Raw genomic sequence first — 57,671 nt, 5'->3', positions numbered from 1 at the left:
CCCTTGTGCATCTCTTTGATCCCAATTTTTCTTTAAGTCTTGCATATCTACTTGGCGACCAAACCAAATCAAACCATTCATTGGGTTTGCACCATCATATCCTTGCATAATCAAATTACCACTTTCCGTCCTCGTAAAATTAGACATGATATCATATGAAAACTTATCGTTGATCTTGTACTCATTGTTCAATTGAGCAGAATACTTTTTTTGATCCGTGTTTGGCACGGTTCCTTTTTGATCACGAAAAGACAACGAAGCACGAGTAGAGGATCTTTCATTTTTTGCTAACAAGGAAAGGTTGTGATTCTGAGAGTATCCGGTTTGGAAAAAATCTTTCACGTTATTAGGATGTGATATCCATGGAGTCGCTTGTCGAACGCCATTTACCACAGGACTATTGAATTGAGGCAATTGTAATCCTATATCCAACCGAGGTCCCCATGATTCGTCAAAGCCATCGTTAACGCCACCTCCTGCTCCATCTTTATAACTAAAAGATTTTTGCTGTGCATATTGCTGATAGGTTAAACCGCTGCCTAACGAATTGTAATGATATTCGTCTCCTCGATTTCCTTGACCATATGAGTTTTGATATTTTGGAATAGTTGAGGGTCTATCTATTGAAAAGTTGCCATCGTAAGACAAAAGAACACCGTCTTTAGCTCTTTTTCCAGACTTTGTCGTAATTAAGATAACACCTTTACCAGCTCGCATACCATAAAGTGCTGCTGAACCACCTTTCAGCGTAACAACGCTTTCGATATCTTCCGGATTAATATCATTTAATCCAGATCCATAATCTACGCCGGAATAGGTATTATCCCCCGAACGAACAGCATTATTGGAAATTGGAACACCATCAACTACTATTAGGGGCTGTTGATCCGAAAGAAGGGACGTATTACCACGAATTGAAATCCTCGCGGATGCCCCCACAGCACCACCAAATTGATTAACCTGTACCCCTGCAACTTTTCCGGAAAGTGCACCTGTTAAGCTCAATTGACCAGCATCCGTTAGTTCCTTAGCTTTTACCTCTTGAACCGCCGACCCTAGGGATTTTTTGTCTCTCGTGATTCCCATTGCCGTTACAACAACTTCGTCCAAATTTGTCTCATCCGATAAAAGCGTGACCTGAAGCGAAGTCTGATTGGTCAAATTTACCACTTTACGGTCATAACCCACTGCCGACACACTTAATGTCCCTGCCTGCTTATAGTTAATCGTAAATTCACCATTTTGTCCACTTTGGGTTGCTGTTCCATCTCTTAGCGTGATTGTAACTCCAGGGATAGGTTTCCCGTCTTGGTCGACCACCTTCCCCTTCAAAACTGTCTGTGCGTATACTGCCGAGCTTACCAAGACGGTAGCAGCTAGCATAGCAATACTTTTTCTGTTCATAAGTTTAGTTTCAGATGTATTAGTTTATAGTGCTTTTTATAATAACTAAGTTATAAGCACAATGCTTTCATTGTTAACCGAATTTTGACCAGTATTGCCCAATTATTAACCCTAAGTGTTAAATAATCAATTATAGCCAACTCAATTTACAGGAAAAAAGACATTATATAACACAAGGATACAATAAAACCAGATTTATCGAGGTTTTATTACGATTTCTGTAATTTAAATCCCAAAAAGACACAAACCCATCCTCGCTCACGGTATTTTAGCACAAAATCCGACCATTTGGATTTAAAAAGAGAACAACAGAAGTCAAAAAAAGAGAATTACCAACGATTTTTAGCAAATAATCGTAAAAAAAATTACTTTTTAACGCTATTTAGAAAAGTTTGAAAATATCCAAGTTCCGTCATCACGAGTTTTATACCGCTGCCTAATCTTATCCCAATTCTTAGTGAAACACATTCAGCAATATAAACTTGTGATGACGCAACAATCAAATATCCATCAGAATCGTGTTTAAATCACAGAGTAAAGTGTTTGTTTATACTGCTGCACGTACTCTTTCGGATTGCAGCCAACGATTTGCTTAAAAACCCGATTAAAATTGGTAATGCTATTAAATCCGCAGTTATAGGCAATAAATGAAACACTGTCCAAGTGATCTTCATTTAACTGGTTACATACTTCCTTGACTCTTATTCTATTGAGATAGGTAACAAAAGTAACACCACAATGCTTTTTAAAATATCGACAAAATGCCTGCGGAGTAAGATTTGCATGGTCAGCAACATCTTCCAGCGTAATTTCGTCTTTATAGTGCTCCTTAATATAATTGCAGATGAAATTAATGCGATTTGATCCGTGCATCGTATCAAAGGCAACTTCCACCCGTTCGTTACAAAGTGCTTCCGCCTCCCGTGAAATATTTGCCAATGCTCTTAATAAATAGAAAAAGTGCATTAACTTATCCATTTGGTCCGCAGATTTTAATAAACAGACCCGTTCTGCTATTTGGGAAAAATATGAATCGGGAACTTTAAACCCTCTTGAGTTGTTATAAATAAACTGATTCAGCGATTCAAATTCCTCCAGCGAAAATAGGGATTTCAGCTTTCCATTTGGGTCGAAAAAAATAGAAACGGAGCGAGATTCATTCGAGAATCCGTCCTGGGAGGCAGACTTAAATACATGTGGTTGATTCGCTCCCAAAAAGAAAATATCATTTTCCTTAAAAGGATGTAAGGTGTCCTCCACAATCAAAACTCCCTTACCTTTTTTTATCCACATTAATTGAGCTTCTTGATGTCGATGAAAATGAGGATAAAAAGTTTCTAATACATCTTCTTGTATTGTCAAGCTTTGTCCTCGCATGGTCGGCACATTAAATTGGAGCGTTTTCATAGGTTTGTTTAGTTTATGTTACTGCTTAGTTAACATAAATATAACAACTCCAAAGCAACAACACTACTTTCGAATAAAACATAAAAATAGTATACTAAAATATGTTTAGAATTCGACAATATTTAATAATCCTTTAATTATATCTCAAACAAAACAGAGAATTCGCAACAAAAATAGATGGTTAGCAAAAAAATGGGTTAAAATACAATTAGACATTGATAAATTGTGATAATTATTATTCAATGGAAAGACTGAACTTTATTAAATTTCATTTTTGGTTCTTTTTAATATAAAAAAAGCGATTATATTATTTTGTAACAATGACAATCGCTACTGATCCAAAATAGGCCTGTTAAATTATTGATTTTGAAGCGCACAAATTTTACGATATTCGTATTGGGCAATAATCCCTTAGATAGACAATCCTGCTTCAGGCCGAAGTGGAACAATTCACGATTTTAGCAAAGAAACATTACGTCCTTTAATTTCTATAACTTATGTTCAAAAAAGAAATATATCTTAAACGCCGAAATAATCTATTATCAAAGATCACAACTGGCAAAATTCTATTGCTAGGTAACATTGAAAATCCGATCAATTTTGAGCACAATACCTATCCATTTCGTCAAGACAGCAGCTTTTTATATTATATCGGTATCAAAAGTCCACGTTTGGCGGCTGTATTGGATGCTGAAAAAAACGAGACCATATTATTTGGCGACGAAATGACAATCGACGATATTGTTTGGATGGGTCAACAGCAGACTTTAGCTGAAAAGGCCGACCTTTCGGGTATCAGCAAGATTCTGCCTTTCAATCAACTCTTCGGCTATCTAAGCAAAGGAAAACAGGAGGATATTCACTATCTTCCTCCTTATCAGTCGCATAATAAATTATTACTAGAGCAGCTAACCGGCCGTACTGCAAATCAGCTTACCCCCTCTGTGACTTTGATTAAAGCAGTCGTCGCACAAAGAAGCATTAAATCGGCAGAAGAAATCCTCGAACTGGAGAAAGCGGTAGATATTGCCGTTGAGATGCATCGTATCGCTATGCGTATGACAAAACCCAACTGTTACGAATATCAGATCAGTAATGCCATGCAGCATTTTGCGCAAGATCAGGGTACCTCCTTCTCCTATCCACCGATAGTAACAAAACGGGGTGAAATCCTACACAATCATATGCAATTTCACCAACTTTATGCAGGTGATCTGCTGCTCAATGATTCGGGTGTCGAAACCGCTATGGGCTATGCGTCAGACTTGACCAGAACCTTTCCTGTAGGAAAACGTTTCACTTCGTTACAAGAGGAAATATACCAGATCGTTTTACATGCATTTAAAACGGCAGAGCAGCTCCTGACTGCCGGAATCCACTTTAAAGAAATTCATTTAAAAGCTTGTGAAGCGCTTGTAGACGGACTTATACAAACAGGATTTATGAAAGGGAATACGCAAGATGCTGTCGCGAACCATGCCCATGCACTTTTCTTCCAATGTGGACTCGGCCATATGCTCGGCCTCGATGTACATGATATGGAAGATCTCGGCGAGCAATATGTTGGTTATACCGAAGCAGAACCAAAGGATACCCAAACTTTTGGCATTAAATCGCTGCGGCTCGGTAAGAAACTGGAAGTCGGCAATGTGCTAACCGTTGAACCCGGCATCTATATTATTCCAGAACTAACGCAGCTTTGGGAGCAACAAAATTTACACAAAGAATTTATCAACTATGATTTCTTAAATAAACACCTTGATTTTGGTGGGGTTCGTATTGAAGACAATTACTTGATCGAGCAGAATGGATACCGACGTCTCGGACAATACCTTGAACGTGAAATCCAGGAAATCTATCAGCTTAAAGACAATCCAATTGACTAAATAAACTCGTGATAAAACCTTGAAAGTGAACTGAAATCTTTTTTGGGGATTCTTAAAAAAAACAGATAAACAAATGAACAGAATTAAACAGTTAATCTTTATTATCCTTATACTGGTTTTTTATGCGCCAAATTTACTTGTTGCACAGCGATTGTGGACAGATCATGGTGACCAGTATTATGAATTTTCCGACAAGGGAATAGAAACGGTAAATCCGATAAATGGCATGCGGACAGTCTTCCTTTCGCAGCAATTACTTATTCCAAAAGGCGCGACGGCGGCCTTAAAGGTCGAAAATTTTTCCATCTCCAAAAATAAGGAGCTTATTTTGATCTATACCAATAGCAAAAGAGTATGGCGAGAGAATACGCGCGGTGATTATTGGGTTTACAACAAGAAGACCAATCAATTGCAGCAACTAGGCAAGAAATTCCCAGCCTCGCAACTGATGTTTGCGAAGTTTAACCCGCAAGCAGATAAAGTAGCTTACGTGAACAAAGCTGACCATAATATTTACCTCGAGGATCTCGCGAATGGCAGCATTGTTTCGGTTACTAACGATGGTACGGACCGCTTAATCAATGGTACTTTCGACTGGGTATACGAAGAAGAATTTGGCTGTAAAGATGGTTTCCGCTGGTCGCCGGATGGTGCTTCCATTGCTTATTGGAAACTGGATGCCCGCAACATTCGCAATTTCTTGATGATCAACAATACCGATAGCCTCTACTCCTACACCATTCCTGTGGAGTATCCTAAAGTGGGACAATCACCGAGTGCCTGCTCCATATGGACTTATGAACTTGCAAATGAAAAGAGCACAAAGATCAATATCCCCGGAGATCCCAACCAGCATTATATCCCCCGTATGGAATGGTGCCTTGATAGCAAACAACTTATTTTGGAACAGCTCAATAGAAAACAGAATCAGAGCAAGATTTATACTGTTGCGCTTTCCAATAATAAAGCGCAAAACATACATCAGGAACAAAGCGACTCGTGGATTGATATCAAAGCACGGTGGAACAACAACGATCCTTCCGGATGGGACTGGGTTCAAGGTGGAAAGGCCTTCATCTGGGTATCCGAAAAAGACGGTTGGCGAAAAATTTACCAGATCGATCTAGCGGGCAATGAAAAACTGATCATGAAAGCCGATTATGATATGATCAACCTTGATTTTTTCGATCCGAAAAATGAAACTATTTATTTTACAGCCTCTCCAAGCAATGCGACACAAAAATACCTCTATAGTGTGTCTACAAAAGGCGGCGTTCCAAAACGACTGACTCCAGCCTCCTATGAGGGAACCTGCGATTATGATATTTCAAAAGACGGTAAAATTGCCATCTTCAACTTTAGCAACCGGACAACATTACAGCACAATGCCGTTATTGAATTACCGACTCACAAAATACGCGTAGACTTTGAACTGAAACGTGAAAAGAAAGTCAGCGACGGCATTGCGGAGTTTTTTAAAGTTAAAACTACCGACGGTATTGAATTAGATGGTTGGATGGTAAAGCCCCTGGATTTTGATCCCAATAAAAAGTATCCTGTTGTCTTTATGGTCTACGGCGAACCCGCATCACAAACTGTCATAGACAATTTTGGAGCAGGTTACAACAGTCTCTATAAGGGAAATATGGCGCAGGACGGTTACATTTATATTTCGTTGGATAATCGCGGAACGCCTGCTCCTAAAGGCAGTTCTTGGCGAAAAAGCATCTACCGCAATATCGGAAAGCTCAATATTCGCGACCAGGCTCTAGCAACGCAAGAAATACTGAAATGGCCGTTTGTCGACAATTCACGCGTGGCCGTTTGGGGCTGGAGCGGTGGCGGATCAAGCACGCTTAATCTGCTTGGGCAATATCCGCAGATCTATAAAACCGGTATTGCCATTGCCGCGGTAGCCAATCAGTTACTTTACGACAATGTATATCAGGAACGCTACATGGGGCTCCCACAAGAAAACCTGGCAGATTTTGAAAACGGCTCGCCACTGAAATATGCAAAAAATATCAAAGGCAACCTACTCTACATCCATGGAACCGGCGACGACAATGTGCACTATCAAAATGCAGAAGTCCTGATCAATGAGCTGATCAAAAATAACGTGCAGTTCCAGTTGATGTCTTATCCGAACCGCAGCCATTCCATTAGCGAGGGACAGGGCACACATGAGCATTTAAGGACATTATTTACAAACTATCTCAAATTACATTGCCCTCCGGGAGGAAGATAGACTGAATAATTTTTATCAAAAAATGAAAAGAATACTATTATATGCATTGGGTACCTGCGGTCTATTGAGCGCAGGTATACAGCAATCGGCAGCGCAGCTGATGAAAGAAAAAAATGAATTCACCAGAGCGGATTCACTGCGCGGATACCTAACACCACTACGCACCTGCTACGACATCCAATACTATCATCTGGATGTTAAGGTGGATATAGACAATAAATATATTTCAGGTTCAAACCTTTTCCGTTTCAAGGCCACGACTGATTTTAACCGCCTGCAATTTGATCTTTTTGCAAATCTTAAAGTCAATAAAGTCATTTATAAAGGGGAAGAACTTTCCTTTACCAGAGAACACAACGCTGTCTTTGTCGAATTCCCTACTGCGATCAAGAAAGGAACACAGGATGAATTTACCGTGTTTTATGAAGGTCATCCGACAGAGGCTGTTAAAGCGCCCTGGGATGGTGGCTTTGACTGGAAAAAAGACAGCAAGGGCAAGCCTTGGGTAGCCACCGCCTGCCAGGGTATGGGTGCGAGTGTATGGTGGCCAAACAAAGATCATCAATCCGATGAAGTGGACAGTATGCTCATTTCCATTGCCGTTCCCAAGGAGGTGATGAATGTGTCCAATGGCCGCCTGGTCAAAGTAGAAAAAATGAAGGATGGCTATACCAAGTACCATTGGAAAGTCTCCAATCCGATCAACAACTACAATGTCGCCATCAATATTGGCGATTATGTTCATTTTAAGGAAAAATATAAGGGTGAAAAAGGGCCTTTGGATGTTGATTACTATATCTTGCGCGAAAATGATACAGCAGAAAAGAAAGCCCATCTTCAAAAAAATGCCAATCAGACCTTAGAGGCTTTTGAACATTGGTTTGGTCCATATCCGTTCTATGAAGATGGCTATAAACTCGTTGAAACCTACCATACAGGCATGGAACACCAGAGTGCCATCGCTTATGGAAACCATTACCAAAATGGCTATCGCGGCGGCGATGCGTCGGGAACTGGCTGGGGACATAAATGGGATTTTATTGTGGTCCACGAATCTGGCCACGAATGGTTTGGCAACAATATTACCTCGGCCGATCTGGCCGATATGTGGATCCACGAAAGCTTCACGAATTATTCTGAAGGTTTATTTATCGACTATTTCTATGGCAAAGAAGCCAGCCAGGCTTACGCGCATGGTATCCGAACTGGAATCCAAAATGACAGCCCCATACAGGGTCCCTACCACGTCAATAAAGAAGGATCTGGCGATATGTATCCCAAAGGCGGTGTCATGCTCAACATGATCCGTACAATGATTGACAACGATGAAAAATGGCGAAATATTCTCCGGGGATTAAACAGCACATTTTATCATCAGCAAGTCGATTATAATGATATTGTCAACTACGTGACCCAGCAATCCGGTTTAGACCTGTTAAAAGTATTTGAACAGTATGTACAGCATGCCGCTATACCTACACTTGAAATCAAACAAGATCCTTCAGGGAGAGTCTTGGGCCGCTGGATCAGTGAAGTCAAAGGCTTTCATATGCCGATACATATCGGGATAAAAGGTCAAAAAAGAGAACTTATCCAATTGGATCAGCATTTCAGACCGATTAAAATAGCCGGTTTAACGAAAGATAATATTGATATCGATACGTTCAACTATTATGTTGGCGTATTGGTCGAATAAAACGGATTCAAGGTTACAGACATAAAATAAATGCAACGCCCCGGAAAGTAAGTCACTTTCTGGGGCATTGTATTTATTGAACCACTCTTATCGCTTCATAAGTATTCCCAATTGGACCCTTCATGACTTCGCAAACACCAAAAGCGATGAAAGCAAACTGAAGGTTCCTTCTGTCCAATAAGATCAGGTACTTTCAGAAAAAATAGGCAATAAACCCACATTACAGGATCATTCATTACAGGATCATTAGCCTACTAACGATCAATACTGACTCCATACAGGCGGGTCTACGCCAAGTAGATGTTTAACAAAATAGTCCCTCCTTTTTCGTTCACCATAATCTCCCCCAGAAGAATGTCCCATCCCAGGAACCATAATAAAATCATGGTTCTTACGCGCTTTGATCAAAGCATCAACCAATTGGAAAGTGGATGAAGGATCCACATTATCATCCAGTTCTCCAACAATCAACAAAAGATTTCCTTCCAGCTTAGCTGCATTTTCAATATTGGAGCTGGCCGCATATTCAGGCCCTACAGGCCAGCCCATCCATTGCTCGTTCCACCATATTTTATCCATTCGGTTATCGTGGCAACCACAGGAGGAAACACCAACTTTGTAAAACTCCGGATGGAATAACAGCGCGCCCGTCGAGCTTTGACCGCCAGCCGACGTTCCATAGATCCCTACTCTACCGATATCCATGTATTTGTATTGTTTCGAAGCGGCCCGCATCCAGGCGATCCGATCGGGAAAGCCCGCATCTTTCAGATTTTTCCAACAGATATCATGAAAAGCCTTTGAACGATTTGACGTCCCCATTCCATCGATCTGCACCACGATAAAGCCCAATTCCGCCAATTCATACATCCCACTCGGGTTGCTGTAGAATGATTTGGGCACGAAAGAGCTATGCGGTCCCGCGTAAATATATTCGATGACAGGATAACTTTTTGCAGGATCAAAATTGGTCGGTCGAATAATAATACCCCAGATATCCGTTGCACCATCCCGTCCCTTGGCTTTAAAGACTTCTGGAGCACGCCAGCCTACCGCTTCGAGCAAGCTGCTGTTTGTTTTCTCCAGTTCCATGATAAGACGACCATGGTTTTCGCGCAATACTGAAATTGGCGGCTGATCAACTCGGGAATAGGTATCCACAAACAAGGAATAGTCTTTATTGAAAAAAGCTTGATGATTTGCATTTTCTTCCGTCAGCAGTTTTAAGCCTTTTCCATCTAAACCGATTGAATAATAATGGATCAAATAGGGATCTTCCTCTGCATTCATACCACTGCCTTCAAAAATGACCGTTCGTTTGTCAGCGTCGACATGTACAACTTTCCGAACCACCCAATTTCCCTTTGTGATTTGATTTTTCACTTTTCCAGTAGATCCATCATAAAGATACAGGTGGTTCCATCCGTCACGCTCAGAAGCCCACACAATTTCCTTTCCATCGGCTAGATCCTCCCGATATTTCTTACCGCTATAATCGATAAAGGTCTTATTTTGTTCTCGGATCAAATAACTGGACATACCGCTATTGGCATCCATTTGCATGACACCATAGACCTGATGCCCGCGTTTGTTATACTCGAAGGTAAATGCTCTACTGTCATCTCGCCAGGATAATTCCGAAAGATAAAATTGATTCGGTATAAGCTCCGCATCAAATACCCACAGTTTATCTTTTTCGAGATCATATAAAACGGGTAGTTTTTGCGCTAATTCGTCACCAGGTTTGACATAATCTCGTGTCTGAATCTTTGGCTGTAATTGATCTTTAGGGGAAGATTCAATAAGCGTCAGTTGTCTGATCTCTATTTTTTGTGTTTTTACTGTAGCCAATTTCCGGCTATCCGGTGCCCATTGAATATCATTGCTATAGTAGTTTGACGTATTACCATCAAACGTAATTTGTCGCGCCTGATTTAAGTTTCCCTTCTTTGCTAAGAAAACATTATTGTTGCGGATAAAAGCAACATGTATTTTATCTGGAGATTCAACTTCCCGATAGGTATTTCCTTGTTCACGCTGCCCCCAATATCGCGGATTGCGCTCTTTACTTCCACTTGCAGCGCCCTGGCTCAATTGCGAGGAACGGCGGTTCCAGATCCAAAAGTAGCCCGCGATGTCGAGCGACACTTGATCTTGATCCATCAATTTTATCTGATCATTGGAAATAACGCGATTTTCGACTTTTCGTTCCAGCTTTTCATCCACCAAGGAAAATACCTTCGTTAGATCAAACAGCGGTTCTTTTGTTTTTGCCTGGGGATTGACCAAAATGTACTCTTTTCCCTGCGCCGTATTTCGATCATACCAAAACAGGTCCCCCCGATCATTCCAATAAAACTGCCCCGGTAGATTTTCGATTTTATTGGTCAATTGTTTTTTTAGGTTTTGTGCACGGGTATAATCTACCAAAGTTCCTTGACCAAACAGAAACTGTGCAGACAACAACAAAACCACTGTACTAAGAAACTTCATATTTTCTTCGCTTAGGATTGATTAAATAATAGATCGGGATACCCAATAGTGCAATGATAATGCCTGGCCAGGTATAATTTGGTTTAAAAATTACCATCAAGCCGATAAAGGCTAGCCCCATCAGAATATAAAGAATGGGAAGAAAAGGATATCCAAATGCTTTATAGGGTCTGTTCAAATCTGGACGCGTGATACGGAGGCGAATAATACCTGCAATCGCAAGGACATAAAAGATCACGACCACACAGGTAATCATATCCAATAAGTCACCATATTTTCCGGTCAAACACCATATTGACGCAGCAAGACACTGTATCCAGAGGGCCCAGGCGGGTACCGCATGTGCATTCAGCTTGCCTGCCCTTTTAAAAAACAAACCATCTTTAGCCATGGAATAATACACCCTCGCACCGGCCAGGATAATTCCATTATTGCAACCGAAGGTACTAATCATGATCATAATGGCTATAATCGTGATCCCAAAAGGGCCGAATACTTCTTGTGCCACACTCATCGCTACCCGATCCTTTGGTGCGTTGACCATAGCTTCCAAAGGCAATATGCCCGTATACATTAAATTGGTCAACAGATAGATGACGGTGACCAGCAAAGTCCCTAATGCCAGACTCAATCCGATATTGCGTTGCGGATTCTTAATTTCGCCCGCTACAGCTGAGGATGAGTGCCAAGAATCGCTACTGAAGAGGGCTCCGACCATAGCCGCAGAAAAAGCACCCATTGCTGAAAACCCATCATAAGATGTGTAGGTTCCATCCACATTTAAGCGGCGCATGGACCAAAGCGAAATATTGTCCCAGTTCAAAGCCCAAACTTCATGTTTCAAAGCCAGGAAGCCAAAGAGCAACAAAAGCAACAGGCTCCCAATTTTGATCAATGTAATGGATGTCTGCACACGCTTTCCGCTATTTACACCCCTTGAATTAATGTAGGTTAATACCATAATGACCGCAATGGCCAGCACCTGTGCTGCCGAGACGCGGTAATCTGACCATTCAAGCAGATAGACATCTTCGTCCATAAAGGGGAAAAGGTAGGCAGTGAATTTAGCGAACGCAACGCCGACGGCGGCGATTGTCGCGGTTTGTATCACAGCAAAAAATGTCCAGCCAAATACAAAACTCAATACGGGACCATAAGCCTCCCGAAGATAAATATATTGGCCACCGGCCTTGGGAAACATCGCGCTGAGTTCACCATAACTCAATGCAGCTGTTAAAGTCATAAATCCACAGATTAGCCAGACAATCATCATCCAACCCGCAGAACCGGTATTGCGTGCGATATCTGCAGAAACGATGAAAATTCCAGAACCAATCATACTTCCAACAACAAGCATCGTTGCATCGAGCAATCCCAGCGACTTTTGAAAAGTTTGTTTTGACTCACTCATAAACACCTAGTTGTTAAAATGATAGAATTTCCAATTTGTCTCATGGTCTGGTTTTAATTGCTCGCCTTTGATAATCGCTCTTAGCATTTCCATGGGCAGGTAATTTTCTTTAATCACACGATCATGAAAATCAGCAAATGACATTTTACCCTGATCAACCACCTCCTCTTTGATCCGCATCAGTTGTAATCCGCCGACCAGATAAGCCAACTGGTATAAGGGATCATATGAACCTTCAAAAGACCTCTTTACTTCACCATGGGCATTAGCAGACTCAAATCCCACCCTGTTTACCAAGTAATCTATGCATTGCTGCGGCGTCCATTCACCCAAATGAAATTTAATACTAAAGGTTATTCGCGCACAGCGGTGCATACGCCAAAATAACATTCCTATACGCTCTTCGGGAGTTTTGGCAAATCCTTTACTATACAATAATAATTCCCAATAAAGTGTCCATCCTTCTGTCCAAAAGGGTGTATTAAACGCTTCCTCGCGATAAGGCTTGTAGCGCCTATTCATAAAATATTGCAAATGATGACCGGGGACCAATTCATGCTGCACAGTACCGCGGGAGAAATAAGGATTATTACCACGCATACTCATCAATTTTGCCTGTTGATCCATCGTGTTGGTTGGATATGATATACTAATTTCCCGACCACCCGTAAAAAAAGGGTTGACACGCTGACGTTCTGGGGTCATCATGATCATTCCCCAAGTTTCATCTGCCAGTTCAGGAATATCCATGAGTTTATTTTTTTGAATAAACTGCTGTGCATCGTTATACAATTTCAGGATGAGTTCCGGCTGTTTCCCAATTGGAACGTAGGAGTTTTTAACCTGCTCCTGTGCTGCCCGCCAGTCGTCGCCAAACCCCATTTCACGACTCGCTTTCAATAACTCTGCTTCACACCATTTAAACTCTTGATCAGCCAATTTTAGCAGATCGGCAGCTGTATAACTGATCATTTCAGCTTTGAGTCTTCGGTTTATTTCTTTTTCGCCAATGGGCACACCCGCAATCTGGCTACCATCATCAAAAACTTTCCGGTCGCTTTTTGCGGCTAATTTCTCCTTATAATCCGACAATTTACTTTTCACCTGTTGAAATATGGCGGGTACCCACCAGGTAAATTCAGGGTCGTACCCATTATAGAAATCGAAGGTGCTTGTTATCCTTAAATCCAAAGAATTTAATAGGCCAACCAAAAAGTTCACATCTGCATCAGGAATATTGGTCTTTTCTTGCAAAGCGGTTATCGATCGATCGATTTCATCGACAACCCGCGTCAGCTCTTTCGCGACATCTTCTCCCGCCAAACGTTTTCCTCGACGACGTTCCTTTTCGAGTTTAAATATTCGTTGTGCAAAAGGTAAATACAGGGATAACCTGTTGTAATTCGACTCATGTTCTTTCAGTGCAAGGAGATCACTTTTTAGTTTGCGCTTCAGTAAGATAAAATCCACCTGCCCAGATGTTTCAAGTTCTTCATAGGGAAATTTGTCCAATTTGTTCAAATATTCGTTATCCAAACGTTGAAGACGAGCCAGCTGTTCGGGCGATGCTGCAGCCTGTTGATTGCCCCAGCCTTTGGGCATCGGACCATAGAAATAGTTGATTGCCTCAACATCGTGCCCGTATTGCACGATATAAGGTTCTAAAGGAGTTGTATGGTCGTATAATTTCATCTTTTGTGCATGTGTGGATACCGGGAATAGAAAGAGCAGTCCATAAAACAATGTTTTGGGGGCTTTAAAAGAAAAAGAACGATTCATAATTTAGGTGTTGGTTTATATCATAATTTTATCAGTCGAAACGATCTGGCCTAAAACCAGCGATTTCAGACTCTATTTTCTGTCCTGCCAATAAATCTGCAACAACTTTCCCATAAGCAGGGCCCAGGCTCAAGCCCATCATACCACCCCCACCGGCAACCAGGACATTATCAAATTTTTTCAATCTTCCCAGATAAGGCAATCCATCAGGCGAGCAGGGTCTGTAACCATACCATATTTTTTCGCTTGGGTAATCGACCTTCAATTCTGGATAATATTTAGGAATAGATTCTACAATTCCGCGGACGCGGTTTTCATAAATCCGGTCATTTGCCGGTCCCAATTCCATCGTACCGCTGAAGCGGATCTGACCATTCATGGGGGTTACCGCAACACGGGCCTCCAGTAATAATGCCGCATGATTCAGGGTCTGCTCGCCCTGGGGCTGATACATAAAAGAATATCCTTTTCCGGGCATAAGCGGTGTATTCACATGCAACTTTGAGGTCAACTGGGGCAAATAAGCACCGCCGGTTAACACAAAAGCATCTGCCTGAAAACTTCCCTTATTGCTAATCGCCTCTTTCACCCTATTTCCGGTTGTTATAAATTTATGGACTTCAGTTTCTTCGAAAAAAGCAACACCTGCGGCTTTCAGGTATTGAATCAATTGCTGCATTAACTTGGGAGGATATAGTTTTCCATCGCAGCGATAAAGTATAGCACCCAATACATCCAGTTTCAGGTTGGGTTCCAGTTCTTGAACGGTATTTCCTTCCAGGATATCGACATCGAGTCCGAGGTCCTGTGCACGATGTGCCAGCTCAATCTCCTCATATTGCATTTCTTTCGATTTATACATCATCAGGATGCCATTCTGCTTCAGTTCAAAATCAAAATTATCTTCTTGGGCCAGTTCGTCATACAAGCGGCTGCTATAGAGATTCAGGTCACGTATGGCGGAAGCATGTTGCTCCACATGCGTGCGGTTGGCATGTTTTAGGAATTTCAGACCCCAATTGATCAACCGCGGATTGAGCGAAGGTCGTACATAAAAGGGGCTTTTACTATTGAACATCCACTTTATTCCTTGCGCGACTATCCCGGGGGCTGCCAAGGGCGTAAAATGACTGGGGACGATCATGCCTGCATTGCCATAAGAACAATTATTGTCCAAAGTATTTTTTTCCAGGATTTTCACATCCCAACCATCTCTCACCAGGTAATAGGCCGAAGCAAGACCAGCAATTCCAGCACCTATTACAACAACTGTACCTCTATTATTTTCTTTCACGTTGCTCTTTTCTTATTAATGTATTAAATCACCTGAAAACCGCCAAAATAAGGATCTTCATCATCCAAAAAAATGGTGTTATATCCTGTTATCCGTGCCCAGCCTTCGATGGACGGCACAATAGCAGGCTTACCATCCACGGTTGTTTCCGCTTCAATTTTGCCGGTAAATTGTGAACCAATATAACTTTCATGTATAAATTCCGTTCCTTTTTTAAGCTTCCCTTTCGCGTACCACTGCGCCATACGCGCCGAAGTACCTGTACCACAAGGAGAACGATCCAAGGCATTATCGCCAACCAGTACGGCGTTTCGTCCGGACGAGTTGGGAAGCGTTGGATTACCTGTCCATTGGATATGTGTCAACCCATGAATATTCGCATCTTCGGGATGAACAAAAGCATATTTTTCGTTGAGCAGTTGACGAATTATTTTGCCATAATGGATCAATTGGCTCGCAGAATAAGAACTGATATCGTCAAAATTAGCCTGCGGATCAATAATACCATAGAAATTGCCACCGTAGGCAACATCGACGCTGATAATTCCTAAATCTAGACAGTCTACCGTTAGCCCTTCAGCATATAAAAAAGACTTGACGTTAGTAAGCTTTACGCTTTTCACCTTAGGACCCTCTTGAACATAGTCGATATGTACAAGTCCTGCCGGAGTTTCCAACCTTAATTTTCCGGGAATTTTAGGTTGAACGAGTCCCTCCTCGATGGCAATCGTTACGGTACCGATCGTTCCGTGTCCGCACATAGGCAGACAACCACTGGTCTCAATATAAAGAACGCCGATATCATTTTGCGGATCAAATGGTGGATAAAGCATACTTCCACTCATCATGTCATGTCCCCTTGGTTCAAACATCAATCCTTTGCGAATCCAATCGTACTCACGTATAAAATGCAATCTGCGCTCCATCATGGAATTACCCGCTAGCAATGGGGTTCCCCCTGCAACCAATCGTACGGGACAACCACAGGTATGCGAATCAATACAAAAAAAAGTCTTCTTCATTTCTGATTCCTTGTTGTTTATATGGTCATTTATCTATATTATGCTTTCGTCCATTGTTGATTGACCAGACGATCAATTTGTAATGGGTTTCCGTCTTGTAGCTCTTTAGGCAAAAACTCATTCGGCCAATTTTGGAAGCTAAAAGGTCGGACGAACCGTTTTACCGCATCTGGCCCTACCGAAGTAAAACGAGCATCTGTGGTTGCGGGATAAGGTCCGCCATGCTGCATGGCATACTGAACCTCTACGCCTGTTGGCATGCCCTGGAATAGCAGTCTTCCACATTTGTCTTGCGCCATTGCAAAAAGAGCCGGGCATTCGCGCATGTCCTGCGCTGTAGCTGCGAAAGTCAGGGTAATCTGCCCATCAAGCTGTTGCATGACAAGATTCATCTCATTTTGGTCGGCACAGGATACAATCAACCCAAAAGGTCCAAAAACCTCTTCCAGCAAGTTGGGATTGTTTAAAACCTGACTGGCTTCAGTTTCGACAAGCACAGCCCGGGCAAAATCATGTGGTGTATTATCTTCCCCTTCTTCCAATACGCTGATCCCTTCCGATTGAACCATTTCGCCTTTTAGGCGATTGTAACTATCCAAGATACCGGCATGTAACATTTTCCCTGTAGCAGCAGTTTTTAGTTCGCTCTTTAAGGCCAGTTTGAGCCGATCAAACGGTTCGCCCGCCAAGCCTACCAATACGCCCGGATTGGTACAAAACTGCCCTACACCGAGGAGTAACGACCCAATATACTGCTTTGCAAATGCTTCCAGATGATTAGCGAGGTAGTCTTGCAAAATAAAAACCGGATTTACGCTTCCCATTTCAGCAAATACCGGAATAGGTTCAGGTCTCGACTGCCCTAAATCAAACAAGGCTTTTCCGCCACGAAATGAACCTGTGAATGCCACAGCCTTTACCTGTTTATGGCTAACCAACTGTTGTCCAACAGCGAATGAATCCGACAGCACATGATTAAAAACACCAGTTGGAACGCCCTGTTTTGAAACCGCACGATCAATGGCGTCAGCCATTAATTGGGAGGTTTTAAGATGCGCAGGATGAGCCTTTACGATGACTGAACAGCCGGCACCAATGGCACTTGCAGTATCTCCGCCAGCAGTTGAAAAGGCGAAAGGAAAATTACTCGCACCAAAGACGACCACCGGACCAAGTCCTTTATTATATTTCCTTAAATCAAATTGGCCATTTGGATCCCGATCTATCCGAGCTTCACTGTATAAACCAGTACGAACGGCATCGGCATATCGACGCCATTGATTGACTGTTCTCGCCTTTTCACCCTGCAGTCTTCCCAAAGGTAGTGCGGTTTCCAAATGAGCCGTTTCAATCAATATTTCGCCCAATTCCTCAATTTCAGCGGCAATGGCATACATCAATTCCGCTCGTTCGATAACATCCGTTTGTTGAAGAAACTGAAATCCAGCCTCCGCCTGTTTTACGACGTAATCAATCTCATTTTCGTTTCTATCCATTCCTTTTGTTTTTATAGTAAGTAGTATCTTCAAAAATCATTAAAAACCTTCCCTATATTTTCACTCCTTGCGGTTACTCAATATAATAAGAAGGTTCTTTTCGTCTATTTTTACGTGGTCCTAAAAAGAATATTTCCTGAACTCCCATCCAGAGAGTTCAGAAGCATTCCTATAATTGTGGTCTCGTTGCGATTGAATCTGCAATAATTTTTTTCACACGTTGTTCTTCCTCACCGATCAACGGTAATCTTGGCGCGCGTGTATAAGGTGTTGAAATTCCTTCAGCTGTAGCGGCCAATTTAATGTATTGGACCAATTTAGGATGAATATCCAATTCCAACAAAGGCATAAACCAACGGTATATTTCTACCGCTTTTTTATATTCACCAGCTTTCACAAGATCATACATAGCCACTGTTTCTCTTGGGAATGCGTCCACCAATCCAGCGACTAACCCATCAGCCCCTAACATCAAGGACTCGAGCCCCAAGGTATCTACACCGGCCATAATCTTTAATCGATCACCAAAACGATTTTTCAAACGCGTGATATTGGTTAAATCTCGTGTCGATTCCTTCACTGCCTGAATATTTGGCTCCAATAAGAGTTCTTCAAACATATCCAGCGATACATAAGTACTATAGTCAACAGGATTATTATAGATTAAAATTGGCAATTTAGTACTTTGTGCAACAGCACGAAAATAAGCGACAGCTTCTCTATCATCGGCTCTATAGCGCATTGGTGGCAATAACATCAAACCATCTGCCCCCAATTCCTCACTGGTCTGCGCCACTTTGATCGCAGCAGCCGTTGTATTTTCTGCAATATTTAGCAATACGGGTACACGACCACCAACAAGTTTCAACGCATAGGTCAATAAATCATACTTTTCTTCCGTACTCAAAACACTTGCTTCCCCCAATGATCCAGCGATAATCAAACCGTGAACACCTCCATCCAATTGTGCTTCAATGTTTTTACCAAACATATCAAAATCCAAATTTCCATTTTCATCAAATGGTGATAACATTGCAGGATAAATTCCTTCCCATTTAAATTGTGCCATAGCGTATTATTTAATATTTCTTTATCACAAATCTATTTGGAATAGCGAGGTCAGTCTTCTTATGAATTAATCAACACTGACCTAATATTGACCTTTTCTCATAAATACAGATCATGAGGAACCAAAAGAATGGTTTTTTAATTTTAAATAGAGATTTATAACTTATTTCAGCAAAACTTCAGATGAGTGCTTTTTAATTTGAGATTCAATCTCAACAACTTAGATGTAAGTTCAACATTTATAATAAGATTTACAAAAAAATAGGGTGTAAAAGATATATATATATTCGCTTCAACTTTGGATTGCTATTACGAAACGTACTGCTGCATGTTAAAAATAACAAAGGTTGCACTGTCAGACAGGCAACCTTTGCATCGTATATAATAATTAAAATGGGTAACTAATCGCGACTTTGCTCTTTATAAGAAAAGTAAAAAACAATAGGTAATACTGAAAACGACAGAATCATACAAATAATCAATCCACCAACAATCATAATCGCCAACGGTTTTTGGATTTCAGACCCCATTCCGTTTGAAAGTGCAGCTGGTAATAAGCCCATCGCCCCCATTAATGCAATCATTAAGATGGGTCTTATGCGGCTTTTGACAGCTTCATAAATAGCTGGTTTCAAGCTCATTTTATTCAACAGATTTTCTTTCATAATACCGATTAAAACAATACCATCAATCGTGGCTACGCCAAAGAGAATAATAAATCCGATACCCGCCGAAATTCCAAATGTCGTTCCGGTAATCCACAAGGAAATAAATCCACCAATAAATGCAAAGGCTAAGGTCAGCGAAGAAATCAGCGTATCTTTGACATTGCCAAAATTGGCATACAGCAAGAGTAAGATCAAAATCAACGAAATTGGCACAACATTCATCAGTTGTTTTGTTGCCCGTTCTTTACTTTCAAATTCTCCGGCCCACACAACCTTATAAGATTTGGGTAGTTTAACATCTTTTTCTATCTGTTTTTTCGCATCGGCAATTGTGCTTCCCAAATCTCGACCTTCAATATTGAAGCCAACACCAATATAGCGGGAATTCCCTTCTCTGTAAATAAATGCCGGCCCCGTATGATAATCTATTGTTGCGATCTCCCTTAGGGGTACTTTCTGATCATTCATCGTAGGAATAATGATATTTCCGATCTTCTCGGGGTTGTCGCGGTATGATTTTTGGAAGCGCAGACGAACATCAAAGATCCGCTCATTTTCGTAGAAATGTGTCACCGATTGCCCCCCGATAGTCATTTCGATCACGGACTGCACATCTTTGGTTGAAACGCCATATTTAGCCATCTTTGAATCATGCAATTGAATACGGAGTTCAGGCAGACCTATATTTTTAAAAACATTGACATCCGTAATGCCATTGACCTTTTTTAGTGACTCTGCAAATTTATTGGCCTTATTCTCTAAATCTTGTAAGTTTTCACCAAAAATTTTGATCACTAGCGGGCTTTTTACCCCGGCCACATACTCCTCTACATTATCTTGAATCGGCTGACTAAAACCGAAGTTGATTCCAGGAAAAGTCTGCAGGCTATCCCGCATCTGACCAATTAATTTCTCTTTGGATAGTTTACGTTTCCATTCCCCCTCGGGCTTCAATTCAATATTAAATTCGATATTAAAAAATCCTGTTGGATCCGTGCCATCATTGGGACGGCCTGTCTGTGTCATTATAAAGTCGATCTCGTCAAACTGATTCATCAATTTTGTTTTCATTGTTTTCGTCAGCTTTACCGATTCTTCCAGATTGACACTATTGGGTAAGGTTGCGCGAACATAGATTGCACCCTCATTCAGTTTTGGAAGAAACTCGGAACCATAATGGCTAAACCGGAAAATACAGACGAACAAGACAACCATAAAAATAGACAATGTCCATTTTGGATGGTCAAAAGCCTTTTTAAAACCTTTAAAAATGGCATTACGGCTGACTTTAGTGATCTTATTTTCATCTTCTTTGATGTTCTTTTTTAATAAGTATTTACACATCGCGGGCACATAGGTTAAACTCAGGATCAAGGAACCCAACAAGGCGTAACCGAGCGTAAAGGCTAGTGGCGAAAACATCTTTCCTTCCACCTTTTGAAAAGAGAAAATAGGAGTCAGTGCGACAATTAAAATCAATAGTGCAAAAAAGATATAGCCTGCAACAGAACCTGCACTTTTTTTTATGATCCCTAGCTTGGAGATTTTATTAAAGCGTTCCGTCCCAAGCCGATGGGCCTCTTTTTCCAAAGAGACAAAAACAGTCTCCACAATGACCAATGTTCCTTCGAGCAAAAGTCCAAAGTCCAACGCACCCATGGAAATCAGATTGGCCGGCAAACCTTGTATTTTCAATAATATAATCGCAAAGAGGAAAGCCAGTGGAATGACCGAGGCAACAATAAAGGTTGTCTTCCAGTTGTTCAAAAAGATAAAGACAATAATCGAAACCAGTATAACCCCTTCTATCAGGTTTTTGGAAACCGTATGCACAGTATTATTCACCAGTTTTGTGCGATCTATAACGGGTTCAATCTTGACATTTGCAGGTAAAATACGTTGGTTTAGCTCTTCAATTTTTGCCTTTAGCCTTGTGACGACAGCCGAAGGATTTTCTCCCCGCAGCATAATAACTATTCCCTGTACAAGATCATCTTCCTGATTGAGCCCCACTTGGCCAAGTCGTGGCTTTGCGCCCAGTTCTATTTCGGCTACATGTTTGACTAAAATCGGTGTATTGCCGACCACCTTGATCAAAATATTACCGATATCGTCGATCTTATCCAATAAACCTACCCCTCGAACGACATAGGCTTGATTTCCTTTCTGGATCACATCCCCACCGACGTTTATATTCGAACGCGATACGGCTTCATACACATCCAGTGGCGACAAATTATAATTGGCCAGCTCCGTAGGATTGATCTTTATTTCATAGATCTTTTCCTCCCCTCCAAAGCTAACGACGTCCGCCACACCCGGTACCCCCACAAGTTCTCTTTCGATCACCCAATCTTGAATGGCAGAAACTTCTTTAATCGGAAGATTGCTCTTTAGTACATAGCGAAAAATTTCTCCTGTAGCACCCGAAGGTGGTTCGATGGAGCTTTCCGCGCCATCCGGCAAATCGATGGAACGCATTTTATTACCCGCATACTGCTGGGCATAAAAGTCCGCTACTCCATCCTCAAATTGGATTGTTACAACGGATAAGCCAAACAAGGAGATCGAACGAACATCCGTTTTCTTTGGGATAGTATTCATCTCTTTGGTTACCGGTAACGTGACGAACTTCTCTATTTCTTCAGCACTACGTCCCGGCCATTGTGTGATAATCCTGACCCGTGTATTGGTGACGTCGGGGAAAGCTTCAATCGGTGTATGCAGGTAGGCGTATATCCCGCCGAACAATAATGCCAACGTAAAAAACAGGACGACCAAGGAGTGTTTCAATGAAAATGAAACAATATTTTGTACAACTTTCTTCATCCTATCTATTTATCAATTCATCAAATACAATCAGCTCATTTTCTGTCAACACCTGATCTCCTTCGGCTATTCCTGTTTTGACAAAAGCATAGGTTTCATTCTCAGCAACAATATCCACAGGCTTTACGGACAGGTCGCAGTCATTTTTGTACAGCACCACGAAATTCTGGTTATTATGCAGAATGATGGCATCTTTGGGAATAGCCAGCATCTGCTGTTCTTGTCCTGAAACAGCTTTTTCCACCAATACATCCACACTCATGCCCGGCTTTAACCTCAGGTCTTTGTTCAACAACTTTACGCGCGCCTTGACGACACGTTCTTCCGGATCAAAGAAATTGGCAACCTGATCAATATAGCCATCAAAAGATTCTCCTTTATAGGCTAAGGTGGTAATTTTGACAGGCGCACCATTTTTCACAAAGGGTAAATTATTTGCATAAATATTGACCGAAACCCATACTTCATTCAGTTTACTTACTGAAAGTAATTCGGCATCATCACCCACTGTCATACCAGGACTCACCTTTTTATCAACTATATAACCCGCTTTGGGTGCACGGATGTAAAATAGGCCATTTTCTGATGATCCATTGAGCAGATTCATATTGGCCTTTACATGACGTATTCCGATTTGTGTGGCTTTCAATTCACTTTCCATCTCTTCCAGTTCCCGTTGGGAAGCCATACCATCTTTCAGTAGACTGCGAAGACTTGCCAATTTACTCTCCACCAAGCGCTTGCTATTCTCCAGCTCACGCAGCTCCTTTCCTAAATCATTGACCGAGGTCCCTTTAAGCGATACGAGAATCTGTCCCTTCTCCACATAATCACCCATCTTGACGGAGACAGACTGCACGATACCGGGTATCGGGCTCTTTAGTGCAGCAAGCTCATCCTGATCGTATTGAATGACCCCATTTAAAGCGATCTGTTCAAATACCACCCGCTTCTGTATTGAATCAATTTTAATTTGGTTTTTGAAATCTGCGCTGAGGCAAAACCCTTTGGTTGGCGGCGTAACCTGCTCTTCATTTTTCGTTGATTGACAGCTCCACAATAAACATATGGACATGAGTGTCAGTGGCATTAAAAAGTTCCCTTTCATTAGACAATATCCTTTCCGATTAAATACGTCAATTCTTCCTTATACTGAAGGTATTGTGCCCTGCGCTCCAATATTGATTCTTTGTTTTCCATGTAATTATTGATAAAGTCTATAAATTCAACGATGGTCAACCGTCGTTCTTGAAAATTGCGGACATAGCGTTCAAGTGCGACATTCAGTTTATGATCAAAGCCTGTATCCATCGTCTTCAAACTAGTTTCAAGATTGCTCAAACGCGCCGAAAGAAAGTCGATCTCTCGTTCTATATCGATACGAAATTGCGCGATTTCAACTTTATTTTTCTCAAGTTCCAGTTCAGCAACTTTGATATTCCCCTGGTTTCGATTAAATAAAGGAAGATCCATAGCAACACCCAGGCCTATAAAATCGCGCATGATATTTCCGCCCCGGTCATAATTCATTGATACCTTGAGATCTGGTGTACGTTCTGCTTTTTCGATTTCCAACTGCGCATTACTTTTCTTCCAGGTATTGTGGATGATTTTATAGTCGCTACGGTTTTCCAGGGCCATCATTTTCCATTCCTGTTTCGTCCCCAGGAGAAAAAGTGGCATACCTATCGTATCCGAAATGTAAAGTGCAGTCCCCTTATCTCCTAGATAGCTCGCAACTGCATTCATTTTTGCAATTTTTTCCTGCTGGATTTCGTTAAGTTTATTCCCAAACGCAATCGACTCACTTTCAATCCTGAGATAGTCCATTTCACTCACATTGCCTTCTTTCCATTGATTTTGAAAGGACTTCGCTAGGGTCTGAAAAATATCGACCTGACTACTGTATAATTGTTCTTTTTCCTGTAAGATCTGTAGTTCGAGGCATTGGCTCCGGAGATCATATTTCAAATTCCGCAATAATTCTTCAAATTGAAGCCGGGCATTCTCTTTTTCCAAAAGCTGCAATTGCACTCTTTTTTTCCGTTTCCCGGCCATTTCAATCGTCTGTTCCAGCTCAACAGCCAGCTGCTGATATTTACCATAATGACCGATCAGCGCAGGAAAGGATTCACTGCTGGAATTTTTCCAAAGATTGACCTCTGAGATTGAGATGGTTGGATTGGGCCAGAGCTTTGCCTGAAGCACTGCTGCATCAGCCTGTTGTATATGAAAACGTTGTGCCATTAAGCTCAGGTTATGCGCAAGGAACACCTGTTCAATCTCCGATTTTCGTAAACGGCTTTCAACCGCTTCCTGTGAAAATAGTTTGCTACTCAGGCCAAGAAGTAAAAATAATGTAATACGTAGCTTTCTCACTTAATTTTGAATTTCCACAAAACTAACGGACAGAGATTACAGGCAACTTTAGGTTAAATTAAAGTTTAATTAGAAGAGATTAGAAAAGGATTAGAATTTAGGGAATAGCAGTGATACGGTAGTTCCCAGATGGTTCGAGCGAATATCAAAGTCTACGCCCTGGTCCTTAAAAACGATTTGTGCAAATGAGAGGCCTATGCCGCTACCCTTCACCTGACCGACATTTGACCCACGATAAAAAGTCTGTTTCACTGACTCCAGTTCGGCCTTTGGGATACCGATGCCGTGATCTATAATTTGTAAAGACAGTCTGCCATCTGCACTGGTCATTCGGATAAGCACTTCTTGCCCATTTGCATATTTCAGTGCGTTTTCGATTAAATTAGAGATCGAAAGGGAGACGAGCATCTTGTTGCCCCGAAAATTAAAGTATTGTGGCTCGTCGACCTCTATATCGACTTTCAAGGGTACGGCAAATGATCTCGAAAATTTAGGTACAAGGTCCCACACGATCTCATCGATACGAAAGGTTTCCAGGGAACGTTTCAGGGCCTGATCTTCGGTCAGTAATAGAAAATTACCAATAAGCTGATTCAGAAAGTTCACATGCTCGGTAATGGTTTCGGCCAGTTCACGGTATTCTTCCTCCGTTCTAACTTTTGCGCCGAAGACCTCCATTGAGCCCAGGATACCTGCTAAAGGCGTTCGGAACTCGTGGGAAACATAACTTACAAAGTTCTTTCTGATAATCATATTTTCACTGATCCGACGTAGGAGTGCATTATAACTTTCAATCAGATCCTGGAGTTCATCCTTGGTTTTTATGGCGGTCAAGGGCTCCTGAATGGTACTTAAATCTTTATGCTGAATTTCTTGGATCACTTTACGAATGGGCAGATAAGCATACTTACTCAGCCAGGCCGACAACAAGGCAATACTAACCAACGCAACGAGAAAAACAAAGACAAGCGTAATGAGTAAACGGTTCAACTGATGATCAAAATCTGCGCTGGACTCTTTGACAAACACAAAGAAATCGCCCTGATTATCGGGATAATACAAACCAAAATAAAAGCTATCGGCTGTTTTAAAATAAACCGTTTTGTCTATTTTCAGCTGGTTCAGCAAATCTGTATTAACTTGATTATCAAACCGCATACCACCATAACTCACCTTCCCCGCTGCGTTATAAACGGCTACCATCGCGCGCTTGACCAGACTTTCATATTGATTTTTGGACTCCATGTGCTTTAGCGGGCTCTGTTCGTCGGCTTCAAGGTAATAAATACCGGCTATCTTCGCATTTTTTTCCAGCGAGCTTATCAGATGTCGTTCAGAAGAATTATAAAATATCCAGTAGATGACTAGCGTTGCAAGCCCAAAAATGATGGTGAATACCAAGGTAGAAAAGAGTGTGAGTCGAATCTTTAAATTCATGGTCAGTCCGTTGTGAGCATATAACCTACCCCTTTCACCGTTTTGATAATGGAGGTATCACTCCCCGCATCAATCTTACCTCTTAAATAAGAAACGTATACATCGACAACATTGGTATTATTATCAAAATCAATTCCCCAGACGGCCTGTAAGATCGCTGTTCTTGAAAGGGTTTTATTGCGATTTTCGATCAGATACTTCAACAGTTTAAATTCTTTAGGTGATAGATCGATATTTTTACCATTCTTATGGACTTCATACCGTTCAAGATCCACTTTTAAATCATGAATTTCTACGCAGCTATCCTTTGGTACGTTTTTATAATTGTCGCGGCGTACCAAAGCTTTGATACGGCTAACCAATTCCTTAAAGGAAAAGGGTTTGACAAGAAAATCATCAGCACCACTTTCCAAGGCCTCGACTTTATCTTCAACTTCTCCTAAGGCACTTAAAATCAATATTGGAATATGATTTTTTCGATATCGGATCATCTTCGTAAATTGTATACCATCTATTCCGGGCAACATAATATCGAGTACGACAATGTCCAATGAATCCGCATTGATCCATTCACGTGCCGCTTCCGCAGATTCAACCAAAATGACCTTGTGGCCCATCTCTTCTAGACCTTTAACAACAAAGCTGCTAATACGGCGATCGTCTTCTACTAAAAGTATCTGCATATACTCAGTTTATTTTTATGCGGGATTATAAAAATTACGAATTCCTCTTAGAATTCTACAAGTATACGAATTTACAAATTAATCGTTCGGGTGATCAAGAGCAGTGTCGAGGATAAAAATCTTTGTCTATAACGTTGACGAGTCCATTACGCGGAATTCTCGATTATTCAGGTAAAAAATATTACGTCCAGTATTATTTGTTTATATTTAACCTAACAATTCGGAAAGGAATTAAAATGAACACAGCATTGCTCTCCAATAGAAAAAGAAGTGAAGAGATTACGATTCAATATTTTAACTTTTTAGATCGTCATTTAGCGGAATTGGTTCGTGGAGACAGCATAGAAATGATGGAGCTTCAGGATATCGCCAACATACTCTGTGTTTCACAAAAGCATCTTATCAAGATTATACAGGAAACTTCCGGAAATCATCCCTGCTATTTTTATGTACAAAAGATATTAGCTTGTATCAAGGACCTACTCGTTAATAGCGATTTGACCATTGCGAAAATTGCACAAATGCTGACATACGACCCGTCCAACTTCACCAAATTTTTTAAAAAATATGAAGGCATGTCGCCTTCACAATTTCGTCAATTGAAAAAAGCGAAAAGTTCACCATAAGAGGTTCCTTAACATTTGTGAGATTTGCTATAATCAAAATTTAAATTATTATGGCAAGAAATGATGTAAAAGGAAAAGTTGTCCTTATTGCTGGTGGTGCAAAAAACCTCGGCGGATTATTAAGTCGGGATTTTGCGGCTCAAGGGGCAAAGCTGGTGATCCATTACAATAGTGAAAATACCAAAGCAGACGCTGAACAAACTCTGGAAGCTGTCAAATCCGCAGGGGCAGAAGCAATATTAGTGCAGGCGGACCTGACAAAAATTGAGCATATCACGAAACTTTTTGATGTCGCAATTGAGCAGTTTGGTGGCGTAGATATCGCCATTAATACGGTCGGTAAAGTATTGAAAAAGCCAATTGTGGATACCACGGTCGAAGAATATGACAGCATGAGTGACATCAATTCAAAAGTTGCTTATTTCTTTATTAGGGAGGCGGGTAAAAAACTGAATGCAAATGGCAAAATCTGTACGATTGTTACCTCATTATTGGCGGCCTATACGGGATTATACTCTACTTATGAAGGACTGAAAGCTCCAGTAGAGCATTTTACGCGAGCTGCTTCAAAAGAATTTGGAGAACGGGGAATTTCGGTTACTGCTGTAGCCCCGGGGCCAATGGATACGCCATTTTTCTATGGACAGGAAAGCGAAGACGCTGTTGCTTACCATAAATCTGCTTCAGCATTAGGTGGGCTAACCGATATAAAAGACATTGCGCCTTTGGTGGAATTCTTGGTCACCGATGGTTGGTGGATAACAGGGCAGACCATTTTTGCCAATGGTGGTTATACTACACGGTAAAACAACAAAGAGAAAGCATCTTGAGAAAGATGCTTTCTTGACAAGCCTGTTTCGTTCGACGGATTCATTAATAACAATAGCTAAGCAACAATAAACAAGCCCTGATACTTATTAACTATAGTTGCTCCAAAAAACGGAGATAGCGCGTGACGCCCTCTTCTACCCATGCGGGGGATGACTCTTTTTCAATTCCATAAAAGACGAAAGGTTTTTGATAATCCGCTTTAACATAATCAAAAGTAATTTCAAAAGGACTTGTTAATTGCTCCATGCTATATTTGTACTTCCCCGTCTCCCCATATTCCTGCTCGTCTATCCCCGCAGAAATTGCTAATGCGATTTTCTTTCCTTCCAGTTTGTAGCCACTGTTCTTACCATAAGCCCATCCATAGGTAAGCACTTCATCCAGCCATTGCTTGAAAAACGGCGGACAGTTAAACCAATAAAAGGGAAATTGAAAGACTATTTTATCATATTTCTCCATCATCTGCTGTTCTGCAGAGACATCAATTTTATCATCAGCATACACTTGGTGCAGTTGATGGATGTCATACAACTCAGGTTGATTTTCCAAGGCTTTAACCCAACTTTTATTTACGACGGAAGCAGCAAAATTGGGGTGAATAACGACTATTAATGTTTTCATTTTTTTTATTTATGTATCTATATATGCACAAGCCGCCACATTTAGCCGATTCGTAGCGGCAGTTTTAATAAACGACAGGACTATGATTTAAAAATAGCGACATAATTCCTATTTTGGCTTATCTGTAACCCAATGTTAGGTACTATAAAAAATGTGCGTATGACTAAAATCAAGACGAGCTCCACTAACTTTTCAAATAAAAAGCAACTTGAGCATAATTGCCCCGAAGTCTTTGCCGCTAATGTGATCGGAGGTCAATGGGCCCTAGCCATATGCTGTTATCTCATCAATGGCGCGCTACGTTATTCGGAAATCAAAAGATGTTTACCAGGTATCACTGAACGTATGCTCACCTTACAATTGCGCAAGCTGGAAGATGATAACATTGTTAAACGTACTGTATATGCAGAGGTACCGGCACGCGTACTATACGAGCTGACTGCACTGGGTTATGAACTCAAACCAATTATTCGAGAACTAGGGAAATGGGGCGAGAAGTTACAACAGGTTCAAAAATCATAGACTTTAGCTGACAAAAATATATATTGTTTTTAGCTAAGACATCGTGCTGTTACCAGTAATTGGCCGACATGGCGCTGTGCATGCTCTGCAGCGTGGAACAACAGGCCGATCAAGGTCGTAGGAATCCGTTTTCTACCCAAGAAACGTATTTCCGTCAAGGTGTCCGGATCAATAAGCTTTAATTTTTGCAAAGAATGTTTGATCTGTTGATGTAAGTGTTCGACCAGAAATGAAGTACTCAGGCCGACGTTGTCAGCTCCTTCATTTCGAAGGTAATCAAATTGTTCTTCCGATAAGGGCTTGCCTTCTGCGTAAGTAAACATGCGATCGATTACTCCGCGAATATGTTGCAGATGAAAACCTATACTGGCATTGCCACCCGGTTTTGTCCAAAGCTGCGCTGAGGATATTTGTGCGGTATACTTCAAAACATCTTCTTCAACTTGCAAAAGTGCATGCGCAACAGGTTGGAGAAGAGCGGGTACCCCTTCAATAGGTCCACGCATCCATACTTCTAAATTTTCCATGCTTCTAAAATAGCTATTTGTCTACAACGGATACTTTTTAAAGTCCACAAAGCCACAGCGTTTAAAAAGAATGCAGATAGCAGTCCGTTTCGTCAAAAATACAGTTTACTCCTATAAAAATAGCGACTTCCTATAGCTTGTTTAAAGTCGATTCAATTATTTTTTAAAATAAATTTGCATAGTGTAGTAAATACACTTACATTTGTATCATCATAATTTAGGTTTATAATTGGTTATTTAAGGTTTTCATTCTCCCCGTTTGAAAACCTTTTTTTATAAATGACTGTAAAAATTATAATCTTCCATCATCCTTTATCATATCACCGAATCGAGAAAAAGTACGTCCATCTTCCCAATAAAAGCAGGGATAGGTTATAAAGGATTTACATTTCAAACATAAAAAGGGCAATGTTCACATTGCCCTTTATTTTCGATACCCATTTAATGGCCTTTACATCTTATAATATTGCTCCCAACCTCTTGCTGGTGGAGGTCCCGCTAGGAGTGCATTGGCAAACTTATCATTGGTCACTTCTTTTGTCTGCGTATTCAATATCAACTTACTATTCAAGCGTTGTGCAATTACACCCAAGCAAAATACTTGGCTCAGAGGACCTGCAATTTCAAAAGCCGAGCGGGTCTTTTCTTCACCTTTACAACCTTTCAAGAAATTAGCAAAATGGTTTGACGGTGATTTTGGCACTTCCGGCAGCCTAGATTCCATTTCCTTAGCTTTCGCTGCTGGAATAATCTGCAAGGTACTGGCATGTGAGCCACCTTTAAATATCAAATCCTTGCTATAGATAATTTTCCCAGGATTTAATTTAGCGGGTTCCAATTTCCCTGTACTAGGTGCAGGAATATTTGGATCCAGTCCGGATACACCATAGCCTTCCGGTATAGGCGGCAAATTATCCAGTCCATCATACCAATTGATATCGACTGCTGGCATCTTTTTCCTTTTTGGGAAATGAAATTTCAAGGTCGAAGACATGGGGAAAAAATAAGAATTATACCCGTCGAGCTTCACAGCAGACACTTCTGTAGGCAGCCCCAAATCTAAAAATTCATGTGCTGTATCCAATATATGTGCCCCCCAATCGCCTAGAGCCCCCATTCCAAAATCATACCAACAGCGCCATTGACCATTCACAAAATCCTTATTATAATTATGGCCAATAGTCTGCATTTGCCAAAGATCCCAATCTAATGTTTCGGGAATCGTTTCTGCGGCAGGAAAACCCTTCATATTCACATCCCAGCCATGCCATCTACGCGGCATATTCATGTGCGCATCGATGCGTGTCACATCCTTAATAATACCGGCATCCTTCCAGGCTTTAAACTGAAAATAATTTGCTTCGGAGTGCCCTTGATTTCCCATCTGGGTGGCAAGTTTAGGGTTTTTCCGAGCTTTATTTGCCATCAGTTCGACTTCAAGGAATGTTCTCGCCATTGGTTTTTCCACGTAAACATGTTTACCCAAATCCAGTGCAAGCATGGTTATGGCAAAGTGCGAAAAATCAGGAGTTCCGATACTTACAGCATCAATCTGATTTCCCATTTTGTCAAACATTACCCTAAAATCCTTAAACTTCGGTGCATCAGGAAACAAGCCCAAAATTTCCTGCGTATGTTTCGCACCAAGATCTACGTCACATAGCGCAACAATATTACAGAGTCCGGTTTTATAGAGTTCTTTAATGATGTCGGCAGCCCTGTTTCCCAGGCCTACACAGGCTAAGTTGACACGCTCATTTGGTTTGGCCAAATTGACATTCCCCAATACACTATTGGATAGCATAACAGCTCCTGCAGCGATAACGGACTGTTTAACAAAGCTTCTGCGCGATAAATAATGATTCATAAGAGATAAGCTTAATTCGGTGTATTAATTTTTATGCTGCGAAATGAAACACGATCACCGTGGTCCTGGAGAAGAATAAAACCTTCCTTCGCTTCGCCAAAATTTTCCCAATCTTTATATTTGCTGATCTGAACCAAGTCTTTAAACGCTTTGGATCCCCGCTCATAAGACAGCATCTTAATTCCATTTAAATAGTGTTCAACTTTGTTATCTGCTGTAACAACAACTCTACCCCTATTCCACTCGCCGATCGGTCTGCGCGCGCGATCATCACGATTGGATGTAATGAGATCGTAAAGCGATGCTAAGGTACGATTTCCGTCACGTCCCAACTTCGCGTCAGGGTGTAAAGCATCATCCAGCACTTGATATTCCAAACCAATAGCCGATCCTTTTGATTTTTCTTTTAAAGTCACAAAATACTTAACACCACTATTGGCTCCCGGACTAAGCTTAAATTCAAATGACAGATCAAACACCGCGTATTTATCTTTTGTGACGATATCGCCACCATTGGTCGATTCACCACCGTCAGATTTTAGCACAGTCATTTGGCCATCCTTAACTTCCCAACCGCGTTCCGGAAATTTATCGCCATGTATACTCCGCCACCCCTTATTGGTTTTACCGTCAAACAAAAGCTTAACACCCTTCTTCTTTTCAGCGTCAGCCAAGTCGTTTGGCTTCAAGTTCACGATATAAAGATCTTTTGGAAAACCTTTTGATTTGAGGTCGGTTGTTTTTATTTTAATATTCTTAAAGTACACTTTCTTTCCATCCAGTTTAGGTGGAATCCCATGCACCTGCAACCCGATAAAGCCAGATCTATCGATCGTATCAACGACATAAGCAACAGGAATATCATTGATCCAAGTGCGCAACTCATCACCAATGGCTTCAATTCGAATATGATTGAATTCCTCTACTTTATAGGCTTTTTTAGCATTTTCATTTAAATCGAGTGGATAAATCCATCCACGACGCGCCTCATCATAGATTCCACCTGTCCATGCACGGGCAGAGGGGTCTATTTCTACTTGCCTTCCATATACACGTCCCCGTCCATCATTAGCCTTTGGATCAAGATGGCTCCGTGTCTGAATACCTGAGTTTGTTTCATTGCCTTCAAGTTTAACATCCAGCTCCAATATGAAATCACCATATTCTTTTTCAGTGATCAAAAAAGAATTGGGTGTACCTTTTGTCATTCGACCTACGATAGCATCCCCCTCTATAGAATAAGGAGCTTTTCCGCCGACAGATTTCCAGCCATTTAGCGTTTTTCCATCAAAAAGGTTCGTCCAACCTTTCTCATTACTCTTATCTGTCTGGGCATACGACATAACAGCATTGCCGACCATAGCAGCCATTAAAACAGATTTAAATAGTGTATTTCTTTTCATTTTAAAATTTAATCTTGGGTCTATCAACCCGGTTTATTTATCCATCATTGGTTCGTCAATCATAACAAGTTAGAGACTATACTAGCGAAAGCCAGGAGACGATGCTACACTTCACTTTCAAGCCAAACAGGCCCTCATTTAGTTATTGGCTATTGATTCAATTGACTTAATAAAACAAGATATTAATTAATATAAGTGAAATGAATCAAATGATCTGATTTATTTACGAAAACGTTTGAAAACACTTGTTACTTATCTTCAACCAATAACGGGGTTTTATTTTTCTCTGCACCTGGGTAACCTATATTTTGATTGATAACACCTTTAATATTGGTATTAATCGCATTAGCGGGCACAGGCCATAAGATATGGTGCACACTAATTTTATATTCGGCCCACTTGTGTTTTACCCCTTTATTATAGAAATTACTTTTAGCAACCACTCTATCGTACCAGAAATTAACTCCAGTTTGTTTAATGTTCGCATTCGTTCCGCCTGGGCCACTAATCTGTTTTAAATCATAGACACGACCACCAAAAATTTCGCATGGTTTTCTGGTCTTTGCATAGGTATAGGCAATCCTTACGAGCTCAATATGTCTGTTTTCTTCATAATACAACTCACGTGCACGCTCATCTAATATCTCACCGATATTGATTTCGTCTGCTGTTAGCTGTGCTGCACCTGCGCGTTGACGGACTTCATTAATAGCCATGGCGGCCTGACCAAGATCATTTTTCCAATAGTAACTTTCGGCCAACAATAAATAGACTTCCGCAGAACGATAAATATACCATGGGGTTTCCCCGCCCTCCCATTGTGTTTGCAATGGATCCGGCACAAATAATTTGTAATGCGGCCAAGAGAACCATAGGCGAATGGAATCCTCGACACTCATCCCCGCAGGTTTAACTAGATTTTTTCCATACCATGGATTGCCGGTCTTTTTTAAGTTGGGCTCATTATATTTCAAATCTTCCATCTTTCGCCAACTATCCCGGTTAAAGATCCCCCGAAAATCATTATCTTCTTTGCCAGGCCTCCAAATCTGATTTGTAAAATACCAGGTTGGACGCAATCGTCCTATACCACGACCATAGTTCTTATTTAAATCCAATGAAAGATCAGTTTCATCCGTTGCTAATGATAGGCCCGTCCCTGTTTTTCCATCTGGTGTTTTTATACCGCCGTTATTCCAGAAAGGAACACCATTACGCATTGTTCTGATACGATCAGAGCCATCAACTCCAGGATAAGAAACCACATACATCAAACCTTCGGTATTGGCCCCATCTAATTTTGCTTCAACACTATGAAGGTCAAACATCAGATTGGTGTTTGGTCTTGTCTTATTCACCGTAAATCGACTTTTCATAAGTGGATGAATGGCAACAATTTCCTTCCCGATAGCGATTGCCCGATCAAAATCTGCCAAAGCCATACAGACCTTCATCAACAATACACCGCAGGCAGATTTGGACGTACGTCCACGGTCTACTCTTTCGGGCACCCATTGATAGGCAAATTCCAGGTCTTTTCGTAATTTCTCGAGAATACTCCAACGATCATAGCTATAGAAATCATACTTCGGTTCGTTTATTTCTTTATCAATAAAAGGAACATCGCCAAACTGGTGCACCAATTTAAAATAACGATAGGCACGTTGAAAATAAGCCGCTCCTAAAATCGCGTTTTTTTCATTTTCGTCTTTAAAAGTTCCCGCATCTATTCTTGAAATAATAAGATTGGCATATTTTATTCCCTTAAATCCTTCGTACCAATACCACCCCACTTTAGTTCTATCGTTGTGATTGAGATCTGCATCGGGGAGCAGTGCAATATCCATATCCATTTGTGGACCAGCTTTATCTGTCGTACCTTCTACGGCCACTTCAGATTGAATGATCTCGGTCAAAATTGGGGCGGCATCGCCAAAAAATTCATGCCGCATATTTCTCTCACAGGCCGTTAAAGCGGAGTACATACCTTGCGCATCGGCAAGTGCAACATCAGGTTCATAGAAAGACAAGGGTTTCGGTTTAAGCCAATCCTTACTACACGAAAATGTAAAAACAGCCATTGAACCAATACATAAACTACATAGTATATTTTTTTTCAATTTCATGATTTAAAAATTAAAGGGTAAGGTTTAAACTTAGGTTATATGTGCGGGGGGTTGGGTCACCTGAAGCTTCAGGATCACCGAATCTCCAATCCTTTGTCCAATAGGCTACATTTCTCACAGATGCAGCAACACGTAACTGCTGTATTTTCAACGAATTCAAGAGTATTTTGGGAATGGAATACGATAATACAATATTTTCCAATCTAATATAAGACTTGTTGATGTAGTTGGTCCCGTTATTTTTTGAACCAATTCGGGCATAATCATTGATCGGATTTTCGGGGGTCCAGCGAGGTAACGCGTAATCCGTACTTCGATCGGCAAAATTACTATTGTTTGCGGCCCTATTGAATTCTGCGAAATGCCCCCAATTGGAGTACATAAAGAAAGAGAAGCTCAAATCTTTATAGCGCAATTCATTTCGTAGCGACCATCTAAAACGTGGCGTAGTATACCCTTGAAAGATGCGATCAGCATCCGTTAAGACCCCGTCTCCGTTTTGATCTATGTATTTAAAATCGCCGGGTTGGTTACCATATTTTGCAGCCATTTCTTCTTCCCCTAATTGCCAGATTCCATTTCGTTTGTAAGCCCATATCCGGTCGGGATCCTGTCCAATAAACCATCTATTTTTAACATCATCGGCTTCCTTTTGGCCGACGATATTTCCTTCACTATCTTTTACATCCACCATATCTCCATACAACTTCACAATTTTTCTCCGATTCAACATAAAGATCGCCGTCGCATTCCAACTAAAATCGCCCCTATTCATGATGTTACTATTCAAGGTAATATCAAAACCTTTATTGGAGAGCTCACCAAGATTGGCCGCAACACTGTTAAATCCTATAATTTCCGGCAACGCGCGATCCACCAGTAAATCCTGCGTCGTCGCCGTATAAAAATCCAGCGCGCCACTCAGACGACCCTGAAAAATCGAAAAGTCCAAACCGGCATTATACGAACTTTTATTCTCCCATTTCAAGCCCAAATTGGCCATTCTATTTACGTATAGCTGAGAAGAAAGATAAACTTTTCCACTCGCATCAATATAGGGATGTAACCCAGAGGTCATGTCGGAAAGAGCTTCATACATTCCAATATCGCGGTTTCCGTTTCTTCCCCAGGAAAGCCGCAGCTTACCATAGTCTAACCAGGATTTGGTCTTTTTCATAAAGTCTTCCGCCGTAAAATCCCAGGCAAAAGCCAGGGCTGGAAAGGTTGCTCTTGGATTTTGAGCGCCAAAGGCTGAATACCCATCACGTCGTACCGAAGCTGTCAACATATACCTATCTTTAAAGGAATAGAACAGGCGGGCCATCAAGGCGTCTCCTGTCCGGTAGGTATCATTACTTTCATTCAATGGAATAGTGCCTGCCTGCAGACGATGCCAACCCAGGACATCAGAAGGTACAAACTGAGAAGCTGTGGCCTTGGTCTGCCAATACTGCCCTTTCTCTGCATTTTGAAGCAATGTTACTTCAAAATTATGTTTATCAAAACGCTGCTTCCAACGCAACACGTTATCTAACTGCCAATTATAGGTTTTTTCAAATGATCGTTCGCTACTTCCCCCTTTTGCCTTCCACTCTGGATTTTTAGAAGAATCGTGGTTATAATACTCATGCCAAATAAACGATGGCGTAAAATTGGATTGTAATTCTATTCCAAAAGGCAAAGTAATGACACCATACAAACTGGAATTCAGTGTATTATAATGATCTTTTCGGTCTCTAAATTGATTATCAAAAAAAGGATTTACAGGTGTAACGTCTCCAGTAGGAAGTCTTTGATAAATACTTGTAGGATCATCGATATTATTTGATCCATAGGGAGATATCACAGCGGACTGTTTCCAATCCGCCTGTAAAAAACCTTCATTTCGAACCGCAAAATTAGTATTAGCACCAACTTTTAAATAGGGTGTAATCTTTGTTTCTAAATTTAATCTAGTACGAAAATTCCTAAATCTATTCCCAGATATAATACCCTCTCTATCAACATGATTCAAGGACAAGTAATAATTTGACACCTCATTACTATTCGATACTGCAACAGCATAATCCTGCTGGATCCCCTTTTGAAAAACCAAATCCTGCCAATCCGTAATCTTATTGTTCACGTAATTTTCGATTTCCGGTGTCTTAAGCTCCAATCGAGAAAGCCAAGACCTGATCAGCTGATCCTCTGTTACATTTGTAACGGGGGTCTTTTGATCGTAATTATACCAGTCCAATTGATTCGTTCCATTGAGCAGTCTTGGGTCCACAAACATTTCGGGATGTGCTTTAAGATAGTCGGCTGTCCTACGACCTACTTCAAAGTCATAGCGATATTTTAAAAACTCATCAGCATTCATCACTGCAGGCATCCCTGCATTTTCCACCATTCCAAAATTACCATTGAAAGTAATAGACGGTTTTCCTTTTTTACCTCTTTTTGTTGTAATTAAGATAACGCCATTGGCTGCTTTTGCACCGTACACTGCAGTCGCACTAGCATCTTTTAAAATATCGATTGACTGAATATCATTGGGATTAATATCAGCAAATGTTCCGTCAAAAATAACGCCATCCACGACATTTAGCGGACTGCTGCCAGCTTTCAATGTTCCCTTTCCCCTTACGAGCAAATCCGCATCACCTTTAGCCGAATTACCCTGGCCAATCACCAATCCAGCTGCATTTCCCCGCAGGAGATCCTGAACCGACCTGGGCGCCTCCTTCTCAAGCTTTTCGGTCTGCACAGAAACGATTGCACCGGTCACATCTTTACGCTTGGCTGTTCCGTACCCAATAACGACAACTTCATCTAGATTCTCTGTAGATTCAGAAAGGGTAATCTCTATTTCCTTACCCACTTCTACTTCAAGTTCTTTGGACGAGTATCCTGTATGGGTAAAAGTTAAAATAACTTTAGCAGTATTATGCTGCAATTTTAAACTAAAGCGACCGTAACTATCGGTTACTGTACCCGTGGATGTTCCCTTCATCAAAACGGTGACTTTCTCCAAAAAACGCCCATCATTTGCTTTGACGATACCCTTTAGTTCTTTTCCAGTTCCTTGTGAATGAACAATTCCTGTAGACAGCAATAGCATACACAAAAAAGAAAAGCTAACGGAAATTAAACGATTAAATTTTCTCATAGATTAAGATTTATTGGTTATTAATAAATAGAACTATAAAAATCCCAAAAACAAGACCTTTTAGTCCATTAATATCAATTGGTTATTATTTAATCAACACAAAACAATAGTATTAATTAAGAAAACACAATCAAACCTTTTTAATCCATTTATTTACGAAAACGTTTGAATGACCATAAAAAACAAGTCACGACATCCTAACAAAATAGAGAGAATAGATTATACCTTAGGCCAAAAAACAACATACAGCAAACAAAAAAGTCCTTCATAGGCTTTAAATCGAATAAAATTAAAAAACAAATTGAGACAAAAAAGCATAGTTTTGACATAAAATGGCACCCTTTTCGATTTGTAATTTAATTATCTTTTAAGTTAAAATAAATATAAAGTTTTATAAAAGAAACCACCCACACTTTACTAAATACAAAACCGACATGATCAAGATTTTTTTTATGGCCAGGGAAGCAAAAGTCACATGCATTATTTTACGTCGGGTCAAATGAAAGGATCGGAGTTTGGGACAAAACCATATCGTTGATGAGTTAGTCTCAACGTAGACTCACGTTATCTGTAGGAGGAACTTGGTGATACGATGGTCATAAAAAGGGCTCAACGACAGGGTCGCATACGCAATTCGTATTATTTTAGAAAAGTAAATAAAAACAATCAGTAAAAAATTTGGAGAATACGAAAATTATATACAACTTTAAAGCACAAACACCTGCTCTAAACAGGCTACAAGTTAACAAAGGAAATTTTTTATTTTAAAACGAGGATTTTATCTTAGAATCGCTCATAGATAACAGTCTAAATTAGTTTTTTTGCAGAAAAACTTACTTTTACTTAATGTACAAACAGTAGCATATAAAATATGACAACCAACCCCATTAAGGTATATACAGTAGTTTCAAAAGAAGTAAAAGAAGATCCAGATTTATTCACCAATCTAGAAGGTGTCTTCTCAACATATGAAAAAGCACAGGAGTATATTGATCACTTTTTTGGTAATGCTAAATATGGTTATCGATCTATTGTTACGACCTATTTAGATCCTTTTCAGGAAGAAATCCAAAATAAGGATTCTTATTATAGCATTTCATCTCAATTAATAGGGCCGCATTTAGAAGTTGAGATCTGTAAAACTTCTTTTGCTGTTGTCCTCTCCGAAGTTGAACAATTGCGTATCGATCCGGCCACCTCAGAGAAACCCTTGGAATTAAACCTGCACTGTTTTGCTTCTTCTGAGAAAAAGGCAATGGAAAAATTCGAAAAATTAGTGCAAGATTATGCCAGAGAACACAAGCTTCAATTTCAAATTAACCCCTTTCGCATTGCAGATTCAGATCAATGCTACTAGTATTTAATCACACCGAGATCGAAGCAGCAGATTCAGGGAAGATTTTTTTTTCGGATTTCACTTAAATATTCCGGGGTAAATCCCAGATAGGAAGCAATGAGGTATTGCGGAACACGTTGTACAAACTGCGGATATTTACGGAGCATATCATGGTAAAATTCCTCTTTAGATAAAGAGAATAGATATTTAATCCGCATTTGCGCGGCAGCATAGGCCCTTTGATAGACAAAGCGAAAATAACGCTCCATGATTGGATATTCAGCGACCAATTTTTCTCGATTTTCTTGACTGATATAAACTAAATCGGATGCTTCTACTGCTTGAATATAAAATGAAGTAACAAGCTTATGTTCGAAAGCCATATTGTCCGTAATCCACCAATTTTCTATAGCGAATTCGGTCGTTTGTTCGACTCCTTTTTCATTAACAAAGAATTTACGGAGAATACCTCTCAATACAAAAAAATGGTATCTACAAACCTGCCCTTCCTCCAGTATATTTTCTTTTTTCGCGACCGTTTTCGTCCTAAAGTAACGTAGTATTTCTTCCAATTCGATTGGATCAATAGCGATAAATTTCTTTAAATGTTCTTTCAGTTTTTCCAACAGTCCGTCAATTTATTGTACAAACAAAGCTACTCATTCATTTTATTAAAAAAAATACACGCTGCACCATTTCAAATAAGCTCGAAGGGCAAAGGCTGGGAAGATAAATTCAAGTAATGGATGTCATCGATATCAAAGAAAAGGAGCTTATGTCCATCTTGATGTCAAAATTGAAGACATAACTGAAAATTGTGAGTAGTGTTCCTAAAAAAGGATGCTGAAAGAAAATCAGCCCGCCATTAAAATAGGCGGGCTGATTTGCATTTATGGTATCCAATACGGTTATATCAGAAAACATCCTTACTATACTAACGTAAAATTCGAACTTTTCGTACTTTATTTACTTAATCTGTAAAACCAATCTACAAAGCCGCAATCTCCTGCTCAAAAGCGCCATCTATTCCGTAATGTAGTGAACCTCATGCGCCTCTGTCAACTGCGGAACTTCCAAATTATGGAGCATTTTATCCAAGACAGCATCTGGCAGTGGGTACTCCCGATCGTTATTCTGCGTGCGCCAAATCTTGTAGGGTTTTTCAACGTACAACAATTTCACATAGGCTTGATAGCTGACGAAGAGATCGATCAATTGTTTTCGCATCAGTGAAGTTATATTGGTGGCATTCCAGATAAAATCCTGTCCGCAGCGCAAGTATTTTTTTGCCTGCTTTTTTGCTTCCTGCACAACCCATCCGTTTCTCTTTTTATCGGTCGGATCAATGCGGTACTTGCGTCTGATGTCGTCCAGACTAATAATGGGGAGGTCGGTATTCATTGCTAAAATCTGATAATCTTTACCCATTCCCGGCAAACCTGAAAGTACAGTCACCGTGGATTTGAATGTATCAAAAGGCACATAATCAACATAACTATCGTTTCCATTAAAATATGTAAATCGTGCATTTTCAGACAAAAAAGAACGCGTGGCATCCCAGCAGCCAATCTCTTTGCTATACAGTTCGAACATATCCAATGCATAGAGCAAAGCATCCAAATCGCCACAACACCTTCCTTTAGCATCGGCTTCAGCCAACAACTTGAGTTGGCTCATATTGACACATAGTGACGCTTCCAAGGCGCTCTTCATCGGATCGGCTTTTTCCATCAACCATAATGGCAAGCCATGATAGCGTACCAATGCGACAATTTCCTCCCGTAATGCAAAAGGGGTCTCCACATCACGGAATAAAATCTCCCGTGCGGTCTGTGCTCCTTTTTTGGCATGATTCGGTGAACTGATGCGACCATCTGCAGCGACAATTGTCGTCGATCTCTTTTCGACATCATGCAATAAAGCCGAAGCCCAGAGGAGCTCCTGCTTTTGGTAATCCAGATTCCGATATTCAGGCAACGCTTCAAGTTGCTGTAAGACCATTTGGGTATGAATCGCGACATTCCCTTCTGCATGATGCAAAGGATCTTGCTGCACCTGTTCCATATCCCTGACCCAAGAAAATTGCTTCGCTAAAGCCGACCAATCCTTATTTATTGCTATTGTCCATTCCATTAATAATCCCTCCTTTCCCAAATCATTTTTGCTCTATGCCATGATTTTGTCCAATGTTCGTCGGTCTGCACATGTCCTTTTCTAACATATTTAAAAACATTATGCTGAAATTCGCTGACAGCATACGTGTCGGCATTCCTGCAGACTATCCCTTCCATCGTACATGCTTTGCCAGTTTTAGGATCAACCGATGCAAATATAGAAGACTGCTTGGCCAAATTTTCGACCGAACACCGAAGGTCGAACTCGGTCAAATCCTTTACCTTTGCGAGTTTCAAAACAGGTACGGTCGGCAAATCAAATAAACTGGCATAAAAAGTAACTTCTTCCCATGAAAGCCACTGATCTTTAATTCGAGCAGCAAAAACATAATAATAGTGTTCAAGTTGCAGATACTCGATCGAATGCACAGCATAAAGATTTTCACCAAAAAACTCCAAATCATCCAGATCGTTTTTTAATCTGGACCAATGCTCCCGAAGCTGAGCCGTCCATGGCGACGTGGTTGGAGCTGCATGGGATCGTGAAAATACTCCACGCCGTGAAAGGCAATTATTTTCACCATCTAATTTTTCTGTAAATAACAGTTTATGGAAAGATTGTATATCCATCCAATAATGTTGATTAAAACGATCGTCGCTGCTTGTCCCTGGCGAAAATGGGAAATGATAGGTACGACCATATTTTGTTGATTCCATTTTTAAAATTTAAATCCATACTAAAAAATTGAAGACATAGGTATAGGGTAAACAAATCGGGTAAATCCCATTGTTTACTTTTTTCCTAAATATCGACAATGCATTACATGACTTTAAATTTTAAAAATTGACAACACTAATGATCTATTGCTACAAAAGTATTAAATTTATCTTAAAAACATAAACACGCTCCCTTAACCTTTTGACAGCGCAGCTCCTTCCCTACTTTCTAATCAGCTTTGATTTATCAAAAAACGCGTCAATTAATATAATTTCAATTCAGTGTATGTTTTTCCAATGGGAATAACCCGGTCTGCTACCCAAATTTGGGTTTTATCGAACTTAATCAGTTTACTTCGTGCGACGATAAATGCTCTATGGCAACGAACAAATTCACTCTTCGGGAGTAATTCCAGCAGCTCGGTAATGGTAATTCTGGAGCTAACGCACTTATCGCTCAAATGTATTTGGGTGTAATTGCCTGATGCTTCAATATACAGGATACGGTCGAACTCAACTTTAACATGTTCATAACCATCTTTGACGAACAGGTAGTCTTTGATAGGCTCCAGCTTTTTTGCCCGAAGACCATACAATTCGCTGGCTTTGTTGCAGGCTTTCAAAAACCTGCTCATAGAAAATGGTTTAAGCAAGTAATCAATTGCATCGAGTTCGAAGCTCAATAACGCATGCTCAGAATAAGCCGTTGTAAAAATCACCATTGGCGATGTATTCAAACTCCGCAGAAACTCTATGCCTGAGATATCGGGCATTTTTATATCTAAGAAAATAAGGTCCACCTGCTCCTTCTGGAGATAATCAATCGCCATAAATGCATCCGTAAATGTACTTTTTAAATCAATAAAAGGGACTCTAGCTATAAGGTGTTCAATGACCTGCAGTGCTACAGGTTCATCATCTATCGCGATGGCAATCATAGCAATTATTGGTTTAAAATCTGATCTAGTTGGTCATACAGTTGTTTTCCATTACTTGGTCGAAGTGCCTTTTCCACAACTAATTTTCCTGTTTTATCAAATATAAAATATTGCGGATAATATTCAGCTTTGTCTTTTGCATTTAGCAGCAATTCTTTCCAAAGGGGCTCAATCTGTTTCCTATTTTTACGTAAATGGATTCCGGTTAAATTGTTGACTCGAATAAAGTCTTTCCAGTCCTGATCGCGATGGTCTTCATCCATATCCAAATAAACGAAGGCAATATCTTTATCCATATATCTTTTCTTCAGTTCGGGTGTATATTTCAATTCAAACTTACAAGGACCACACCAGGTTCCCCAAACATCCAAATAGACCACTTTTCCCTTCAATTCGGCAATCAGGTCGTAGATCGACGAAATAGGTTGATCATCTTCAATCAACCGGATCTGTTTGTTCTGCTTATTCGCTACCAAAAGAGCGTCAAGATTAGCAATATAGCTTTCAATCAGCGGTCTATGCTTATCTGTTGGAAATATCTTCCAATGTGCCCGTGCCAATGCTTTTAAATGTGGTAAGTCTCTGTCATGATATAGATTGACCAATTGCTGAAAATTGTATTTTTCTACGATAGGCTTGGAAAAATTATTTAAAGCACCAATAAACCGCCAGTAATCTTTACTGTAGATCGTCATTAATCTATTTGCACTGTCTAGGCTGATTCCGAAATAAGGAATAGGCTCACTTGACGGAATTTTCTCGGCCCGAATCTTAACAAATGCTTTCGTTTCCAGATAACGTATGTAATTGTCAAGGAAAGAATAAAAAGAGGGGCCTCCAAAGTCATCCTGTAAATTAATAGATGCTTTTCCAAACAGCGCTAGAACTAAACTATCTGCAGTAGACTTTGGCAATTCAGCGACACGGGCAAAATCATTCAGATGGTTCATTCGTTGCGCGTAAAACTCAGTACGAATATAGTTTTTTAGTTGGGTAGACAATGGGCTAGTTTGGATCACTTTATTTATTTGATTGCAATCCGCTAAACAGGGAATTAACACTTGCTGTCTCAACTGAGCCAAAGAGCATTTAGCAAGATTATTTAAGTTCGGGGCCTTCATAAAAAAAGGCACTTCATCGTGTTTTATTTGCTGTATAATTTTATTTTCTGTCAAAGCACTACCGTATGTAAATACGATAGTACTATCGGTTAAATTCAGGATAAGATCTTTACCGGGGCTTAATAACAAGGTTTGAAATACACCGCTGTAATTTAGAGTCGCGGATTTTCGGGTCGTTATTGGCAGTGCGACCTCAAATGTGCCATCGCTGGCAACGGGTATCCGTTTCGAATTTTCTTTATAAAAACCGAAAATAGGAGGAATATTGATTTCCAAGGCCTTGTTTGGATCATAATTCCGAATCTTACCGCTCAATTTAAACTGAGCATAGCTGCTTAGACAAAACAAGGTCATAAGCAAAAAAATAACTGTTTTTTTCATTGCTGTTAATTAAGGAACCAATAAATCAGGTGAATTATGGAATAAAAAATAATGGAACTAGTTAGATGTAAATGACACGAGTTAGATCTAAAGATGTAATGTTAAATGGACAAAAAACTCATTGGCATTTTCACGTATCATCAGTTCATGTCGATCTCGATATAGCAATGAAAGACGTTGGCGTACATTCTCCAAACCGACACCACTTTTTAGTTTTTCGGGATCACGATCACTTTTCGGATTAATGCTATTACTCACATCGAAAAACAAAACCTGGTCCCGCACTTGCAAGGAGATTTTAATATAAGACGATTTCTGAAGGCTTATACCATGCTTAAACGCATTCTCAACGAAGGGTATAAGCAACATCGGTGTAATTTGATAATTTTCAAACTGCTCTTCAATTTCCGTTGTAATGGTAATCTTGTCTGACATCGAAGTCCGCAGGGTCTGTAAAGCGATGTAATTATTCAGGTATTCTATTTCACGCGTCAACGAGATTTTATCTTGCGTATTTTCATGGAGCATAAACCGCATCATATCGCCCAATCGCTGAATTCCCTCCCCTGTCCGTTCGGCTTTTTCCTGTAATGCCGTGCCATACAATGTGTTTAGGGCATTAAATAAAAAGTGTGGGTTTATTTGGGATTTCAGAAAAGTCAGATTTGCGTCCGACTGACCGAGCTCCGTACGTAAGGAGGCAATTTCGTTGTGACGCATTAGACGTTTTTTAAAGAGAAACCAGGAAAGCGGAACGCTAACCAATAATTGCGTGGGTAAATGAAACATGGCAACGATAAAGATCACTTCACCGTTCTGGTTAAAGAAGAATAGGGCCAATATGCTTAATGGTATAACTAAAACCAAACTCACCGCAGCGATAATCCAAAAGAAGTCGCGGAATTTCTTTTGTTTTTCATGTAATTTTGGCAACAAATAGTATAAGGAATAGATTACGATACCAACCGCAGACAACACGACCAAAGTCCATAACACCGAAAGTTGGTAATGCGAGTGAGATATGATCAAAAAAAACAATCCGATAAACCAAAAGCCAATTCCAAAGGCCAAATCCATTTTTAGCTGCTTTTGTATAGCCGGGTTTTCAACCCTGTTTTTAAGCAGATAGCTGATCAAAAATTGCATGCAGGTGTATAGAGAAATTACAATTGTCCATAGAACTGCTTGTGTTAAGGACTTAAAAAACATGCTATTATAGCCTCTTTGAATACTATCAAAATCTATAAGCTCATAGGTATGGCTATAAGTCCGGCATACACCTAAAATCAGTCCGGATATCAAGATCAGAGCAGCTAGTAATGAATAATTCAACAACTCCCTTTTTTTATTGATGAGCGCAGGAATAAGAACAAAATTTAATGCGAGAAACATCAAATATAGAAGCAGATAATAGCTAAACTTAGGAACAAAAAAATTAAAAAAATAGGAGTAGTTTATTTTCTGACCAATGAAATAGTTATGCATACCACTATCATCCCGATTGTTTGTATCAACAAGCAAAGCATAAACAACAGCGAGAAATACAATAGTAGCCATCCAAAATTCTATTTTTCTTACGTCTTTCAATTTCATGTTATTGGTTTTGATAAGACAATATTAACTGAAATGAAAACATAATACAGAAAAATGTGATGAATCCCACCAAAAATGTGACGAATCAAACTTTATTCATCTTATATAGATAGGATTCTTTTGTTGTTCATATAAAATCGGATATGATTTTACTATCTTTAAGCTGAAAAGTATCAAACTGGCTTTATTAACTTTATTCAAAAAAACACTACATAAATTAATCCGCTGTTTCACACATTCACGTCCGATTTTTGCAGCAACTGTTACGGCAAATAGCCAAGATTGCACAAAGGCATTGGGCTGTCGAATGGTCATAAATACAGGTATTAAAAAAATAATTGATCATATGGATAACTATATCGTATTAAAAAGGTTTACTAGCTTAGAGGAAGCTCAGGAATGTCATCAGCTACTTTCGGATAGAGATGTAAAAACGCGGTTGGCTGATAATCTACCCCCTGTGGATATTACATTTTCTGGAAATACGGTAGGACACCAATATGAGATTCAAATAGACCCCGCCAATTTCGCAAATGCAGAATCTATTTTAGAAGAGCAGGAAATGCAGTCTCTCCCACTGGTTGAAGATGACCACTACCTGTACCAATTTTCCGACGAAGAGCTTTTCGAAATCCTGCAAAAACCCGATGAATGGAACAAATTGGACTATGCGCTTGCCAGAGAAATTTTATTAAAAAGAGGGAAAGAGATTGATCAGGAAAAACTTGATCTTTTGAAACATGAGCGGCTCATGCAACTACGGGAACCGGAACCACAACAGAAGTATTGGATTATTTTTGGCTATATTTCAGCCCTTCTAGGTGGACTTTTAGGCATTGCAATCGGGTATATGTTGTTTAGTTCTAAAAAGAGTCTTCCGACTGGTGAACGGATATTTTCTTACTCTGATCATGACAGAAAACATGGGACAAACATATTCTATATCGGATTATTTGTATTCACAATATCCGTTCTCATCAGAATTCTCTGGGGCTAATAGTATAATATTAAATCCATGTATTCTTTTAGCAGAATAGATCGGTGGAGCTTCGTTATTGTGTCCATTCTGTATCATATTACATCCAATTAGTTTTAACACTAGTAAATTTTTAATACTAAAAAAATACCGATATTTAAGATGATATCTTTATTCTTGAATTATTTTTTGTAAACCTACAGACAAATTAGCTTTATGAATAGTTTAAAGACCACAGCCACTCATTTCCGTTATAAGAAGCATCCGGGAGATCTATTTAGAAATACGTCGGTTCAATTATTACCTCATCCCTATAAAAATCAAGAAGACTTTTGGGTGTGGTTTCACCTTTCTACCATCGCAGTGAAGACATTTCAGATTTAGGCGACCTGTACAAACAGCTTCACGATACGCCCTGCCAAGAAACGATAACAGCATCAAAAAATGAGATATGTTACGCTGCTGTGGCGAAAGAACGTCTCTTTGAGGAAATAAAATCATTGGAGCAAAAGATCTATCAGGATTGTTTCGAAAACTTTTATTTGCTGATTATTGAAGGGCGTATCGAGCTGTTAGAAAGTCATCCAATTGAAAGTAAAGAATCTAGCTCTTAATATCTATTCTTTAAACCGTTATGCATTATTTGACTTGTGCGATTATAAGGGAGGACGATAAAAATATAAGGAAAAGAATCTCATAAAACTTCCCTACATTTATAAAAACTAAGTAACCCGTAATTTCATTTTAGCCATATTGAAGACTTAATCAAATGAAAAATTTCCCACAATTAGAGACAGAACGACTCATTCTCAACGCCATTGAAACGACTGATATTCCACAGATTGTAGACTATCTGCAAGACAAGGTTTATTCGGACTTTACCTCAAATATTCCCTATCCATACCGAAAAGAAGATGCTGAATATTGGCTTAAATTAGCCGAAGAAGCGTTTGCCAATCGTAAAGGATTCACTTTTGCTATTCGAAATAAAGATAAAAAACTGATCGGAGCTATTGGTCTGCATGATGAAGGCTCGGACAAGGCTGAGTTGGGATACTGGATTGCTATTCCTTATTGGAATAATGGTTATGTCACGGAAGCTGCAAAAGCAATCATTGAGTTTGGATTTAAAGAGTTAAACTTTAACAAAATCTTTGCGACCTACTTCCCCCATAACCCGGCTTCGGGGAAAGTCATGGAAAAAATAGGCATGAAAAAAGAAGCGCTGTTAAAACAACATTTAAAGAAAGATGGCCGGTATTATGATATTCCGTTATACTCCATTTTTAAGACGGAAAAATAAAACAGCAATTTCTCATGGATAAAAAGAATATCAAGTTGCGCTGTGATTATACATTTCCTATACTTATTCTTCTTTTTGGTTGTATTGCTATATTCCCAATAATAATTTCTAAGTATTCCATTTCTCTGTTAGGGATAATATGGGAGACTTGCTGTGGGCTCATCATATTTACAGGCGTTTGGAGATTTGAGCACTTCGAAATCAATGGAGATACACTTACCAAAGTAAACTTAGGTGGATTATATCGAAAGGATTTAAATATGTGTCATATAACCAGATATACAAAAAAAGTAATTGATATGAATCACTTTCGGAATCCGCTTAATATCATAAAGTTATTCAGTAAGGAGGAAAAATATTTTAAATTCAGAATCATAGAACTTCAGGCAACAGATAATTTAATCATGATAATAAATGAACGAAATATGCATAGCGACGATTTCAAACATTTATACCATATCATCAAAACCTATCAGAAACGACAAGTCAAGTCTAAATCTCCAATTGTTTCGGGAAATTAACTAAATTTAAACAACCGATAATCATAAAGAATAAAACATGAAAATATTCGCTTTCGCAGGGAGTAATTCTTCCACATCGATTAACAAACAATTGGTCAAATTTGTACTTAAAAGCTTCGAGGGGCATGAGATTAATTTGATCGACCTGAATGACTATAACATGCCTGTCTTTTCTGTAGACCTTGAAAAGAATGGGTTCCCACAGGAAGCACAGCTTTTCCTTGATCATATTGCCTCCTGTGACGTGATCATTTGTTCCCTCGCAGAGAATAATCGCTCCTATAGCGTAGCATTTAAAAACGTATTCGACTGGGCATCTAGAATAAATGTTAAAGTTTTCCAAGACAAACCCATGTTGCTTATGACAACGTCACCCGGAGGTTATGGTGGTGGAAATGTAATGGCCGAAGCGCAGAAATTCTTCCCGCAGTTTGGCGCTATCATAAAAGAAACATTTTCGCTTCCCAAATTTTACGAAAATTTTGATCAGGATAATGGTGTAATCAATCCGGAACACCTCAATAGTTTGAGGGAAAAAATAGCGGGCTTCAAGGAACAGATTTCTTTCTAACGTCAAAATCCAGTGTCATTTTTCTGGCTTTGTGATTGTCTTTTTGCAAAAAAATAACAAAGAATGGCAGGAAAAATTAAGAAGGGGCAAATTGCAATGCCCCTTCTTATGTTATTTAAGTAACTCTTCGAGTTTCTCCATCAACTTTACTCCTTTTAAGTTAATTCCTACGATCTTACCTTCGGGAGAGATGAGGTAATTTTGCGGGATAGCTTGAATACCGTACAATTGAGCCGCTTGGTTTTGCCAACCATTCAGATCAGACACCTGAGGCCAGGTTAATCCATCTTGTTCAATCGCTTTCAGCCAGTTATCTTTCTTTCCTGGTTTATCGAGTGAAACACCCAGTATCTCAAATTTTGATCCTTTAAATTTTTGATAGGCTTTCACCAGATTAGGGTTCTCTGCACGACAGGGACCGCACCATGACGCCCAAAAATCCAAAAGCACGTATTTACCTTTAAAATCTGAAAGTTTTAACTCTTTACCTTCAGGAGTTATCTGTGCAAAATCTAAAGCCGGCTGTCCTATTCCTAGTTTTTTTGCCAGTTGAATAGCTGCATCCAATTTTTTCCCAATAGCTGTTTGCCTTAATCTCGATGACAAATTGAAAAACAAAGGTTCGGTGGTAACTACATTATCATCGTAGCTGGCAACTTCCTGCAAGGCCAACAAACTGAAGTAATTGTCTGGATTATTGACGATAAAATTTCGCTGCGCCTTCTTACGCTCTGTTTCGATCTTGTCTATTTCTTGCGCAATTTGGTTGAGCGCATTCTCGTCACGATTTTTTGCCTGATACAAATCAGCTCTTTTAGACTGCTGAACCATAAGCTTTTTCTCATAGGAGTTTAAATAATCTTGATACTGCTTATAGGCTACCTGCAGTTTACCACCTTTCACCAGGGAAGACTCAAAAGGACTTTGAACAGTGATTTGCGTATTGGGTTCCATAGGATCTACATAAAATGTAAGACGCTCCATCGGGCCACCTTTGCGGCTAAAGAAGGAAGCACCATCTTTGGAATAAAATAACATGACTTGTGTTGGTTCCATAATTTCCCCTTTATAGATCACATCATTGGGTCCAAAATTAATAGAGTCAATTGTCAGTTTTCTGTCCACGATGTAGCGAACAAATGCTTTAGATTTTGCGGGAAATTGTTTTCCCTTTATTGTTAATTGAAAGGGCTGTCCTTGAGCAAATACTGTCCCAAGACAACTTAAAACCAAGAATATGGATGTAGCTATTTTTTTCATATTGACTATTACAGTGCTTTAGCACGTGCCACAAGTGCATCGGCCAGTTTAATAATTTTTGAAGTTTCGAGTTCAGCCAAGCCACGTGCAGCTTCTGCAGCTTGAATAGCTTCTTTCTTTTTTTTCAATGCGATACAAATATCGGCCAATGTCCCTTGATTGGAATAACTTGAGGGATTCAATCCGACTGCCTGTTTGGCCAGCACATAGCATTGTTTTAGTATGATTGGATTTGCAATATTTCCTTTTGCATTGGCATTGCGACGGGCAATAAAACTCAATCTCTCGTCCTCATTTTTGAGCAGGCCTTTTCTTAAGACATTCGTGAGGGTAACAAAATCCTTATCGTTACCATGTGCAGCTGTCCATTCTACTTTATACAGTGCAGCTTCTATTTTTTGTTCTGGATCTTTTAACCCTTCAAAATAAGCTACACCAGCATTAAACTCATCTACTTTATGATCTCTGATATAGCCATACATGGCATAACGTAGCAGCTGTGCCTCTTTTTTTGCAAAATCTGCCGGCACGGCTATGCTTTTAAAATAAGATTTGTTCGACTCAAAAAATTTTCCGTAGCGATCATCCAGACTTTGTGCCATCATTTTTATGGTCTCCCATCCATTTGAGCTCCTCAAAAATTCATCGGTAGCCATGCTGTCCAATGCCTTTTTCGCTGCATTCGCTGCTTGACTATCGGTTTGTTCCATCACTTTAATATAGCGAATCAGGAAGTTCGACTCCCGCATACCCAAATCATATGATTTACGCAAATTGGGGATCTGAAAATTGGGATCATTAGCTTGCTCTGCCTGCTTCAAGAAAAGATCGGCTTCCATGCGAGACTGGGTTCTATAGATCAATGTCCCCTGCCCATCTAAAAATAAATACGTGGGAAAACTTCTGATTTGGTATAATTTAGCAATATCTACGCCCTCTCCTATCTCACAGTCAAATTTAGTATTGATAAACCTGCTATTAAAATAACGAGCGACTTCAGGCTGTGAAAACACATTACTTTCCATCCATTTACAAGGAGCGCACCAGGAGGTAAATCCATCTAAGAAAATCAGCTTATTTTCCTGTTTGGCCAATTCCTTTACCTGACCAAAAGTGAGCTTCTGAAACTGTATATGTTCTTGTGCAAACAATAGCATCGACTGTGTAAAAGCTAATGCTGTCATTAGTATCTTTTTCATTTTTTTTTATTAAGATCCTAATCAATCTCTATGCTGATAGAAATAGATTAGGATGAGCGGTCTATATGTAGTTTTGTTATCGTTCGTATTGGGGAATTCCCGGATTCAACGAAAGTACCTTGGGCGGAACTGGAAGGATCATCCGGGCATCCGTTGATTCCATTTCGAAAATTTTCCCGGCCAATGGATGTTGAATTGACTTCTTAAAATTATCTGCTATAGCGAGTCGCTTCAAATCGATCAACCTATCGGATGCCATAAAGGGCATTTCACGACGTCTTTCGTCAAGTACCGTCTGTAAAACGACTTTTGGATCCGTTGAGGTTAACACCTTATTATTTTCTATTCGGCTATTTCTTAATGTATTCAAGAAACTTAGTGCCTCTGCCGTATTACCTGTGCGGACAGCGGCTTCTGCAGCAATCAAAAACAATTCAGGCGTATTAAATCCTGTACTAAATTCGACGTAAGGTGCAAATAAAACCCGACCGGGAAATTTCACGATATTGGGTCCAAATGAGGCCTGATCGCGACAGAAAAATAATTCATAACGTTTGTCCTTTGCACCTGCAGGCAAATCTTTGGCGTAAGTATCAATCAGCTCTTTAGAGGCATAAAACTCGGCATTGGGGCTACCTAGGGAACTTGTTCCTAACCGAGACCATACAGCCTCCATATTCGTTCTAGAATCGGGAAATTGAACCGAATTATCTGTTTTAAGACAAACTCGTCCCCAAGTCGTCTTGTCCTTATTGGTATATAAACTATAATCAATGAGCGTTTTATTCACAGCAAGTGCTTGTTTTGCATTCTCAAGGGCCTCTTTGTATTTTCCCTGATAGAGATAAACGCGACTTAGAAAAGAGAAACCGACGGAACGTACTGCTTGAAATCTATTTGACTGCACTGTACTCAAATTTGGCAACGCGTCATTAAGATCGCTAATTACCTGATCATAGATCGCCTGAACAGATACACGTTCGTATTTTTGATTGATATCCTCTTTCAGCACCAAAGGTACCCCTAGATCTTTTGTGGCACTTGCAGGATTATAATGAGCGGCATAGATATTCACTAGACTAAGGTATTCAAATGCACGACCGACCTTAGCCTCAGCCCAAACCCTTTTCTTTTCGGCTTCCGATCCCTCTGTTGCTGCCAATACATTGTTAATAACAACATTGTAAGTGAATATGTGGCTATAAGCCGATTCCCAGTATGGATCATACTGGCCATCTTCAAATATCGCACCGTGAGCAAAGCTATAGAGTTGTTTTTTTACATAGTCATAATAGTCATAGCTTGCTGCCGATTGTACATCCTGAGGATCTCCGGACTGTAAATTATCTACTAAATAGTTCGGATAAACAGCGGAAGCCCTTACTAAAGATTGATCGTTTAGAAGCAATTTGTAATCATTCAGATTTTCTGGAATTGTAAAACCTTTTGGTTTAATATCCAAGTATTTGTTACAGCTATTCAATGTCAATAAACCGAATAGCAATCCTATATATATTTTTCTCATGATATTTTCTTATTAAAATCCTACAGATACGCCTAAATTGTAAATTGTAGGTGCTTGTATACCTCTACTTGGACTGGTTACTGTACTAAACCCGGCCCAAACCTCAGGATCAAGATTATCCTTGTTAGCCACCCAACGCCATGCATTCAATACCTGTCCTGTCAGACGCACATAAGAAAGTTTTGTCGGGGCAATCCATTGTGCTGGAAGGCTGTAGGATAATGAAATATCGCGCAATTTAATATAGTCAGCCTTCTGAACAAATTTATGTGCAGCATTGAAAATATCGGAAATATTACCTGAAGCAGCAGAAACAAATGCAGGAGCAATATCAGGGTTACTTTCATCACCTGGGTTCTTCCAATAATTCAACCATAATTTGTCGAAGTTACTATTGTAGTTCAGCTCCGCGTATTTACTCAAGAACTCTGGATGAACTCCGCGCATCACATGACCGCCATTGAAAATAAACATAAAGGAAAGCGTCAAATCTTTATACTTAAATCCATTTCTGAAAGAAACGGTATAGGGAGGTACTGTTGTACCTTCGTAGATTAAATCATCGACGGTCAATTTTTGCGTGGTCTCTACCAGACTGCCATCAGCCTTTCGTGCCAAAGGTCTCCCCTTCTCATTTAATCCTGCATAATCTATACTATACAAACTACCCATTGGGATTCCAACACGATTTTGAGGAGCATAATAGTAGTAATACGGCGTATTCTGCTCAACGTAGAGATTTGTGATCTTATTTTTGTTGTAGCTAAAATTCAGTGTACTGTTCCAGCTGAAGTTTTTACCTTGAATCACCTTACCATTCAGCCCCAACTCGATCCCGCTATTCTGCATATCACCATAATTAAGTAACACCATATCCCATCCTAACGTCGGATCCAAAGGTGTATTCCCCAATAAATCAGCGGTTTTTTTATTGTAGATATCAAGGGTAGTTGTAAGTCTATCTTTAAATAGTGAAAAATCAAAGCCTAAATTGAATACTTTTGTTCGCTCCCATCGCAACAATGGATTTGGGGGAGAATCAATGTAGGCTTGCATTTCACCGTTGAAGTAGTTCAGGTTGTTATTCACCCTTGAAATCAAATATGGTCCATTATCCTTTGGCACATTTCCATTTACGCCATAAGTGGCACGTACCGACCAACGATCTAATGGTTCCCAATCAATTTTTGGTAGATGATATAAGGCGCCTATGGACCAAAGAGGTTTGTATTGATTTTTAATATTTGTCCCAAACAAATTAGATTGATCCATCCGGATGCTTCCACTTAAAGTCAACTTACGATCATAGGTATAAGATCCATTGGCATAGAAGGAAACAAATCTATCGACTAAATCCTTAAACCCAGTCTCTCTTTTTGAAATGGAATAGCTATTAAAAAGTGCCTGTGTATTTTGGATTTGAATCCCAAAAAGCTCTTCATTAATCCCTTTATAAACTAAGCTGCTTTCATCGTAGCCGTATTTATAAATATTTGTATAACGATTGTTAATCTGCCTACGTTCGGCGCCTGCAATAGCCACAATTTCATGTTTATCACGACTGTTATATTGATAGTTGAATTGACCACGTAAGGTATAGCTATTGACATCGTTACGCTGTTCGGCAAATTGTCCCCCCTGTGGAATATTACGTTTGATTAATCCGTCTTTTCCAATTTGGGTGGCGTCATTCACCATACCTACAACCGATTGGGCATTTTTCCTATTCAATGTGCCATTATACCCTTCCGTTCGTTCACTTTGATAGGATAGGTCAAAATCCAATCCTTTGATAATTTTAAAATTGGCCGCAAAATTTAGGTTAATGTATTTATTATAAAATTTTTCGTGAATCGCGGCAACATGATTTAATGGAATATAGGTCTCATCTTCCAGTCCTAAGGCTTTTAACCGGTCTATTTCAAATTGAGATTTTGAATTATACCATTGCGCCGGAGAACCGTCTTCATTTTCAAGCAGATAATAGGACGCTTTGCCCCCCATATAGTTATCGTAGAAATTGAAGCCAATATCGCCCTCCCTATTTTGATTTTTTCCCAATACATTTGCGCGTAAACTAAACCAATCGGTAAACTTAAAATTATTTTTCAGACTGAATCCCAGCTCTTTATTTGTCGCACGACCTTTGTTGTAATCTCCAGGCTGTGTATAATTGAGGGAATAATGATAGGTATAACGATCGGATCCGCCCGAAATAGCGAGGTTATGCTGCTGATCAAATCGAGTGGTATTCAGAAATTTATCCATTTGACTGAAGCGGTCACGATTTCGGTATACATCCAGACGTTTTTCCATCTCTTCTTCCGAAATCACGCCACCTTTGCGATCGTACAAAATTCGATACACATCATTCATTGATTTTCTCGGATCAATGGCAGCATAATCTCCCGAACGATAATTAAACATTTCCTTTTGAAAGTTAACCAATTCAGCACTACTCATCTGATTGAGGTAGCTGCGGCTTGGAAGTCCTCTAAAAGAAAGCGTATTACTATAATCGATTTTTGTTTTACCGGCGTTACCTATTTTTGTTGTGATCACAATGACACCATTGGAGGAGCGTACCCCGTAGATAGAAGCTGCCGATGCGTCTTTTAGAACCGTTATAGCAGCAATATCATTGGGATTAATTGCTGTTAAGTCGCCTTCAAAAGGCATTCCGTCAACAACGATTAGCGGAGCAGCCTGAGCGTTGATGGTGGAACGACCACGCACCTCGATACCCAGATTATTTTTAGAATTCTGCGGACTTGATGTATTTCGCACCAAATTTAGTCCGGGCAACAATCCATCGATCCGGTCCAATAAATTAGGTTGAAGCCGTCCTTCCATGTCTTTGGCAGTGACCTGTGCAATTGATCCTGCGGCTCTTTCTTTGCTTATTTTTTGGTATCCTGTATTGACCGTAATGTTCACTTCCTCCAATTGCTCATCCAATGCCCTTAAGTTGATTGTACCTAAATCCGACTTAGCTGCAATCGTAAATGGAGCAAATCCGACCATTGTAATGTCCAAAAAGCTATTCGAACTAACGCCATTAATTTCAAAATAACCATGCTGATCTGTAACGGTTCCTTTTGGAACACCTTTTACACGAATCGTTGCGCCTTGAAGCGGTCTGTTGTTATAATCGACAATAAAACCTTTTACCGTCATTAACTGATTAGTGATCGATCGTTGAGTCTGTTGAGATTTTTCGTGTACGACAATAATCTTCCCCT

The 57,671-nt window shown here is 40.0% G+C and carries 41 protein-coding genes (2 of these 41 only partly in view); 11 read left to right on the top strand and 30 right to left on the bottom strand.

Going from position 1 to position 57,671, the window contains the following annotated elements:
- Window positions 1-1,404 carry the beginning of a SusC/RagA family TonB-linked outer membrane protein gene (locus tag AAH582_RS08715; RefSeq protein WP_046675734.1) on the bottom strand. It extends 1,824 nt beyond the left edge of the window, so 1,404 of the gene's 3,228 nt are visible here — the first part of the coding sequence; it begins with the start codon at window positions 1,402-1,404; the stop codon falls past the left edge of the window.
- Between the two features lie 522 nt (window positions 1,405-1,926).
- Entirely contained in the window at window positions 1,927-2,811 is an 885-nt protein-coding gene (locus AAH582_RS08710; protein WP_046675733.1) for an AraC family transcriptional regulator, read from the bottom strand.
- Window positions 2,812-3,308: 497 nt separating this feature from the next.
- On the opposite strand from AAH582_RS08710, the gene AAH582_RS08705 reads away from it, so the two are divergent.
- From AAH582_RS08705 to AAH582_RS08695, 3 genes are all read left to right on the top strand, one after another.
- Window positions 3,309-4,697 carry an aminopeptidase P family protein gene (locus tag AAH582_RS08705; RefSeq protein WP_046675732.1) on the top strand — a complete coding sequence of 463 codons (1,389 nt, stop codon included), beginning with the start codon at window positions 3,309-3,311 and terminating at the stop codon, window positions 4,695-4,697.
- A gap of 73 nt (window positions 4,698-4,770) precedes the next feature.
- Window positions 4,771-6,945: a S9 family peptidase gene (locus AAH582_RS08700; protein WP_343321849.1), complete on the top strand. Its 2,175-nt coding sequence runs from the start codon at window positions 4,771-4,773 to the stop codon at window positions 6,943-6,945.
- A gap of 22 nt (window positions 6,946-6,967) precedes the next feature.
- On the top strand, window positions 6,968-8,641 hold the full coding sequence (locus tag AAH582_RS08695; protein ID WP_343321848.1) for a M1 family metallopeptidase: 1,674 nt from the start codon (window positions 6,968-6,970) through the stop codon (window positions 8,639-8,641).
- 261 nt (window positions 8,642-8,902) lie between these two features.
- Here AAH582_RS08695 and AAH582_RS08690 read toward each other — a convergent pair whose 3' ends face one another.
- The 12 genes from AAH582_RS08690 to AAH582_RS08635 form a co-directional block, all read right to left on the bottom strand.
- Window positions 8,903-11,134, bottom strand: a complete 2,232-nt coding sequence (locus AAH582_RS08690; RefSeq protein WP_343321847.1) for a S9 family peptidase — start codon at window positions 11,132-11,134, stop codon at window positions 8,903-8,905.
- A complete protein-coding gene (locus AAH582_RS08685; RefSeq protein ID WP_343321846.1) occupies window positions 11,121-12,545 on the bottom strand; it encodes an APC family permease in 1,425 nt (474 codons plus the stop codon). The genes AAH582_RS08690 and AAH582_RS08685 overlap by 14 nt, the downstream gene beginning before the upstream one ends.
- Window positions 12,546-12,551: 6 nt before the next feature.
- Window positions 12,552-14,324, bottom strand: coding sequence for a DUF885 family protein (locus tag AAH582_RS08680; protein ID WP_197084133.1), 1,773 nt, complete (start codon window positions 14,322-14,324; stop codon window positions 12,552-12,554).
- A gap of 31 nt (window positions 14,325-14,355) precedes the next feature.
- The gene (locus AAH582_RS08675; protein WP_343321845.1) at window positions 14,356-15,618 is read right to left on the bottom strand and encodes an NAD(P)/FAD-dependent oxidoreductase; all 1,263 of its coding nucleotides are present in this window, start codon (window positions 15,616-15,618) and stop codon (window positions 14,356-14,358) included.
- A gap of 23 nt (window positions 15,619-15,641) precedes the next feature.
- Window positions 15,642-16,640 carry a 4-hydroxyproline epimerase gene (locus AAH582_RS08670; protein WP_343321844.1) on the bottom strand — a complete coding sequence of 333 codons (999 nt, stop codon included), beginning with the start codon at window positions 16,638-16,640 and terminating at the stop codon, window positions 15,642-15,644.
- A 38-nt stretch (window positions 16,641-16,678) separates the two neighbouring features.
- Window positions 16,679-18,136 carry an aldehyde dehydrogenase (NADP(+)) gene (locus tag AAH582_RS08665; protein WP_046675726.1) on the bottom strand — a complete coding sequence of 486 codons (1,458 nt, stop codon included), beginning with the start codon at window positions 18,134-18,136 and terminating at the stop codon, window positions 16,679-16,681.
- Between the two features lie 169 nt (window positions 18,137-18,305).
- Entirely contained in the window at window positions 18,306-19,205 is a 900-nt protein-coding gene (locus tag AAH582_RS08660; protein WP_343321843.1) for a dihydrodipicolinate synthase family protein, read from the bottom strand.
- A gap of 400 nt (window positions 19,206-19,605) precedes the next feature.
- Window positions 19,606-22,701 carry an efflux RND transporter permease subunit gene (locus tag AAH582_RS08655; protein ID WP_046675724.1) on the bottom strand — a complete coding sequence of 1,032 codons (3,096 nt, stop codon included), beginning with the start codon at window positions 22,699-22,701 and terminating at the stop codon, window positions 19,606-19,608.
- A 1-nt stretch (window position 22,702) separates the two neighbouring features.
- Window positions 22,703-23,809 (bottom strand): efflux RND transporter periplasmic adaptor subunit, encoded by a 1,107-nt coding sequence (locus tag AAH582_RS08650; RefSeq protein WP_053003916.1) that lies wholly within the window; start codon window positions 23,807-23,809, stop codon window positions 22,703-22,705.
- Window positions 23,809-25,080, bottom strand: a complete 1,272-nt coding sequence (locus AAH582_RS08645; RefSeq protein ID WP_053003914.1) for a TolC family protein — start codon at window positions 25,078-25,080, stop codon at window positions 23,809-23,811. Before AAH582_RS08645 ends, AAH582_RS08650 begins: the two co-directional genes overlap by 1 nt.
- A gap of 90 nt (window positions 25,081-25,170) precedes the next feature.
- The gene (locus AAH582_RS08640; RefSeq protein ID WP_343321842.1) at window positions 25,171-26,517 is read right to left on the bottom strand and encodes a HAMP domain-containing sensor histidine kinase; all 1,347 of its coding nucleotides are present in this window, start codon (window positions 26,515-26,517) and stop codon (window positions 25,171-25,173) included.
- A gap of 2 nt (window positions 26,518-26,519) precedes the next feature.
- The gene (locus AAH582_RS08635; protein ID WP_046675722.1) at window positions 26,520-27,200 is read right to left on the bottom strand and encodes a response regulator transcription factor; all 681 of its coding nucleotides are present in this window, start codon (window positions 27,198-27,200) and stop codon (window positions 26,520-26,522) included.
- Between the two features lie 236 nt (window positions 27,201-27,436).
- On the opposite strand from AAH582_RS08635, the gene AAH582_RS08630 reads away from it, so the two are divergent.
- Window positions 27,437-27,826, top strand: a complete 390-nt coding sequence (locus AAH582_RS08630) for a helix-turn-helix domain-containing protein (protein ID WP_343321841.1) — start codon at window positions 27,437-27,439, stop codon at window positions 27,824-27,826.
- A 50-nt stretch (window positions 27,827-27,876) separates the two neighbouring features.
- Complete coding sequence (locus AAH582_RS08625) at window positions 27,877-28,632, top strand: SDR family oxidoreductase (protein WP_070569450.1); 756 nt, start codon at window positions 27,877-27,879, stop codon at window positions 28,630-28,632.
- 115 nt (window positions 28,633-28,747) lie between these two features.
- Here AAH582_RS08625 and AAH582_RS08620 read toward each other — a convergent pair whose 3' ends face one another.
- The gene (locus AAH582_RS08620) at window positions 28,748-29,278 is read right to left on the bottom strand and encodes an NAD(P)H-dependent oxidoreductase (RefSeq protein ID WP_343321840.1); all 531 of its coding nucleotides are present in this window, start codon (window positions 29,276-29,278) and stop codon (window positions 28,748-28,750) included.
- Between the two features lie 159 nt (window positions 29,279-29,437).
- Between AAH582_RS08620 and AAH582_RS08615 the strand changes: the two genes are divergently transcribed.
- Entirely contained in the window at window positions 29,438-29,800 is a 363-nt protein-coding gene (locus AAH582_RS08615) for a winged helix-turn-helix transcriptional regulator (RefSeq protein WP_343321839.1), read from the top strand.
- A 29-nt stretch (window positions 29,801-29,829) separates the two neighbouring features.
- Here the strand turns inward: AAH582_RS08615 and AAH582_RS08610 are convergent, their stop codons facing one another.
- The 5 genes from AAH582_RS08610 to AAH582_RS08590 all read right to left on the bottom strand — a co-directional run bounded on the left by AAH582_RS08610 (window position 29,830) and on the right by AAH582_RS08590 (window position 38,874).
- Window positions 29,830-30,327 carry a DinB family protein gene (locus AAH582_RS08610; RefSeq protein WP_343321838.1) on the bottom strand — a complete coding sequence of 166 codons (498 nt, stop codon included), beginning with the start codon at window positions 30,325-30,327 and terminating at the stop codon, window positions 29,830-29,832.
- Window positions 30,328-30,778: 451 nt separating this feature from the next.
- Complete coding sequence (locus tag AAH582_RS08605) at window positions 30,779-32,194, bottom strand: Gfo/Idh/MocA family protein (RefSeq protein WP_046675717.1); 1,416 nt, start codon at window positions 32,192-32,194, stop codon at window positions 30,779-30,781.
- Window positions 32,195-32,205: 11 nt separating this feature from the next.
- Window positions 32,206-33,597, bottom strand: coding sequence for a 3-keto-disaccharide hydrolase (locus AAH582_RS08600; protein ID WP_084823277.1), 1,392 nt, complete (start codon window positions 33,595-33,597; stop codon window positions 32,206-32,208).
- A 248-nt stretch (window positions 33,598-33,845) separates the two neighbouring features.
- Window positions 33,846-35,723: a RagB/SusD family nutrient uptake outer membrane protein gene (locus AAH582_RS08595; protein WP_046675716.1), complete on the bottom strand. Its 1,878-nt coding sequence runs from the start codon at window positions 35,721-35,723 to the stop codon at window positions 33,846-33,848.
- A 10-nt stretch (window positions 35,724-35,733) separates the two neighbouring features.
- Complete coding sequence (locus AAH582_RS08590; RefSeq protein WP_343321837.1) at window positions 35,734-38,874, bottom strand: SusC/RagA family TonB-linked outer membrane protein; 3,141 nt, start codon at window positions 38,872-38,874, stop codon at window positions 35,734-35,736.
- Window positions 38,875-39,745: 871 nt separating this feature from the next.
- Between AAH582_RS08590 and AAH582_RS08585 the strand changes: the two genes are divergently transcribed.
- On the top strand, window positions 39,746-40,231 hold the full coding sequence (locus tag AAH582_RS08585) for a hypothetical protein (protein WP_343321836.1): 486 nt from the start codon (window positions 39,746-39,748) through the stop codon (window positions 40,229-40,231).
- A gap of 32 nt (window positions 40,232-40,263) precedes the next feature.
- On the opposite strand, the gene AAH582_RS08580 is transcribed toward AAH582_RS08585, so the two are convergent.
- The 6 genes from AAH582_RS08580 to AAH582_RS08555 all read right to left on the bottom strand — a co-directional run bounded on the left by AAH582_RS08580 (window position 40,264) and on the right by AAH582_RS08555 (window position 47,074).
- Complete coding sequence (locus AAH582_RS08580; RefSeq protein WP_343321835.1) at window positions 40,264-40,836, bottom strand: Crp/Fnr family transcriptional regulator; 573 nt, start codon at window positions 40,834-40,836, stop codon at window positions 40,264-40,266.
- A gap of 397 nt (window positions 40,837-41,233) precedes the next feature.
- On the bottom strand, window positions 41,234-42,343 hold the full coding sequence (locus tag AAH582_RS08575) for an AAA family ATPase (RefSeq protein ID WP_343321834.1): 1,110 nt from the start codon (window positions 42,341-42,343) through the stop codon (window positions 41,234-41,236).
- Entirely contained in the window at window positions 42,343-43,041 is a 699-nt protein-coding gene (locus AAH582_RS08570) for an RNA ligase family protein (RefSeq protein ID WP_343321833.1), read from the bottom strand. The genes AAH582_RS08575 and AAH582_RS08570 overlap by 1 nt, the downstream gene beginning before the upstream one ends.
- Before the next feature lie 263 nt (window positions 43,042-43,304).
- Window positions 43,305-43,979: a LytR/AlgR family response regulator transcription factor gene (locus tag AAH582_RS08565; protein WP_343321832.1), complete on the bottom strand. Its 675-nt coding sequence runs from the start codon at window positions 43,977-43,979 to the stop codon at window positions 43,305-43,307.
- A gap of 5 nt (window positions 43,980-43,984) precedes the next feature.
- Window positions 43,985-45,481, bottom strand: a complete 1,497-nt coding sequence (locus AAH582_RS08560; protein ID WP_343321831.1) for a TlpA family protein disulfide reductase — start codon at window positions 45,479-45,481, stop codon at window positions 43,985-43,987.
- A gap of 87 nt (window positions 45,482-45,568) precedes the next feature.
- Window positions 45,569-47,074, bottom strand: coding sequence for a sensor histidine kinase (locus AAH582_RS08555; protein WP_343321830.1), 1,506 nt, complete (start codon window positions 47,072-47,074; stop codon window positions 45,569-45,571).
- A 346-nt stretch (window positions 47,075-47,420) separates the two neighbouring features.
- On the opposite strand from AAH582_RS08555, the gene AAH582_RS08550 reads away from it, so the two are divergent.
- From AAH582_RS08550 to AAH582_RS08535, 4 genes are all read left to right on the top strand, one after another.
- A complete protein-coding gene (locus tag AAH582_RS08550; protein WP_046675706.1) occupies window positions 47,421-48,071 on the top strand; it encodes a hypothetical protein in 651 nt (216 codons plus the stop codon).
- A gap of 317 nt (window positions 48,072-48,388) precedes the next feature.
- Entirely contained in the window at window positions 48,389-48,664 is a 276-nt protein-coding gene (locus AAH582_RS08545) for a hypothetical protein (RefSeq protein ID WP_343321829.1), read from the top strand.
- A 155-nt stretch (window positions 48,665-48,819) separates the two neighbouring features.
- A complete protein-coding gene (locus AAH582_RS08540) occupies window positions 48,820-49,353 on the top strand; it encodes a GNAT family N-acetyltransferase (protein WP_046675704.1) in 534 nt (177 codons plus the stop codon).
- A gap of 558 nt (window positions 49,354-49,911) precedes the next feature.
- Window positions 49,912-50,445, top strand: coding sequence for an NADPH-dependent FMN reductase (locus AAH582_RS08535; protein WP_046675702.1), 534 nt, complete (start codon window positions 49,912-49,914; stop codon window positions 50,443-50,445).
- A 111-nt stretch (window positions 50,446-50,556) separates the two neighbouring features.
- Here the strand turns inward: AAH582_RS08535 and AAH582_RS08530 are convergent, their stop codons facing one another.
- From AAH582_RS08530 to AAH582_RS08515, 4 genes are all read right to left on the bottom strand, one after another.
- Window positions 50,557-51,705 (bottom strand): peroxiredoxin family protein, encoded by a 1,149-nt coding sequence (locus AAH582_RS08530; RefSeq protein WP_046675701.1) that lies wholly within the window; start codon window positions 51,703-51,705, stop codon window positions 50,557-50,559.
- An 8-nt stretch (window positions 51,706-51,713) separates the two neighbouring features.
- Window positions 51,714-52,904 (bottom strand): thioredoxin family protein, encoded by a 1,191-nt coding sequence (locus AAH582_RS08525; RefSeq protein ID WP_343321828.1) that lies wholly within the window; start codon window positions 52,902-52,904, stop codon window positions 51,714-51,716.
- Window positions 52,905-52,980: 76 nt separating this feature from the next.
- The gene (locus AAH582_RS08520; protein WP_343321827.1) at window positions 52,981-54,429 is read right to left on the bottom strand and encodes a RagB/SusD family nutrient uptake outer membrane protein; all 1,449 of its coding nucleotides are present in this window, start codon (window positions 54,427-54,429) and stop codon (window positions 52,981-52,983) included.
- A 12-nt stretch (window positions 54,430-54,441) separates the two neighbouring features.
- Window positions 54,442-57,671, bottom strand: partial view of a SusC/RagA family TonB-linked outer membrane protein gene (locus AAH582_RS08515; protein WP_343321826.1) — the 3' portion only. The gene runs 379 nt beyond the window's last position; only the last 3,230 of its 3,609 coding nucleotides appear in the window; the start codon falls outside the window, past its right edge; the stop codon is at window positions 54,442-54,444.

The organism is Sphingobacterium multivorum (assembly GCF_039511225.1).
Classification (GTDB): domain Bacteria; phylum Bacteroidota; class Bacteroidia; order Sphingobacteriales; family Sphingobacteriaceae; genus Sphingobacterium.
The sequence above is the reverse complement of the archived record's forward strand: the minus strand, read 5'-3'. Positions and strand labels throughout refer to the sequence as shown.

Coding starts and splice junctions, on each gene's coding strand:
- AAH582_RS08585 (WP_343321836.1), top strand. CDS start 39,746: ATGACAACCAACCCCATTAAGGTATATACAGTAGTTTCAAAAGAAGTA.
- AAH582_RS08575 (WP_343321834.1), bottom strand. CDS start 42,343: ATGGAATGGACAATAGCAATAAATAAGGATTGGTCGGCTTTAGCGAAG.
- AAH582_RS08670 (WP_343321844.1), bottom strand. CDS start 16,640: ATGAAGAAGACTTTTTTTTGTATTGATTCGCATACCTGTGGTTGTCCC.
- AAH582_RS08595 (WP_046675716.1), bottom strand. CDS start 35,723: ATGAAATTGAAAAAAAATATACTATGTAGTTTATGTATTGGTTCAATG.
- AAH582_RS08530 (WP_046675701.1), bottom strand. CDS start 51,705: ATGAAAAAAATAGCTACATCCATATTCTTGGTTTTAAGTTGTCTTGGG.
- AAH582_RS08560 (WP_343321831.1), bottom strand. CDS start 45,481: ATGAAAAAAACAGTTATTTTTTTGCTTATGACCTTGTTTTGTCTAAGC.
- AAH582_RS08540 (WP_046675704.1), top strand. CDS start 48,820: ATGAAAAATTTCCCACAATTAGAGACAGAACGACTCATTCTCAACGCC.
- AAH582_RS08610 (WP_343321838.1), bottom strand. CDS start 30,327: ATGGAAAATTTAGAAGTATGGATGCGTGGACCTATTGAAGGGGTACCC.
- AAH582_RS08620 (WP_343321840.1), bottom strand. CDS start 29,278: ATGAAAACATTAATAGTCGTTATTCACCCCAATTTTGCTGCTTCCGTC.
- AAH582_RS08525 (WP_343321828.1), bottom strand. CDS start 52,904: ATGAAAAAGATACTAATGACAGCATTAGCTTTTACACAGTCGATGCTA.
- AAH582_RS08690 (WP_343321847.1), bottom strand. CDS start 11,134: ATGAAGTTTCTTAGTACAGTGGTTTTGTTGTTGTCTGCACAGTTTCTG.
- AAH582_RS08680 (WP_197084133.1), bottom strand. CDS start 14,324: ATGAATCGTTCTTTTTCTTTTAAAGCCCCCAAAACATTGTTTTATGGA.
- AAH582_RS08705 (WP_046675732.1), top strand. CDS start 3,309: ATGTTCAAAAAAGAAATATATCTTAAACGCCGAAATAATCTATTATCA.
- AAH582_RS08665 (WP_046675726.1), bottom strand. CDS start 18,136: ATGGATAGAAACGAAAATGAGATTGATTACGTCGTAAAACAGGCGGAG.
- AAH582_RS08520 (WP_343321827.1), bottom strand. CDS start 54,429: ATGAGAAAAATATATATAGGATTGCTATTCGGTTTATTGACATTGAAT.
- AAH582_RS08550 (WP_046675706.1), top strand. CDS start 47,421: ATGGATAACTATATCGTATTAAAAAGGTTTACTAGCTTAGAGGAAGCT.
- AAH582_RS08600 (WP_084823277.1), bottom strand. CDS start 33,597: ATGAAAAGAAATACACTATTTAAATCTGTTTTAATGGCTGCTATGGTC.
- AAH582_RS08555 (WP_343321830.1), bottom strand. CDS start 47,074: ATGAAATTGAAAGACGTAAGAAAAATAGAATTTTGGATGGCTACTATT.
- AAH582_RS08695 (WP_343321848.1), top strand. CDS start 6,968: ATGAAAAGAATACTATTATATGCATTGGGTACCTGCGGTCTATTGAGC.
- AAH582_RS08660 (WP_343321843.1), bottom strand. CDS start 19,205: ATGGCACAATTTAAATGGGAAGGAATTTATCCTGCAATGTTATCACCA.
- AAH582_RS08655 (WP_046675724.1), bottom strand. CDS start 22,701: ATGAAGAAAGTTGTACAAAATATTGTTTCATTTTCATTGAAACACTCC.
- AAH582_RS08710 (WP_046675733.1), bottom strand. CDS start 2,811: ATGAAAACGCTCCAATTTAATGTGCCGACCATGCGAGGACAAAGCTTG.
- AAH582_RS08570 (WP_343321833.1), bottom strand. CDS start 43,041: ATGGAATCAACAAAATATGGTCGTACCTATCATTTCCCATTTTCGCCA.
- AAH582_RS08685 (WP_343321846.1), bottom strand. CDS start 12,545: ATGAGTGAGTCAAAACAAACTTTTCAAAAGTCGCTGGGATTGCTCGAT.
- AAH582_RS08565 (WP_343321832.1), bottom strand. CDS start 43,979: ATGATTGCCATCGCGATAGATGATGAACCTGTAGCACTGCAGGTCATT.
- AAH582_RS08630 (WP_343321841.1), top strand. CDS start 27,437: ATGAACACAGCATTGCTCTCCAATAGAAAAAGAAGTGAAGAGATTACG.
- AAH582_RS08535 (WP_046675702.1), top strand. CDS start 49,912: ATGAAAATATTCGCTTTCGCAGGGAGTAATTCTTCCACATCGATTAAC.
- AAH582_RS08590 (WP_343321837.1), bottom strand. CDS start 38,874: ATGAGAAAATTTAATCGTTTAATTTCCGTTAGCTTTTCTTTTTTGTGT.
- AAH582_RS08615 (WP_343321839.1), top strand. CDS start 29,438: ATGACTAAAATCAAGACGAGCTCCACTAACTTTTCAAATAAAAAGCAA.
- AAH582_RS08635 (WP_046675722.1), bottom strand. CDS start 27,200: ATGCAGATACTTTTAGTAGAAGACGATCGCCGTATTAGCAGCTTTGTT.
- AAH582_RS08700 (WP_343321849.1), top strand. CDS start 4,771: ATGAACAGAATTAAACAGTTAATCTTTATTATCCTTATACTGGTTTTT.
- AAH582_RS08640 (WP_343321842.1), bottom strand. CDS start 26,517: ATGAATTTAAAGATTCGACTCACACTCTTTTCTACCTTGGTATTCACC.
- AAH582_RS08605 (WP_046675717.1), bottom strand. CDS start 32,194: ATGAATCATTATTTATCGCGCAGAAGCTTTGTTAAACAGTCCGTTATC.
- AAH582_RS08650 (WP_053003916.1), bottom strand. CDS start 23,809: ATGAAAGGGAACTTTTTAATGCCACTGACACTCATGTCCATATGTTTA.
- AAH582_RS08625 (WP_070569450.1), top strand. CDS start 27,877: ATGGCAAGAAATGATGTAAAAGGAAAAGTTGTCCTTATTGCTGGTGGT.